At 64.2% G+C, this 55,859-nt stretch carries 52 protein-coding genes (2 of these 52 only partly in view); 20 read left to right on the top strand and 32 right to left on the bottom strand.

All coding sequences use genetic code 11. The features are described 5' to 3' along the window. The 4 genes from ACQY5B_RS00815 to ACQY5B_RS00800 all read right to left on the bottom strand — a co-directional run. A protein-coding gene (locus ACQY5B_RS00815; RefSeq protein ID WP_420328961.1) for a zinc-binding alcohol dehydrogenase family protein crosses the window boundary here: on the bottom strand, positions 1-694 show its 5' portion. It extends 341 nt beyond the left edge of the window; the window shows 694 of its 1,035 coding nt (coding positions 1-694); the start codon lies at positions 692-694; its stop codon lies beyond the left edge, outside the window. 69 nt (positions 695-763) lie between these two features. Further along, positions 764-1,675 carry a sugar ABC transporter substrate-binding protein gene (locus ACQY5B_RS00810; protein ID WP_420328958.1) on the bottom strand — a complete coding sequence of 304 codons (912 nt, stop codon included), beginning with the start codon at positions 1,673-1,675 and terminating at the stop codon, positions 764-766. Positions 1,676-1,774: 99 nt separating this feature from the next. Then, positions 1,775-2,758, bottom strand: a complete 984-nt coding sequence (locus ACQY5B_RS00805) for an ABC transporter permease (RefSeq protein WP_420328956.1) — start codon at positions 2,756-2,758, stop codon at positions 1,775-1,777. Positions 2,759-2,768: 10 nt separating this feature from the next. Next, entirely contained in the window at positions 2,769-3,548 is a 780-nt protein-coding gene (locus tag ACQY5B_RS00800) for an ATP-binding cassette domain-containing protein (RefSeq protein ID WP_420328954.1), read from the bottom strand. Between the two features lie 249 nt (positions 3,549-3,797). On the opposite strand from ACQY5B_RS00800, the gene ACQY5B_RS00795 reads away from it, so the two are divergent. The 7 genes from ACQY5B_RS00795 (at position 3,798) to ACQY5B_RS00765 (ending at position 12,147) form a co-directional block, all read left to right on the top strand. Further along, the gene (locus tag ACQY5B_RS00795) at positions 3,798-4,865 is read left to right on the top strand and encodes a LacI family DNA-binding transcriptional regulator (protein ID WP_420328951.1); all 1,068 of its coding nucleotides are present in this window, start codon (positions 3,798-3,800) and stop codon (positions 4,863-4,865) included. Next, entirely contained in the window at positions 4,865-6,160 is a 1,296-nt protein-coding gene (gene xylA / locus ACQY5B_RS00790; protein ID WP_420328950.1) for a xylose isomerase, read from the top strand. Before ACQY5B_RS00795 ends, xylA begins: the two co-directional genes overlap by 1 nt. Before the next feature lie 16 nt (positions 6,161-6,176). Next, positions 6,177-7,235: a sugar phosphate isomerase/epimerase family protein gene (locus ACQY5B_RS00785; RefSeq protein WP_420328948.1), complete on the top strand. Its 1,059-nt coding sequence runs from the start codon at positions 6,177-6,179 to the stop codon at positions 7,233-7,235. A 277-nt stretch (positions 7,236-7,512) separates the two neighbouring features. Next, complete coding sequence (locus ACQY5B_RS00780) at positions 7,513-8,655, top strand: Gfo/Idh/MocA family protein (RefSeq protein WP_420328946.1); 1,143 nt, start codon at positions 7,513-7,515, stop codon at positions 8,653-8,655. Then, positions 8,640-10,169 carry a sugar ABC transporter ATP-binding protein gene (locus tag ACQY5B_RS00775; RefSeq protein ID WP_420328944.1) on the top strand — a complete coding sequence of 510 codons (1,530 nt, stop codon included), beginning with the start codon at positions 8,640-8,642 and terminating at the stop codon, positions 10,167-10,169. Before ACQY5B_RS00780 ends, ACQY5B_RS00775 begins: the two co-directional genes overlap by 16 nt. Continuing rightward, entirely contained in the window at positions 10,169-11,167 is a 999-nt protein-coding gene (locus ACQY5B_RS00770) for an ABC transporter permease (RefSeq protein ID WP_420328942.1), read from the top strand. Before ACQY5B_RS00775 ends, ACQY5B_RS00770 begins: the two co-directional genes overlap by 1 nt. Positions 11,168-11,196: 29 nt before the next feature. Continuing rightward, on the top strand, positions 11,197-12,147 hold the full coding sequence (locus ACQY5B_RS00765; protein ID WP_371931742.1) for an ABC transporter substrate-binding protein: 951 nt from the start codon (positions 11,197-11,199) through the stop codon (positions 12,145-12,147). A 115-nt stretch (positions 12,148-12,262) separates the two neighbouring features. Here ACQY5B_RS00765 and ACQY5B_RS00760 read toward each other — a convergent pair whose 3' ends face one another. Further along, entirely contained in the window at positions 12,263-13,030 is a 768-nt protein-coding gene (locus tag ACQY5B_RS00760; RefSeq protein WP_306043618.1) for a FadR/GntR family transcriptional regulator, read from the bottom strand. Between the two features lie 73 nt (positions 13,031-13,103). On the opposite strand from ACQY5B_RS00760, the gene ACQY5B_RS00755 reads away from it, so the two are divergent. The 3 genes from ACQY5B_RS00755 to ACQY5B_RS00745 all read left to right on the top strand — a co-directional run bounded on the left by ACQY5B_RS00755 (position 13,104) and on the right by ACQY5B_RS00745 (position 15,624). Beyond that, the gene (locus ACQY5B_RS00755) at positions 13,104-13,859 is read left to right on the top strand and encodes a DUF2182 domain-containing protein (protein ID WP_420328939.1); all 756 of its coding nucleotides are present in this window, start codon (positions 13,104-13,106) and stop codon (positions 13,857-13,859) included. 14 nt (positions 13,860-13,873) lie between these two features. After that, the gene (locus tag ACQY5B_RS00750; RefSeq protein WP_420328937.1) at positions 13,874-14,503 is read left to right on the top strand and encodes a DUF1326 domain-containing protein; all 630 of its coding nucleotides are present in this window, start codon (positions 13,874-13,876) and stop codon (positions 14,501-14,503) included. Positions 14,504-14,637: 134 nt separating this feature from the next. Beyond that, positions 14,638-15,624, top strand: coding sequence for an acrylyl-CoA reductase family protein (locus ACQY5B_RS00745; protein WP_420328936.1), 987 nt, complete (start codon positions 14,638-14,640; stop codon positions 15,622-15,624). A 172-nt stretch (positions 15,625-15,796) separates the two neighbouring features. Here the strand turns inward: ACQY5B_RS00745 and ACQY5B_RS00740 are convergent, their stop codons facing one another. The 7 genes from ACQY5B_RS00740 to ACQY5B_RS00710 are packed head-to-tail and all read right to left on the bottom strand — an operon-like array spanning position 15,797 to position 24,582. Beyond that, entirely contained in the window at positions 15,797-16,534 is a 738-nt protein-coding gene (locus tag ACQY5B_RS00740; protein WP_305969041.1) for an amino acid ABC transporter ATP-binding protein, read from the bottom strand. Further along, positions 16,531-16,896 carry a RidA family protein gene (locus ACQY5B_RS00735; protein ID WP_420328934.1) on the bottom strand — a complete coding sequence of 122 codons (366 nt, stop codon included), beginning with the start codon at positions 16,894-16,896 and terminating at the stop codon, positions 16,531-16,533. Before ACQY5B_RS00735 ends, ACQY5B_RS00740 begins: the two co-directional genes overlap by 4 nt. Further along, positions 16,893-18,806: a propionyl-CoA synthetase gene (locus ACQY5B_RS00730; RefSeq protein WP_420328932.1), complete on the bottom strand. Its 1,914-nt coding sequence runs from the start codon at positions 18,804-18,806 to the stop codon at positions 16,893-16,895. Before ACQY5B_RS00730 ends, ACQY5B_RS00735 begins: the two co-directional genes overlap by 4 nt. 11 nt (positions 18,807-18,817) lie before the next feature. Beyond that, positions 18,818-19,567: an SDR family NAD(P)-dependent oxidoreductase gene (locus ACQY5B_RS00725; RefSeq protein WP_420328930.1), complete on the bottom strand. Its 750-nt coding sequence runs from the start codon at positions 19,565-19,567 to the stop codon at positions 18,818-18,820. Between the two features lie 4 nt (positions 19,568-19,571). Then, a complete protein-coding gene (locus ACQY5B_RS00720; RefSeq protein WP_420328928.1) occupies positions 19,572-21,218 on the bottom strand; it encodes a hydantoinase B/oxoprolinase family protein in 1,647 nt (548 codons plus the stop codon). Beyond that, entirely contained in the window at positions 21,215-23,302 is a 2,088-nt protein-coding gene (locus ACQY5B_RS00715) for a hydantoinase/oxoprolinase family protein (protein ID WP_420328926.1), read from the bottom strand. Before ACQY5B_RS00715 ends, ACQY5B_RS00720 begins: the two co-directional genes overlap by 4 nt. A 2-nt stretch (positions 23,303-23,304) precedes the next feature. Next, positions 23,305-24,582 carry an NAD(P)/FAD-dependent oxidoreductase gene (locus tag ACQY5B_RS00710; protein ID WP_420328924.1) on the bottom strand — a complete coding sequence of 426 codons (1,278 nt, stop codon included), beginning with the start codon at positions 24,580-24,582 and terminating at the stop codon, positions 23,305-23,307. Positions 24,583-24,699: 117 nt separating this feature from the next. Between ACQY5B_RS00710 and ACQY5B_RS00705 the strand changes: the two genes are divergently transcribed. Further along, positions 24,700-25,092 (top strand): rhodanese-like domain-containing protein, encoded by a 393-nt coding sequence (locus ACQY5B_RS00705; RefSeq protein ID WP_305969048.1) that lies wholly within the window; start codon positions 24,700-24,702, stop codon positions 25,090-25,092. Between the two features lie 15 nt (positions 25,093-25,107). Here ACQY5B_RS00705 and ACQY5B_RS00700 read toward each other — a convergent pair whose 3' ends face one another. Beyond that, positions 25,108-25,878 (bottom strand): IclR family transcriptional regulator, encoded by a 771-nt coding sequence (locus ACQY5B_RS00700; RefSeq protein ID WP_421917631.1) that lies wholly within the window; start codon positions 25,876-25,878, stop codon positions 25,108-25,110. 34 nt (positions 25,879-25,912) lie between these two features. After that, entirely contained in the window at positions 25,913-28,219 is a 2,307-nt protein-coding gene (locus tag ACQY5B_RS00695; protein WP_421917632.1) for a molybdopterin-dependent oxidoreductase, read from the bottom strand. A 103-nt stretch (positions 28,220-28,322) separates the two neighbouring features. Between ACQY5B_RS00695 and metC the strand changes: the two genes are divergently transcribed. Both metC and ACQY5B_RS00685 read left to right on the top strand, forming a co-directional pair. Beyond that, positions 28,323-29,507: a cystathionine beta-lyase gene (gene metC, locus ACQY5B_RS00690; RefSeq protein ID WP_420328920.1), complete on the top strand. Its 1,185-nt coding sequence runs from the start codon at positions 28,323-28,325 to the stop codon at positions 29,505-29,507. A gap of 4 nt (positions 29,508-29,511) precedes the next feature. Continuing rightward, entirely contained in the window at positions 29,512-30,150 is a 639-nt protein-coding gene (locus ACQY5B_RS00685) for a VOC family protein (RefSeq protein ID WP_420328918.1), read from the top strand. A gap of 11 nt (positions 30,151-30,161) precedes the next feature. Here the strand turns inward: ACQY5B_RS00685 and ACQY5B_RS00680 are convergent, their stop codons facing one another. Beyond that, complete coding sequence (locus ACQY5B_RS00680) at positions 30,162-31,061, bottom strand: LysR family transcriptional regulator (protein WP_420328915.1); 900 nt, start codon at positions 31,059-31,061, stop codon at positions 30,162-30,164. Between the two features lie 96 nt (positions 31,062-31,157). Here ACQY5B_RS00680 and ACQY5B_RS00675 point away from each other — a divergent pair, with 96 nt between their 5' ends. The 3 genes from ACQY5B_RS00675 to ACQY5B_RS00665 all read left to right on the top strand — a co-directional run bounded on the left by ACQY5B_RS00675 (position 31,158) and on the right by ACQY5B_RS00665 (position 32,803). After that, a complete protein-coding gene (locus ACQY5B_RS00675; RefSeq protein ID WP_420328914.1) occupies positions 31,158-31,454 on the top strand; it encodes a DUF2218 domain-containing protein in 297 nt (98 codons plus the stop codon). Positions 31,455-31,532: 78 nt separating this feature from the next. Beyond that, positions 31,533-32,027: a nuclear transport factor 2 family protein gene (locus ACQY5B_RS00670; RefSeq protein WP_420328912.1), complete on the top strand. Its 495-nt coding sequence runs from the start codon at positions 31,533-31,535 to the stop codon at positions 32,025-32,027. Between the two features lie 167 nt (positions 32,028-32,194). Then, on the top strand, positions 32,195-32,803 hold the full coding sequence (locus ACQY5B_RS00665) for a protein-methionine-sulfoxide reductase heme-binding subunit MsrQ (protein WP_420328910.1): 609 nt from the start codon (positions 32,195-32,197) through the stop codon (positions 32,801-32,803). A 67-nt stretch (positions 32,804-32,870) separates the two neighbouring features. On the opposite strand, the gene ACQY5B_RS00660 is transcribed toward ACQY5B_RS00665, so the two are convergent. The 4 genes from ACQY5B_RS00660 to ACQY5B_RS00645 form a co-directional block, all read right to left on the bottom strand. Next, on the bottom strand, positions 32,871-33,473 hold the full coding sequence (locus tag ACQY5B_RS00660) for an SDR family oxidoreductase (protein WP_420328908.1): 603 nt from the start codon (positions 33,471-33,473) through the stop codon (positions 32,871-32,873). A gap of 17 nt (positions 33,474-33,490) precedes the next feature. Next, complete coding sequence (locus ACQY5B_RS00655; RefSeq protein ID WP_420328906.1) at positions 33,491-34,105, bottom strand: glutathione S-transferase family protein; 615 nt, start codon at positions 34,103-34,105, stop codon at positions 33,491-33,493. Further along, the gene (locus ACQY5B_RS00650) at positions 34,102-35,478 is read right to left on the bottom strand and encodes an NAD-dependent succinate-semialdehyde dehydrogenase (protein ID WP_420328905.1); all 1,377 of its coding nucleotides are present in this window, start codon (positions 35,476-35,478) and stop codon (positions 34,102-34,104) included. The genes ACQY5B_RS00655 and ACQY5B_RS00650 overlap by 4 nt, the downstream gene beginning before the upstream one ends. Before the next feature lie 134 nt (positions 35,479-35,612). Further along, positions 35,613-36,293 carry a type 1 glutamine amidotransferase domain-containing protein gene (locus ACQY5B_RS00645; RefSeq protein ID WP_420328903.1) on the bottom strand — a complete coding sequence of 227 codons (681 nt, stop codon included), beginning with the start codon at positions 36,291-36,293 and terminating at the stop codon, positions 35,613-35,615. A gap of 134 nt (positions 36,294-36,427) precedes the next feature. Between ACQY5B_RS00645 and ACQY5B_RS00640 the strand changes: the two genes are divergently transcribed. Then, positions 36,428-37,330 carry a LysR family transcriptional regulator gene (locus tag ACQY5B_RS00640; RefSeq protein WP_305969061.1) on the top strand — a complete coding sequence of 301 codons (903 nt, stop codon included), beginning with the start codon at positions 36,428-36,430 and terminating at the stop codon, positions 37,328-37,330. 8 nt (positions 37,331-37,338) lie between these two features. On the opposite strand, the gene ACQY5B_RS00635 is transcribed toward ACQY5B_RS00640, so the two are convergent. The 11 genes from ACQY5B_RS00635 to ACQY5B_RS00585 all read right to left on the bottom strand — a co-directional run bounded on the left by ACQY5B_RS00635 (position 37,339) and on the right by ACQY5B_RS00585 (position 50,561). Beyond that, positions 37,339-38,442, bottom strand: a complete 1,104-nt coding sequence (locus ACQY5B_RS00635) for an amino acid ABC transporter permease (RefSeq protein WP_420328901.1) — start codon at positions 38,440-38,442, stop codon at positions 37,339-37,341. Positions 38,443-38,444: 2 nt separating this feature from the next. Then, positions 38,445-39,581 (bottom strand): ABC transporter permease subunit, encoded by a 1,137-nt coding sequence (locus ACQY5B_RS00630; RefSeq protein WP_420328899.1) that lies wholly within the window; start codon positions 39,579-39,581, stop codon positions 38,445-38,447. Positions 39,582-39,652: 71 nt separating this feature from the next. Continuing rightward, complete coding sequence (locus ACQY5B_RS00625; RefSeq protein WP_420328897.1) at positions 39,653-40,684, bottom strand: transporter substrate-binding domain-containing protein; 1,032 nt, start codon at positions 40,682-40,684, stop codon at positions 39,653-39,655. Between the two features lie 265 nt (positions 40,685-40,949). Next, entirely contained in the window at positions 40,950-41,621 is a 672-nt protein-coding gene (locus ACQY5B_RS00620) for a GntR family transcriptional regulator (protein ID WP_305969065.1), read from the bottom strand. Positions 41,622-41,699: 78 nt separating this feature from the next. Then, entirely contained in the window at positions 41,700-42,689 is a 990-nt protein-coding gene (locus tag ACQY5B_RS00615) for an ABC transporter ATP-binding protein (protein ID WP_420328894.1), read from the bottom strand. Next, positions 42,682-43,677, bottom strand: coding sequence for an ABC transporter ATP-binding protein (locus ACQY5B_RS00610; protein WP_420328893.1), 996 nt, complete (start codon positions 43,675-43,677; stop codon positions 42,682-42,684). Before ACQY5B_RS00610 ends, ACQY5B_RS00615 begins: the two co-directional genes overlap by 8 nt. A 16-nt stretch (positions 43,678-43,693) precedes the next feature. After that, positions 43,694-44,839 (bottom strand): ABC transporter permease, encoded by a 1,146-nt coding sequence (locus ACQY5B_RS00605; protein ID WP_420328892.1) that lies wholly within the window; start codon positions 44,837-44,839, stop codon positions 43,694-43,696. Continuing rightward, positions 44,836-45,819, bottom strand: a complete 984-nt coding sequence (locus tag ACQY5B_RS00600; RefSeq protein ID WP_420328890.1) for an ABC transporter permease — start codon at positions 45,817-45,819, stop codon at positions 44,836-44,838. Before ACQY5B_RS00600 ends, ACQY5B_RS00605 begins: the two co-directional genes overlap by 4 nt. 77 nt (positions 45,820-45,896) lie before the next feature. Beyond that, positions 45,897-47,816 carry an ABC transporter substrate-binding protein gene (locus ACQY5B_RS00595; RefSeq protein ID WP_420328888.1) on the bottom strand — a complete coding sequence of 640 codons (1,920 nt, stop codon included), beginning with the start codon at positions 47,814-47,816 and terminating at the stop codon, positions 45,897-45,899. 55 nt (positions 47,817-47,871) lie between these two features. Then, entirely contained in the window at positions 47,872-49,026 is a 1,155-nt protein-coding gene (locus ACQY5B_RS00590; protein ID WP_420328886.1) for a mandelate racemase/muconate lactonizing enzyme family protein, read from the bottom strand. 14 nt (positions 49,027-49,040) lie between these two features. Next, a complete protein-coding gene (locus tag ACQY5B_RS00585; RefSeq protein WP_420328885.1) occupies positions 49,041-50,561 on the bottom strand; it encodes a sulfatase family protein in 1,521 nt (506 codons plus the stop codon). Positions 50,562-50,783: 222 nt separating this feature from the next. Here ACQY5B_RS00585 and ACQY5B_RS00580 point away from each other — a divergent pair, with 222 nt between their 5' ends. The 3 genes from ACQY5B_RS00580 to ACQY5B_RS00570 all read left to right on the top strand — a co-directional run bounded on the left by ACQY5B_RS00580 (position 50,784) and on the right by ACQY5B_RS00570 (position 54,600). After that, on the top strand, positions 50,784-51,965 hold the full coding sequence (locus ACQY5B_RS00580; protein WP_420328884.1) for a mandelate racemase/muconate lactonizing enzyme family protein: 1,182 nt from the start codon (positions 50,784-50,786) through the stop codon (positions 51,963-51,965). A gap of 532 nt (positions 51,966-52,497) precedes the next feature. Then, positions 52,498-53,607 carry an LLM class flavin-dependent oxidoreductase gene (locus ACQY5B_RS00575; protein WP_305969074.1) on the top strand — a complete coding sequence of 370 codons (1,110 nt, stop codon included), beginning with the start codon at positions 52,498-52,500 and terminating at the stop codon, positions 53,605-53,607. A gap of 57 nt (positions 53,608-53,664) precedes the next feature. Next, entirely contained in the window at positions 53,665-54,600 is a 936-nt protein-coding gene (locus ACQY5B_RS00570; RefSeq protein ID WP_420329041.1) for a p-hydroxyphenylacetate 3-hydroxylase reductase component, read from the top strand. A 22-nt stretch (positions 54,601-54,622) separates the two neighbouring features. On the opposite strand, the gene ACQY5B_RS00565 is transcribed toward ACQY5B_RS00570, so the two are convergent. Together ACQY5B_RS00565 and ACQY5B_RS00560 are read right to left on the bottom strand one after the other, a co-directional pair. After that, on the bottom strand, positions 54,623-55,180 hold the full coding sequence (locus ACQY5B_RS00565) for an antibiotic biosynthesis monooxygenase (RefSeq protein ID WP_420328882.1): 558 nt from the start codon (positions 55,178-55,180) through the stop codon (positions 54,623-54,625). A 57-nt stretch (positions 55,181-55,237) separates the two neighbouring features. After that, a protein-coding gene (locus ACQY5B_RS00560) for a beta-keto acid cleavage family enzyme (RefSeq protein WP_420328880.1) crosses the window boundary here: on the bottom strand, positions 55,238-55,859 show its 3' portion. 182 nt of this gene lie beyond the right edge of the window; 622 of the gene's 804 nt are visible here — the last part of the coding sequence; the start codon falls outside the window, past its right edge; its stop codon occupies positions 55,238-55,240.

Raw genomic sequence — 55,859 nt, 5'->3', positions numbered from 1 at the left:
CCACGTCTGCGCCGTGGCCTTCGGTCAGGTCGGCAACGCGGGCGTGCAGATCCTCGGTCATGGGATTGATGACGGCACTGGCGCCCAGGGCCTTCAGCACGTCGCTCTTGGTGTCGCTGACTTCTGACACGATGACGCGCGCGCCCCGGGCCAATGCGCCAAGCGCGGCACCGACCCCGATCATGCCCGCGCCCAGCACAAGCACCGTGTCCTCTGCCGAAACATGGCCGCGATCCACCGCGTGAAAGCCCACGGACAGGGGTTCGACCAGCGCCAGTTGCGGCAGAGACAAGGTGTCGTTCAGGATCAGCTTGTCGTGCGGAACACACAGCAGGTCGGACATGCCGCCGTCACGCTGGACGCCAAGGGTCTGGTTGTTCTTGCAGGCGTTGGGGCGGTTGCGCCGGCAGGCCGAACAGGTGCCGCAGGCGGTATAGGGAATGACGATGGCCCGTTTGCCGGGAGCAAATTCGGCGGGCACGTCCGCGCCGGCCCCGAGGATCGTTCCGCCGATTTCATGCCCGGGAATGCGGGGCAGGGCGGACAGGGGGTTGAGGCCGCGAAAGGTGTTCAGGTCGCTGCCGCATAGGCCGACATGCCCGACGCGCAGCAGCACCTCTCCCTTGGCGGGGGTGGGCGGGTCCACCGTCCGGAACGCTGTTTCGCCGATGGTTGTGATGACCAATGCTTGCATCTGCGGCTGTGTCCTTGGAATTGCGCCAGGGGGTCGCCCGCGCGGGCGGGCGACCGGCGAGGGTCGGGATTACTTATAGTCCGCCACGTTTTCAGAGGTGATCAGGATGCCGTCGATCGGCGTGAATTCGGGGACCTCGTCGCCCTTGATCAGCCCGACGAGGTTCTGCACCGCCTCGGCTCCCATGCGTGCATTGTCCTGCTTGATGGTCGCGGCCAGCTCGCCCGCCTCGATCGACACGAGGTTGGCCGGGTTGCCGTCAAAACCCACGATCACCAGGTCGTCCAGCTTGCCCAGTTCCGACGCCGCCGAAACCGCCGCCAGCGCGCCGGGATCCCAGGCCGAGAAGATCGCCGTGATGTCCGGGTTGGACTGAAGAAAGTTGATCGTGGTCTCATAGGCGCAGGCGTCCTTCCAGTCGCAGATCTGGAAAATCACCTCATGGCCTGCGGCCTCGGCGGCGTTCTTCACGCCGTCGCGTCGGGCGTTTCCGGTCTGGTGCCCGGCAGAGCCGCCCAGGATCAGGACGGTGCCGCCGTCGATCTGGTCGACGATATACTTGCCCGCGATGCCCGCTGCGGCAAGGTTGTCGGTCTGCACGAGGCTGGCGATGTGGTCATGGTCGATGCCGGTGTCCACGGCGACCACCGGGATGCCCTTTCGCTTGGCCATGTCCAGCGAGGCGCCAAAGGCGCGATTGTCGACCGACCCGATGATGATGCCGTCGACCCCCATGTTGATGGCGCGGTCCACGGCGTCCTTTTGCGCCGCCGCATCGGGGGAAGAGGCGGTCAGGTCGATCAGTTCGACCCCCATCTCGTCCGCCTTGGCGGCGGCGGCCTTGGCGACGCCGATCCAGAAAGTGTTGTCGGTGGAATAGCCGGTGTAGGCGATCCGCAGATCCTCGGCCATTGCGGCCCCGGCCATGGTTGCGCTGACGGCAACAGAGGCAAGGATGGTCTTGAGAGATTTCAGTTTCATTGTGTTCCTCCCTTGGGGTGTGGTCTGCCCGGTTGTCTGGGCGGACGTGTCCTGCGCGCTGTCCTCCCAGCGGGGCAGAATTCCTTTGTTTGCGCCGGATTAGCGGCTGGAGCGTCGCCAGACGTCCCAGTAGACCGCCGCGATGATGATGATCCCGATGGCGATGCGCTGAACCGAGGTGCTGACGCCCAGGTAGGACAGGCCGACGATGATGGTCTGCATGATCAGCATGCCGATCAGGGTCTTGCCCACGCCGCCGCGACCGCCGAACAGGCTGGTGCCGCCGATGACCACCGCCGCGATGGCAAACAGCTCGTAGCTTTGGCCGCGGGATGGCATGGCAAAGTTCAGCTTGGCGATTTCGAGGATCGCCGCCGTTGCCGCCAGCAGCCCGCCGATCATGTAGTAGTAGATACGGCTCTTGCGGACATTGACGCCGGACAGGCGGGCGACCTCTTCATTGCCGCCGATGGCAAAGGCATGGTTGCCCAGCCGGGTTTTGGTCAGGAACAGCCCGGTCAGCAGGGCCACGCCGAACATGATCAGCATCGGCACCAGGTAGCCGGATCCCAACACCTGAAACCTGTCGGGAAAGCGCGACAGGTCGCGCCCGCTGGCCAGGATCTCGGCCACGCCCTTGTAGGCGGTCAACCCGCCCAGCGTGACGATGAAGGCGGGCACCCCGGTAAGCACCTGCACGGTGCCATTGAGCGCACCCAACAGCGCACCCGCCCCAAGGCCGATCAGCACCGCGACGGGCGCCGGCAACTGGTACTCGGCCAGCGCGATGCCGACGATCACGCCGACGACGGCAAAGATCGACCCCACGGACAGGTCCAGCCCGCCCGAGATCAGGACGACGGTCGTGCCGCAGGCGAGAATGGCAAGGATCGAGGCCTGACCGAAGATCGACAGCAGCGTGTCGAGGCTGCGGAAGGGTTCGGACAGCACGAAGAACACGAGGTAAATCAGCACCAGTGCCGCCAGCACCTGCCAGATCTGCTGGAACTGGTGCTTGAGCAGGTCGATGCTGCGGCCGACGGGGGCGCTGGTGGAGACCTGGGTCGAGGAATTCTGGCTCATGTCGCTCATTTCAGGCTGCTTTGTCTTCGGTGGTGCCGGTGATCAGGCCGACCAGTGCGTCGCCATCCACGTCCTTGACGTCCCGCACGGCTGCCAGCCGGCCAAGCCGCAGAACCATGACGCGGTCGCAATAGTTCATGACGTGCTGCATGTTGTGGGTGATCATGATGACCGACAGCCCGTGATCCTTAAGCGAGCGCACGAGGTTCATGGCCATCTGGCTTTCGCGCACGCCAAGTGCGGCTGTCGGTTCGTCCAGGATGGCGATGCGCTTGCCGAACATGACCGTTTTCGCCAGCGCCACGGCCTGCCGCTGGCCACCGGAGAAGGCCGCAGCCTCGCGGTAGATGTCGGCGATGCGGATATCCAGTTTCTGGAACAGGGCGCGGACCTCGGTGTCCATCCGGGCGAAATCCAGTGCGCCGAATAGTCGCCCGGTAAAGTCCTTTCGCAGAAGCTCGCGGCCCAGGTACATGTTCTTGGTGATCGACAGTTCGTTGACCAGCGCCAGGTCCTGGTAGACGGTCTCCATCCCGGCGGCCTTGGCGTCTGCCGGCGTGTTGATGTGGACCTCTTTCCCGTACATCTCGACGGTGCCGGCGGTCTTGGCGATGGCGCCGGTCAAGACCTTGATAAGGGTGGATTTTCCCGCACCGTTGTCGCCAACCACGGCCAGGACCTCACCCTCTCTCAGGTCCATGTCCACGGAATCCAGCGCCACGACGCCGCCGTAGTGCTTGCTGAGTCCGCGCGCCTTCAGAATGGTACGGGCGCCTGTCGGCTGCGTCATTGGATCCCCCCTCCCAAGGTCAAATGATCCGAGTCTGTCCATAGTGCATAAAAAACAAAAATCACCGCGGTCAATTGTTTTTTTTCGTTACATAGACATATTGCGAAGAATTCCGTCAGGCGGCCTCGTGGCCGCCGACATCTTCGCCCCTGCCGCAAGCGAGATCAAAATTACAAAATGATGGACGTCTATCAAAAAAAGATTGACGTCAATCATTATCCCCCCGATGATCCTTGCCGGGAGGAAATCATGAAGCGGCAACTGCCAACGTTGAGCGACGTGGCACGCCATGCAGGCGTGAGCTATGCCACCGCGGATCGTGTCATCAACGACCGTGGCGGTGTGGCGGAAAAGTCCGTGCGGCGCGTGCGCAAGGCCATCGAAGAGCTTGGCTATGTGCGGAATGTCGCGGCGGCGAACCTGTCGCAAAAGCGGACCTACCGCTTTGTGTTTGTCATCCCCGAAGGTCCCAACAGCTTTTTCCAGTACCTGCGACAGGTGCTGTCCGAGGTGCATGACGCGCTGCTGATCGAACGGGTCGACGTGGTCGTGAAAAACGTCCGCGCCTTCGATGCCGGGGCGCTGGCGCGGTGCCTTGGGGAATTGGCGGGCGATGCGCTGGACGGTGTCGCACTGGTCGGGATGGACGATCCCGAGGTGCGCGAAGCCATCGATCGCCTGAAAGAGCAGGGGGTCGCCGTGCTGACCCTGGTCGCCGACGTGCCCGAGGCCGGGCGCGATCTGTACGTCGGGATCGACAACGTGGTGGCCGGGCGCACCGCGGGCCGCTTGCTGATCCTTGCGCATGGCTGGCGCGGCGGTCGGGTGCTGCCCGTGGTCGGGTCGCGCGCCGCGCTGGACCACGCCGAGCGGCTGCAGGGCATGAGTGAAACCCTGGCCGAAACCGGCGGCAGGGTCAGCATGGCCCCCGTGATCGAAGGCCGCGACCTGCACGATCACGTCGAACGCCTGGTCCGGCAGGCACTGCTGGACGACCAGGAAATAACCGCGATCTACAGCGCAGGCGCCGGCAATGCAGGCCTTGTCCGCGTGCTCGAAGACCTGCCGCCGGATGTTTCGCGCCCTGTCGTGGTGTTGCACGAACTGGTGCCGCATTCGCGCCGCGCCTTGCAGGACGGGCTGATCGACCTGGTGATTGACCAGCGGCCCGACGACGAAATCAAGCTGGCCCTCGAATGCCTGCGCCGAATGGCCGACCGCATGGACCAGACGCAACCCGTGCCGATCGTTCCCGCGATCTACGTGCGCGAGAACCTTCCCGACACCACTGCTGACGACCAGAACGGAGCCCCCTGATGAGCGACTTCTTTGGAGACCTCGCGCCCCTGAATTTCGACCCCGACAGCGACGGTCTGGCGTTTCGTCACTATGACCCCGACGAGGTGGTCATGGGCAAGCGCATGGAGGACCACCTGCGCTTTGCCGTCGCCTACTGGCACAGCTTTGCCTGGCCCGGCGGTGATCCGTTCGGCGGCCAGACCTTTCAACGCCCCTGGTTCGGCGACGACATGGCGGCGGCCCGACTGAAGGCCGATGTGGCGTTCGAACTGTATGACCTGTTGGGCGTGCCCTTCTTCTGCTGGCACGATGCGGACATCCGTCCCGAAGGCGCGACCTTCGCCGAGAGCAAGGCGAACTTCGACGCCATTATCGACCTCTTCGAGGAAAAGATGGAAAGCGCGAAGGTGCGCCTGCTCTGGGGGACGGCGAACCTGTTTTCGCATCGCCGTTTCATGTCCGGCGCTGCGACGAACCCCGATCCGGACGTCTTTGCCTGGTCGGCGGCGACGGTAAAAACCTGCCTTGACGCGACGCACCGCCTGAAGGGGCAGAACTACGTGCTCTGGGGTGGGCGCGAGGGCTATGAAACCCTGCTCAACACCGACATGGGCCGCGAGATGGAGCACATGGGCCGGTTCCTGTCGATGGTGGTCGACTACAAGCACAAGATCGGTTTCGACGGCCAGATCCTGATCGAACCCAAGCCGCAGGAACCCACCAAGCACCAGTATGATTACGACGTCGCTACCGTTTACGGCTTTCTCCAGCGCTTTGGCCTGGAGAAGGAGGTGAAAGTCAATATCGAACAGGGCCACGCCATTCTTGCCGGGCATTCGTTCGAGCACGAACTGGCCCTGGCGCGCGAGCTTGGCGTTCTGGGGTCCATCGACATGAACCGCAACGATTATCAATCCGGTTGGGACACCGACCAGTTCCCCAACAACGTGCCCGAGGTGGCGCTGGCCTACTACGAGATCCTCAAGGCCGGTGGATTCACGCAGGGCGGCACCAACTTCGACGCCAAGTTGCGGCGGCAATCGCTGGACCCGGTGGATCTGGTCGCGGCCCATGCGGGCGCGATGGATGTCTGCGCGCGCGGCCTGAAGGCCGCGGCGAAGATGCTGGAGGATGACGCGCTAGAGGCCCCGCGCCGGGACCGATACGCCGGGTGGGACCGGGCAGAGGCTCAGGCGATGCTGACCTCGGACCTGGCCAGCGTGGCCGCGCCTGTCGAGGCGGGCAAGGTCGATCCGCAGCCCGTTTCGGGGCGGCAGGAAATTCTTGAAAACATCGTCAATCGCTACGTTTGACTGGGAGGACTTCATCATGAAGACGATCAAGGGTCCGGGCCTGTTCCTTGCACAGTTCGCAGGGGATGAGGCACCGTTCAACTCATGGGATGCTATCACCAAATGGGCGGCCGATTACGGCTACAAGGGTGTTCAGGTTCCGGTTTGGGACGCGCGGCTTGTCGATCTGGACAAGCTGGCAGACTCGCAGGCCTATCGCGACGAATGGGTCGGTCAGGCGCGCGCCAATGGCGTCGAGGTCACCGACCTGTCGACGCATATCCTCGGCCAGCTTGTGGCGGTGCACCCGGCCTATGACGCATGGGTCGACGGATTTGCCGCGCCAGAGGTGCAGGGCAAGCCGAAAGAGCGCACCGAATGGGCCATCGCGCAGGTCAAGAAGGCGCTGACCGCCTCGAAGAACCTTGGCATCGGTCAGCACGTGACGTTTTCGGGCGGGCTGTGCTGGCCCTTTGTCTATCCGTTCCCGCAGCGGCCTGCGGGCATGGTCGAAACGGCGTTCGATGAACTGGCCGCGCGGTGGCGACCGATCCTGGACCACGCCGAGGACTGTGGCGTCGACGTCTGCTATGAAATCCACCCGATGGAGGATCTGCACGACGGTGACACCTTCGAGATGTTCCTGGATCGGCTGGACGGGCATGCGCGCTGCAACATGCTGTACGATCCCAGCCACTATGTCCTGCAATGCCTTGATTATCTTGATAACATCGACATCTACGCCGACCGGATCAAGATGTTCCACGTCAAGGATGCCGAGTTCAATCCGACCGGGCGCAAGGGCGTCTACGGCGGCTATCAGCCTTGGGAAAAACGTGCCGGCCGCTTCCGCAGCCCGGGCGACGGGCAGGTGGATTTCGGGGCGATCTTTTCCAAGATGGCGGCCAATGATTTCGACGGCTGGGCTGTCGTCGAATGGGAATGCTGCCTGAAACACCCCGAGGACGGCGCGCGCGAAGGAGCGCAGTTCGTCAAGGATCACATCATCCGCGTCACCCCGCACGCCTTCGACGATTTCGCTGATGGCGGCACCGATGACGCGGCCAACCGCAAGATGCTGGGGATCGATGAATGACGGAAATATCAGTCAAAACGCCTGACGGTGAAGTTTGGTACATTCACCGATACACAGGAGGCGGTAGGACAAAGCCTGATCGCGACGGCAAGACGACTGGGTACCGGTGCACGCCCGGCTCGAACAGGTCAGAAGATGCCGTGAGCTTCGAAACAGTCGCAGAGGCGGCCAAATGCCTTCGCAGGAACAGAAGTTGGGGCGCTCGCTTCAGTCCCGGCGGAAACGGGTCGCCACAAAACATCTTTACTACCGAAATTCTAATTGACGGGGTCCCGAGATGACACGCATCAGACTGGGCATGGTGGGCGGTGGCAATGACGCCTTCATCGGCGGCGTCCACCGCATCGCCAGCCGCATCGACGATCGTTTCGAACTTGTGGCAGGGGCTCTCAGCTCCACCCCGGAAAAGGCCGCCGCCAGCGGCAAGGCGCTGGGGCTGGATCCTGACCGCTCTTACGGGTCGTTCGTGGAGATGGCAGAAAGGGAAGCGGCCCGCGCCGATGGGATCGAGGCGGTCAGCATCGTCACCCCGAACCACGTGCATTTCCCGGCGGCCAAGGCCTTTCTTGATCGGGGCATTCACGTCATCTGCGACAAGCCCCTCACTGCCACGCAAGAGGATGCCGAGGCGATGGCCAGGGCCGTGGCCGACAGCAAGGCGATGTTCATCCTGACGCACAATTACACGGGCTATCCGCTGATCCGGCAGGCCCGAGAGATGGTTGCCGACGGTGACCTTGGCCAGATCCGCGTGGTCCAGGCCGAGTATCCGCAGGACTGGCTGACCGAAACGCTGGAGGCCGAGGGCGTAAAACAGGCCGAGTGGCGGACCGATCCGGCGCGGTCGGGCGCCGGCGGGTCCGTGGGCGACATCGGCACTCATGCCTATAACCTCGCCTGTTTCGTGACCGGCCTGAAGGGCGCGGAACTCTCCGCCGACCTGCACAGTTTCGGCGCGGGACGCAGCCTGGATGACAACGCGCATGTCATGCTGCGTTTCAATGGCGGCGCTCGGGGGATGTTGTGGTGCTCGCAGGTCGCCCCGGGCAACGAGAACGGTCTGCGCCTGCGGGTCTACGGCGCGAAAGGCGGGCTGGAATGGGCGCAGGAGAACCCCAACGAATTGTGGTTCACGCCGCTTGGGGAACCGACACGCCGGATCACGCGCATGGGGGCCGGGGCCTCTGACGCAGCGAACGCGGTCAGCCGTATCCCGCCGGGCCATCCCGAGGGCTACCTGGAAGGGTTCGCCAATATCTACACCGCCGCCGCAGAGGCGATCCGCAATGTTCAGGCGGGCGGAGACAAGGACGCGGCGCTTGGTATCCTGCCGGGCATAGGTGCCGGACTGGAGGGGATGGCCTTTATCCGGGCCTGCGTTCAATCCTCCGGCGACAACGCTGCATGGGTGGCACTGTGACCACACCTTCCGTCCTGTCCCTGCGCGACGTGCACAAGAGCTTTGGCCCGGTCGAGGTGCTGCATGGCATCGACATCGACATCCGGGCCGGAGAGGTGCTGGCCCTGATCGGGGAAAACGGCGCGGGCAAATCGACGGCCATGAAGATCCTCGCCGGATACCAGCCGCCAAGCTCGGGGCAGGTCCTGCTGGACGGGGCGGACACCCGGTTCGCCTCGCTGCATGATGGCGAGGCGGCGGGCGTCGTCCTGATCCACCAGGAATTCAACCTGGCCGAACAACTGACCGTCGAGCAGAACATCTTTCTGGGCCGCGAATTGCGGCGCGGCCTGTTGCTGGACAAGGCGCGGATGCGTGCGCTGACGCGTGAGTACCTGGCCAAGGTCAAGTGTCATGTCGATCCGGATACGCCGGTGTCGCGCCTGTCGAACTCTGAAAAGCAGATGGTCGAGATCGCCAAGGCGCTCAGCCGCGATGCCCGCGTTCTGATCATGGACGAACCGACCGCCGTTCTGACCAATGCAGAGGCCAGCATCCTGTTCGACCAGGTCGAGGCGCTGCGCGCGGCTGGCACCGCCGTCGTTTTCACCTCGCACAAGCTGGGCGAGGTAAAGCAGATCGCGGATCGCGTGGCGGTCATGCGGGATGGCAAGGTCGTGCTGACCGCAAAGGCGGGCGACCTCAGCGAGGACGACATGGCGACCGCGATGGTCGGGCGTGACGTGTCGGACCTTTATCCGGCCAAGCCCGGCATCGAATCGGATACACCTGTCATGATGCGGGTCGAGGGGCTGGATGTGCCGGGCCATGCCGCGGGACTGAGCTTTGAGCTGCGGGCGGGGGAATTGCTGGGCATAGCCGGGCTGGTGGGGGCCGGGCGGACCGAGGCGATGGAAGGCCTGTGCGGCCTGCGCCCGGCCACCGCTATGCGGGTGGAAATCGGCGGGACCGAGGTGACGATCCGCCGCCCGGCGGACGCCCTGCAACACGGCCTGTGCTACCTGACCGAGGACCGCAAGCTGCGCGGTCTGCTCTTGGGCAAGGGAATGCGCGAGAACCTGACCTTGCAGGCCTTGCGCAAGTTCGGCCGTGTCCTGATCGACCAGAAAGCCGAGGATGCGGCGCTGGACGAGGCGATCCGGGAATTCGATATCCGCGCCGGACGCCGCGACGTGCGAGTTGGCAACCTGTCCGGGGGCAATCAGCAAAAGCTGTTGCTGGCCAAGGTCATGCAATCCGAACCGCGCATCCTGATCGTCGATGAACCCACCCGCGGCATCGACATCGGAACCAAGCAGCAAATCTATGCCTATCTTCGCACGCTGGCCGCGGCGGGGCATGGCATCGTCGTCATCTCGTCCGAGATGCAGGAAATCATCGGCCTGTCGGACCGGGTTCTGGTCATGCGTCGTGGCCGGATTGCCGGGACGCTGTCCGGCTCAGACATCAACGAAGAGGCCATCGTGCGGCACGCCATGGGCGTGGGCGCCGATCCCGAGGAAAGGGTCGCCTGATGACCAGTGAAACCGTGAACACTCCGCCACGCCGCGCGCTCCCTTCGATGAGCGTCCTTGGCCCGATCATCGCGCTGCTGGCCCTGATCGCCATCGGTGCCTTCCTGAACCAGAATTTCCTGGGGGTGGGCAACATCACCAACGTTCTGGCCCGGTCGGCCTTTATCGGAATCATCGCCGTGGGCATGACGTTTGTCATCACGTCGGGCGGGCTGGACCTGTCGGTGGGATCGATGGCGGCCTTCATCGCCGGGTTGATGATCCTTGTCATGAACGCGGCGCTGCCGACCTTGGGCGTGGGGGTGCCGATCATCCTGCTGGGCATGGCGACCGCGCTGATCGCCGGGCTGCTGGCGGGGCTGCTGAACGGCTTTCTCATCACCACGCTGGGGATCGAGGCCTTTATCGTCACGCTTGGCACCATGGGGATCTACCGCAGCCTTGTCACATGGCTGGCGGACGGCGGCACGCTGAGTCTCGATTTCGGGCTGCGCACCTTCTACCGCCCGGTCTATTTCGACGGCATCCTTGGCATTTCCTGGCCGATCATCGTCTTTGCGCTGGTCGTGATCATCGGCGAGGTGGTCATGAGCCGCGCCCGTTTCGGTCGTCACTGCGCCGCCACCGGATCGAGCGAGGAGGTCGCGCATTATTCCAACGTCAACGTCAACCGTACCCGAATGACCACCTACGCCATGCTGGGCATCCTGGTGGGCGTGGCGACGATCATGTACGTCCCGCGGCTGGGGTCCGCCTCGGCCTCGACCGGGGTCCTCTGGGAGTTGGAGGCCATTGCCGCGGTGATCATCGGCGGCACGGTGCTCAAGGGCGGTTTCGGCCGGGTCTGGGGGACGGTGATCGGCGTTCTGATCCTGTCCCTGATCGACAACATCCTGAATCTGACAGACCTTGTTTCGCCCTATCTCAACGGCGCGATCCAGGGGGTCATCATCATTCTCGCTGTCATTCTGCAGCGCGAAGCCAAGGCAAAGGGATGAAACCTTTGCCAACCAACGGGAGGAACTCCATGACCTATCTAAAGACTTTCGCAACGGGACTGGTTGCGGCCGCCCTGACCGCAAGCGTCGCCATGGCGCAGGACACCAAGGTGATCGGCGTCTCGATCCCTGCGGCGACCCACGGCTGGGCCGGCGGCATGAACTTTCACGCGCGCGAGGCCGTGGAACGGCTGGAAGGCGTCTATCCGCAACTGGACTTCGTTCTGGCCACAGCCTCGGATCCGGGCAAGCAGGTGAACGACATCGAAGACATGGTCGCCACCCGCAACATCGACGCGCTTGTCGTGCTGCCCTTTGAGTCCGAGCCGCTGACCTCGCCCGTGCATGCGGTCGCCGAAGGCGGCGCATGGGTGACCGTGGTGGACCGTGGCTTGTCGGTGGAAGGGATCGAGGATCTGTACGTTGCCGGCGACAACCCGGGGTTTGGCCGCGTATCGGGTGAATACATGGTGTCGAAGATGCCCGAAGGCGGCAAAATCGTCGTCCTGCGCGGCATCCCGACCACCATCGACAACGAACGCGTCGACGGCTTCAAGGCGGCGATCGAGGGCTCCGGCATCGAGATCATCGACATGGAGCACGGCAACTGGAACCGCGACGACAGCTTTGACGTGATGCAGGATTTCCTGTCCAAGCACGATCAGATCGACGCGGTCTGGGCCTCGGACGACGACATGGCCGTGGGCGTCCTCGCCGCCATCGACGCGGCGGGCCGCGAAGACATCCAGTTCGTGCTGGGCGGTGCAGGCATGAAAGAGATGGTCAAGCGCGTCATGGACGGCGACAAGATGATCCCCGCCGACGTGACCTATCCGCCGTCGATGATCGCCACGGCAATCGAACTGACCGCGATTGCCATGACCTCGACAGCGCCTGTCTCCGGCACCTTTACCATCGGTTCGGTTCTGGTCACGCCGGAAAATGCCGAAAACTTCTACTACCCCGACAGCCCGTTCTGAGGGGATTGGGGCAGGGCCTTGTCCTGCCCCGACGACACGCATGCAGCGGGCCCTGCGGTCGCGCGGCCCGCTGGGATCCGAGCGTGCCTCGTCTGCGACAAGGTCGCGCCAGACCTCACGACCTGAACATCTCCTCGCGGAGATCACGCTGTTTCCGCTCTGCCCTGGACACGATGACGCCTTTGCCGAGCTCCAGCGTATAGAGGGCGAGTTCGCTCAGGACCTCGTCGGCCCGGGATGGTTCGCGGTTTTCGATCGCATCTGTCAGGGCGGTGTGCAGGTGCACGATCTGTTCCCGAGATCGTGCCGAGTAGGTGATCATGTTCATCAGCGGCTGCATTGCCTCGACGGCTCCGGCCAGTTGATAGGACAGGATCGGGTTCTTGGCCGCATCCACCAGCGCCCGGTGCAGCGCGACGTCCGAGGCGCAGAAGGTCTCGTCGCTCAGCCCCGGTTCGCCCTGGCGTCGGATTTCGGCGCGCATCGCCGCGAGATCCTCTGCCGTCCGCCGTTCCGAGGCCAGCGCCGTACAGGACCGTTCCAGCGCGAAACGCGCCTCGCAGGCAATGTCGAAGTCGACCTGGTTGATCGAAAGCAGAAGAGTCGACGACGTCGCGTGGAGCGCCTGCGCCTCCTTGTAGGACAACCGACGGACAAAAGCCCCGCCAAAGGCCCCCCGTTCGGTCCGGATCAACGATTGCGCGGCCAGCCGTTTGAGCGCTTCGCGCACCGTCGGGCGGGACACGTCAAAGCGTTCGGCAAGGTCTGATTCGGACGGCAGACGGTCGTCAGCGGTCAATTCACCAGCGAGAATCGCATCCCGGAGCGCCTTGGCAATTTGTGCCGGCAGGTCAGGTCCTTGTTTTTGCTTGGCTGATTTCATTTGTCTTACATTTAATTGTCAGGCATTTTCTGGTCAATGCTTTGGCGCGCACGCCGTGAGGGAGGAAACGGTCTTGTTTGCACTGACTATCAGATCGCTGCGGCGCGCGCACTGGATTGCCTTTTTTGCCGGGCTTCTGCTGTGCTGGTGCGTGCTTTTTGCGATGGCCGTGCCAGCCGAGTTGCGCGCGCTGGAGGCCACATATGGTACGTCGGTGGTGGAGTTCCTCTGCACCGGGTTGCTGGGGACATCGAGCTTTGCCTCTGCCTTTGCGATGTGGGTCCTGATGAGCGCGGCAATGATGGCACCGACTGCCGTGCCCACACTGGCCACCTATGATGATCTTGGACAGGTCACCAAGACCGGGTTCTGGCAATTGCTTGGCGGATACATCGCAGTGTGGGTGGGCCTGTCTGGCGTGGCAGCGCTGGTGCAGGTCGGGCTGTACAGGGCCGGGCTGATCGGCGGGCTTGGCCAAAGCCTGTCGCTGCCGCTGACCGTCGCCCTGCTGATCGGCGCCGGGCTCTACCAGTTCAGCGCCATGAATGAGGCCTGCCTGTCGCGCTGCCGCGCGCCGCTGACCTTTTTCATCCAACATTGGGAAGAAGGCCCGTTCCGCAACGGGCTGCGGCTGGGTCTTGATTGCGTCGGGTGCTGCTGGGCGCTGATGGCGCTGGCCTTCGTGGGGGGCACGATGAACCTGGGGTTCATGGGGCTGGCCATGCTGCTGATGACGCTGGAAAAACTGCCCGACGTCGGGCGCCACCTGACAAAACCGCTGGGCGGGATGCTGATCGCATCCGGCCTGGCGCTGCCGCTGATCTCATAGGGAGGAGATATCACATGGCACTGGATGCGACCGCCATTCCGGACTGGACAATCAAGGGTGAGCTGATCCTGAACTGCAACTGCACGGTCTTCTGCCCCTGCGTTGTCAGCCTGGGCAAGCACCCGCCAACCGAGGGCTATTGCCAGACCTGGGGCGGGGTGCGCATCGACGAGGGCAGCTTTGGCGACGAGGATCTCTCGGGGCTGAACATCGGCCTTCTGATCGAGATTCCGGGACAGATGGCGCGCGGCAACTGGAAGGCCGCCGTCTTCATCGACGACCGGGCCAGCGCGGCGGCGCATGAGGCCCTGGTGAGTATCTTCAGCGGCGCGGCGCGGGGCACAACGGGGCTATTCGGCATCCTGGTCAGCGAGTTCCTCGGTGCCGAAAGCGCGCCGGTCTCTTATGAGAACGACGGCGACACCCGTCGCCTGATGGTCGGCAAGAAGATCCAGGGCGAGGTCGTTCCCGTCAAGGATGCCAAGGGGCGCGAGACCACGATCACCAACACCGACTACTGGATGGGATCGGACGTGACGGTGGGCACCGCCAAGAAGGGCCGCGTGCGTGCCTTTGGCCGGGTTTGGGATTTCGAAGGCCGCTCGGCCGAGATCTGCCAGATCGACTGGCACGGCCCTCGCTAAGGAAAGGCGCCAGCCATGCACCAGACCTTCGGCGCTTTGGCCCCCGGTTCGGCAAGTTTCGTGCCGTTGTCGCCGGTATCCGTCGGCCCGTGCGCCGTCACCATTCGCGAATTCTGGAACTAAGGAGAAACGACATGTTCAAGGCACTGCTCGTCGAGAAAAACGACGAGGGCAAGACATCCGCCAGCGTCACCGAGGTCAGCGAAGACCAACTGCCCGAGGGTGACGTGACCGTGGCGGTGGAATATTCCACCGTGAACTACAAGGACGGGCTTTGCATCGGGCCGGGCGGCGGGCTTGTCCGCAGCTATCCGCATGTGCCGGGGATCGACTTTGCCGGGACGGTCGAGAGTTCCGATGACGACCGCTACAAGCCCGGCGACAAGGTGGTTCTGACCGGCTGGCGCGTCGGTGAAAACCGCTGGGGCGGCTATGCCGAGAAGGCGCGCGTGAAGGCCGACATGCTGGTGCCGTTGCCCGACGGGCTGGACACCCGACAGGCGATGGCGGTGGGCACCGCTGGACTGACGGCGATGCTGGCCGTGATGGCGCTGGAGGATCAGGGCATCAAGGATGGCCCGGTTCTGGTGACCGGCGCCGCCGGGGGCGTTGGCTCGGTGGCGACGGCGATCCTGGCCAGGCTGGGCCACGAGGTGGCGGCCGTCACGGGGCGCCCGGATCAGGCGGATTACCTCAAGGGCCTTGGCGCGGCACAGATCGTGGCGCGCGAAGACCTGACCGAAGTCACGAAGAAGCCGCTGGAAGCCGAGCAATGGGGCGGCTGTGTCGATGCCGTTGCCGGGGCCATGCTGGGACGGGTGCTCAAGCAGATGCAATACGGGTCTTCGGTCGCGGCCATCGGCCTTGCGGGCGGGGCGGCAATCGAAGGGGCCCTTATCACGCCTTTCATCCTGCGCGATGTGAACCTGCTGGGCATCGACTCGGTCATGCAGCCCTACGACAACCGCGTCCGCGCGTGGGAGCGCATCGCACGCGACCTGCCGATGGACAAACTTGAGGCGATGGTACAGCCCGCCACGCTTGCCGACCTGCCGGGTCTTGGGCGTGACATCCTCAAGGGCCAGGTCAAGGGCCGGGTTGTGGTCGACGTGAAGGCCTGATTATCGTCAAGGTCGATCCGGGCCACTTAGAAGAGTTGCCCGGATCACATCTGCCTTCGGCTTGCGCTGATCGGATGGCGCCTGCGCGCCCACCGATAATGCGTGTTATGTAATTTTTGAGCGCAGAAGGGAGCCGGGGTCACGATCTGCCCCGGCACGCCAACCGACAGGGTCAATGCGTCAGGACCTGGTCCAGAAATGCGCGGGTGCGTTCGTTCGACTGCGCGGTGAAAAAGGTCTCGGGGTCGTTTTCCTCGATGATCTCACCGGCGTCCATGAACAGGACCCGATCCGCGACCTTGCGGGCGAACCCCATCTCATGCGTCACGCAGATCATGGTCATGCCTTCCTGCGCCAGCGTCACCATCACGTCCAGAACCTCGCCGATCATCTCGGGGTCCAGCGCGCTGGTCGGTTCGTCGAACAGCAGGATTTCCGGCTTCATACACAGGGCGCGGGCGATGGCGACGCGCTGCTGTTGTCCGCCCGACAGTTGGCCGGGGAACTTGTGCGCCTGGTTTCCGATCTGGACCTTGTTGAGAAATTTCATCGCCGTATCCTCGGCCTCGCCCTGCGGCATCTTGCGGGCCAGCATCGGCGCAAGGGTGCAGTTTTCCAGGATGCTGAGGTGCGGAAACAGGTTGAAGTGCTGAAAGCACATCCCGACCTCTCGGCGCATCGCCTCTATGTTGGGGGCGTCGGCGTTGATCGGTTCACCCTTGATCAGGATATCGCCGGACTGGTGTTCCTCCAGCTGGTTGATGGTGCGGATCATGGTGGACTTGCCGGAGCCGGACGGACCGCAGACCACGATCCTTTCGCCCTTGGCGACCGACAGGTTGACGTTCCTCAGCGCGTGGTAGGTGCCGTACCACTTGTTGACGTTGCGCATTTCGACGGCCGGGGTCATGGGCGGTCTCCCTCAAGGCTGGGTTTCTCGGCGGCGGTGACGATGATTTCGACCTTCAGCGCGTCGCGGGCCAGCCGCGCCTCGCCGCAGGCGCGCGCGGGGGCCTTGCCCTCGGGCACCCAGGCGTCCCAGACCGCGTTCATCTCGGCGAAATCGGCCATGTCTGCCAGCCACACGATGGCCTGCAGGATGTGGTTGCGGTCCGATCCGGCCTCTTGCAGCAGGGCGTCGATGCGCGACAGGCAATCGCGGGTCTGGTCGGCCACGGTGTCCCCGGCACCAACCTGCCCACAAAGGTAAATGGTGCCGTTGTGCTTGACGATCTTGCTCATGCGTGGACCTGTGTGCAGTCGTTCGATCATGCTGGTTCTCCGATCAGGTGCCGGGCCCGCAGCGCGGCGGTGATTTCATCAAGGATCGCGGGGTCGTCGATGGCGGCCGGCATCTTGTAATCGGCTCCGTCGGCGATTTTCTGAACCGTTCCGCGCAGTACCTTGCCGGACCGCGTCTTGGGCAGGCGCTTGACCTCGATCGCGGTCCTGAAGGCGGCGACGGCACCGATCTTGGACCGGACCAGCGTCACCAGCTCACGCTCCAACGCCTTGGGATCGCGGTCGCTGCCGTCATTGGTCACGAACAGGCCCAGCGGCATTTGCCCTTTCAAAACGTCCGCCTTGCCCACCACCGCGCATTCGGCAATGTCGGGATGGCTTGCGATGACCTCTTCCATCGCGCCGGTCGACAGGCGGTGCCCGGCCACGTTGATGATGTCATCGGTGCGCGCCATGATGAAGACATAGCCGTCCTCGTCGAGGATCCCGGCGTCCGAGGTCGCGTAATACCCCGGGAACTCTGCCAAGTAGGATTTCACGAACCGCTCCGGGGCATTCCACAGCGTCGGAAAGCCCGAGGGCGGCAGCGGCAGCTTGCAAACGATATTGCCCAGCGTTCCCGGCGGCACCGGATGGCCCTCGTCGTCCAGCACCTTGATGTCATACCCCGGCATCGGCTTGCCCGGCGATCCCGGCTTGACCGGAAATGCGCCCAGGCCCACGGGGTTACCCGACATGGGCCAGCCGGTTTCCGTCTGCCACCAGTGGTCGATAACGGGGCGCGACAGCTTGGTCTGCGCCCATTCCACCGTCGCCGGGTCCGACCGTTCGCCAGCCAGGAACAGCGTGCGGAACCGGCTGAGGTCATATTCGCCGATCAGGGCACCGCTCGGGTCTTCCTTGCGGATCGCGCGCAGGGCTGTCGGGGCGGCGAACAGGGCCGAGACACCGTGATCCTGGATGACTTTCCAGAACACGCCTGCATCCGGCGTGCCCACCGGCTTACCCTCGAACACGATGGTTGTCGCGCCGTGCAGCAAAGGCCCGTAACAGATGTAGGAGTGCCCCACGACCCAGCCCACGTCCGATGCGGCCCAGAATACCTCTCCCGGCTGGATGCCGTAGTGGTGTTCCATGGTCCAGCGCAGCGCCACCATGTGACCGCCGTTGTCACGCACGACCCCCTTTGGCTGGCCCGTGGTGCCGGAGGTGTAGAGAATATACAGAGGGTCCGTGGCGGCGACGGGCACGCAATCCGTCCATGCGCCCGCCGCGATGGCAGCGTCCACCGCCTGCGCATAATCCAGGTCCCGGCCCGCGATCAGGTCACAGGTCAGGGTGTCGCGTTGCAGGATCACGCAGTGTTCGGGCTTGTTCTGCGACAGGTCGATCGCCTGGTCCAGCAACGGCTTGTAGGCGATCACCCGCCCCGGCTCAATCCCGCAAGAAGCCGAGATCACCACCCTGGGCGCGGCATCGTCGATCCGCGTGGCCAGTTCCTGCGCGGCAAAGCCGCCGAACACCACGGAATGCACGGCACCCAGCCGCGCACAGGCCAGCATGGCAAAGATCGCCTGCGGCACCATCGGCATGTAGATGACCACCCGGTCGCCCTTGGCCACCCCCAGCCCGCGCAGAACAGAGGCCAACGCGCTGACCTGGTCCTGCAATTCGGCAAAGGTGTAGCGCGCCACATGGCCGGTGATCGGGCTGTCGTGGATCACGGCCAGCTGATCGCCCCGCCCCGCCGCCACGTGCCGATCCACGCAGTTGTAACAGGTGTTGCAGGTCGCCCCGTCGAACCAGCGCCCATAGGCGCCGGCATCGGGGTTGAACACCTGTGTCGCGGGCGTGAACCAGTCGATGTTCTGCGCCGCCTCCTGCCAGAATCCGACCGGATCAGCCTGCCACGCGGCGTAAGTCTCGGGATATCTCGACATCTTGCGCGGCCTCAGCAGGTGTAGTTCAGGCCAAGGCGGCCACCGTCGACATAGATCGTCTCGCCGGTGATGTAGCTGGCCTTTTTCGAGCAGAGGAACGCCACCACGTCACCGATTTCCCGCGCGCTGCCCGAGCGGCCCAGCGGCGTGCGCGACATGGCCACGCGAAAGGCCTCGGGGTTGGCGTTGACGCCCGCCATCATTTCCGTGTCGATGGAACCGGGGCCAACCGCGTTGACGCGGATGTTGTTCTTGGCCAGTGCCAGCGCGGCGGCCTTGGTCAGTTGCATCACCCCGCCCTTGGACGCGCAATAGGCCGGGATTGCGGGGATCGCCACCTGCGCGTTGATCGAGGACATGTTGACGATGGCGCCTTCGATCTTGTGTTCGACCATGACGCGCGCCGCCAGTTGCGTGGCCACAAAGACCCCGCGCAGGTTCACGTCGATCACCTTCTCAAAGGCGTTCAGGTCATAGGTCAGGAAATCGCCGGGCATCGCGATACCCGCGTTGTTGACTAATGCGTGCAGCGGGCCGTGATCCGCCGCGATCCGGGCGAACATCGCCTCGATCTGGGCCACGTCGCCCATATCACAAGCCATCCCAGCAACGGCGCCCAGCGTCCTGGCCGCCTCGGCCACGCCATCCGCCTGGATGTCGGACAAGACCACGTCAAAGCCGTCTTCGATCAGCGCCTCGGCGCAGGCATAGCCGATCCCCTGGGCCGCGCCCGTGACCAGTGCAAGAGGTTTCCCCGTCATCGTCTTACCCTTCGTATCCATAGTCTGTTTTCGCCTGTTCCGGCGTGATCAATCCGGCCTTCAGATCGGCCTCGACGCTTGTGCGGTCGCGGTTTTCGGGCGCGCCGTAACCGCCACCGCCCGGCAGGCTGAGTTTCAGCCGCTGTCCGTTCTTCACCTGCTGGCGTCCCTTGCTGCGCAAGGGCGTGCCATCGGCCAGTTCGACCCGACCGGGTGCGCCACTGCCGCCGCCGTCGCGCCCGCGCGCCGGGTTCTCGACCCGGTCGAACATGGCGTTGAAGTAGAAGTCATAGCCCTCGCGCGGCTCGATCTCGATGATTTGGCCCAGCCCGCCGCGCAGGGCACCGGCGCCGCCAGATCCCGCGCGCAGATCCTTGCGCCAGATCGTGATGGGGCCCACGTGTTCCGTGGCCTCGACGCTCATGGTGGACACGCCCGAGGGGAAGGCCGTGGCCGACAGCCCGTCGAACTGCGGCCGTGCGCCGGTGCCGCCAGAGTTGAACATCAGCACCTCGCGGTTCGGCAGCCCGCTGTCCGGGTCGCTGGGCCGCGCGGAAATCTGGATGTTCCATAGCGCGCTTGCCCCCTCTGCCGGGACCGTTCCGGGCAGCGCCTGGTGCAGTGCGCCCAGCACCACGTCCGGCACAAGGTGGCCCAGCACGTGCCGCACCGAGACCGGCGCAGGGCGCTTGGCCGCAAGGATACAGCCCTCCGGCGCGGTGATCTCGAACGGCTCCAGAGAGCCGGTGTTGTTGGGCACCTGCGGCGCGATCGCGCATTTCAAACCGTAGCAAGCGTAGGCGCGGGTATAGACCTCTGGCACGTTGACGCCGAAACGGCTCATGCCGGAAGTGCCGTCGAAATCGGCGCGCAGGTGGTGGCCTTCGACGTCCAGCCTGACCACCATCTGCACCGGCACGTCATAGCCATCCACCTGCATCGAATGCCGGAACGTCCCGTTCGGCACCTTGGCGATGGCCTCTCGCGTGGCCTTGCGGCTGCTGTCGATGATGAAATCCGACAGACCCTGCAGATCGTCGATACCGAATTCGCCCATCATGGCCTGAAGGCGACGATCCCCGGCCTCGTTACAGGCGGCCAGCGAATACATGTCCCCCACGACCTGGTCGGGTTCACGCACATTGGCGCGGACCAGCCGGATCAGGTCTCGGGCCACCTCGCCGCGTTCGGCGAATTTCATGATCGGGATCAGCAGGCCCTCTTCGTAGACCTCGTTGCCGTCTGGGCCGAACCCGCGACCGCCGATGTCGACCACATGCGCGGTGCAGGCAAAAAAACCGATGTGCTGGCCGTTCCGGAAACTGGGAGACACCACCGTGATGTCGTGCAGGTGCCCGGTGCCCAGCCAGGGGTCGTTGGTGATGAAGACATCACCCTCGAATATGTTCTGCGCGCCGATCTCGCGCACGAAATGGGTGACGCTTTCGGCCATGGCGTTGACGTGGCCGGGCGTGCCGGTGACAGCCTGCGCCATCATCCGCCCCTGCCGGTCGAACAGGCCCGCCGACAGGTCGCCCGCCTCGCGCACCGAAGTGGAAAAGGCCGTGCGGATCAGCGTTGTCGCCTGTTCCTCGACGACGGCGATCAGGCGGTTCCACATGATCTGGTAGTCAATCGCAGTGGGGGTCATTGGGTGTCTCCCTTGGCGGTAAGGCGCAGGCTGCCATCGCCCTGCCCCACGGCCCGATAGGCCGAGGTGACGATGGTGGTGGTCTCGGCCTCGACGATGATGGCCGGTCCATCGACCGCGCGGCCGGGGGTCATGTCCTTACGGTCGACCTCGACGGCATCCACGGTCTGTCGGCGCGCGGCGTCATAGAACTGCCGCGTGCGCAGCGGTGTGACGACGGTGCCGCTGTCGTGCCGGACAACCGGCGTGGTCTCCGGCAGGACAGAGGCGACGACAAGCGACCAGTTGGTGACCTCGACGCCCAGCCCGTCGATCACCCGGCCGAACAGTGTGCGATAGGCGGTTTCGAAGGCCTCGAGGATCTGCGTCCGATCCGCATCGACAAAGGTCTTGTAGGGCAGCGGCACCGGGATTTCCCAGCCTTGGCCGGAATAGCGCATGAAGGCGGTCAGCCGTGTCGTGGTCGCCTCGCCCTTGGCACCGGCGTTCACGAATGTGGTCGCCTCGGCCTCCAGCTCCTTGAGGGCGGCGTTGACCGCCTCGGCGTCGAAACTTTCGACCCGCTGGAACAGGCCGCGCGTGGCCTCATAGCTGAACGGCGCCTTGAGGAACCCGATGGCGGACCCCACGCCCGCCCCCGGTGGAATGATCAATTCCCGGATGCCCAGCTTTTCGCACAGGCGGCAGGCGTGCAGCGGGGCGCCTCCGCCGAACCCGATCATTGTGAAGTGCTCGATGTCGCGGCCATTCTCCACCGTGTGCACCCGCGCGGCATTGGCCATGTTCTCATCGACCATCTCGGTCACGCCAAAGGCCGCGTCGGAAACACCCATGTCCAGCTTCGCCGCCAGTCTATCCGCAACCGCCTTGTCCGAGGCGTCGGGCGACAGGGGGATCGCGCCACCGGCAAAGTTCTCTGGGTCCAGCCGGCCCAGCAGCAGGTTGGCATCGGTAACGGTGGGTTCCGTGCCGCCGCGCCCGTAACAGGCCGGGCCGGGTTCCGAGGCCGCCGACCGAGGGCCAACCTGGATCCGGCCAAGGCTGTCGATGGATGCGATGGACCCACCCCCTGCCCCGATCTCGACCATCTCGACCACCGGGGTCGAAACCGTCATGCCCGACCCCTTTTTGAAGCGATAGGTGCGCGCCACCTCGAAGGTGTTGGCCGTTTTCGGTTCCGCGCCTTCGATCAGGCAGATCTTGGCGGTGGTGCCGCCCATGTCAAAGGACAGCACGCTGTCCAGCCCGTGACCGCGCGCGAAATCGGCGGCAAAGATCGCGCCCCCCGCCGGGCCGGATTCCAGCAGGCGCACCGGCTGTTCGGCGGCCACGTCGACAGAGATCAGCCCGCCGCCGGAATGCAGCATGAAGACCGGCGCAGAGACCCCCGCCTCTTGCAACCGCGCCACCAGCCGCCCCAAGTAATCGGCCACCTGTGGCTGGACGTAGGCATTGGCGATCACGGTGTTGAAGCGCGGCAGTTCACGCATCTGCGGAGAAATGACCGAGGAAATCGAGATCGACAGGTCGGGCGCGGCGGCGCGCAGGGCCTCTGCCATCTGAACCTCATGCGCGTCGTTGGCATAGGAGTGCATCAGGCCGATGGCGACGGCGTCATAGCCGCCGTCCAGCACCCGCTGCACCATTGCCCGCACCTCGTCCGGGTCCAGCGGCAACAGCACCTCACCGTTCGGACCCATGCGTTCCTTCAGGGTGAACCGCTCTTCGCGGGACACCAGCGGCACTGGCAGGGTCAGGTTCAGGTCGTATTGTTCAAAGCGGTTCTCGGACCGCATCTCGATCACGTCCCGGAACCCTTCGGTGGTGATAAAGGCCAGCCGCGCCCCCCGCCGTTCAATCAGCGCATTGGTGACCAGCGTGGTGCCATGGATCACCTGGCCGATCTCGGCCAGTCCGATCCCCGCCTTGTCTGCCGCGATGGTGATCCCGTCCAGGATGGCCTGTTCGGGTTGCGCGTAGTTGGTCAGGACCTTGCAGGTGGATAGCCCGCCGGGATGGGCAAGCGCGACATCGGTGAACGTGCCGCCGATATCGACGCCGACGCGAGTCTTTGGAATGGCCATGATCAGATCGCCTTCATGATTTGTTTGGCGGTGAATGCGGATTGATAGATGCGCGACACGAAGGGCGCGCTGGAGACTGTCGACAGTTCGGTCATCGGCAAGGGCAGATCGGCGCGGTCCATGCCGGTCATCAGCCCGGCCATGGTTTCGCCGAACATGGTCCCGGTGGTGATCCCGCGCCCGTTGTAGCCGATCGCGGTGAACAGGTTCTGGTCCAGCTCATGCACGCGCGGCAGGTGATCGGGTGTCATGGCGATCTGGCCGTGCCAGGCCTCTTCGAACTCGACCGGTCCCAGCGTCGGAAAGATGCGCGCGATCTGCTTTTTTGCCCAGCGGTGCGACAGCCCGCGATCCTTGTTGCCGATCACCTTACCCATCGAGCCGACCAGCAGACGGTTGTAGGCGTCGCGGCGGACGTTGAACATGATCTGCCCTGTGTCCCACAGCCCCTGCCGACCCGGTAGGATGTGAGCGGCCTCCGGCCCCAGCGGCTTGGTCGCCAGCTGAAAGTAATGGATCATCGTGAAGGTGCGGTTCAGGTCCGGCCAGAGCGTGTCGGTGTAGGCATTGGTGCCCAGCACGACCGCCCGCGCCCGGATCTCGCCTTGATCGGTGGTCACGGTCCAGATGCCGCCATCCCGTTTCAGGCCGGTCGCGCGGACGCCCGTGCTGATCTTGGCCCCGGCGCCAAGCGCGGCGCGGGCCAGCCCCCGGCAATATCCCATCGGGTTGATCGTGCCACAGCGGCGATCCACCAGGCCGCCGTGAAAATGCGTGGTGCCGATCAGGTCGGACACTTCCTCCCGGGTCAGCAGGTCCACCGGTTCGCCCAGGCGCTGCCATTCCCTGTGCCGGTCCTGCAGGTCTTTGACGCCGCTGGGGCCGTGGGCGGCGTGGATTGTGCCGCTGCGCGTGACCTCGCAGCGGATCTGGTGCTTTTCGATCAAAGAGAAAACATACTCCGGCCCCTGCCCGAACCGCTTGATGAATCGTGGTCCGTAGGTCTGGCCCAGCTGTTCGCGTACTTTCTGGGGTGGAAGCCAAAGGGCGGCATTCACCAACCCGACGTTGCGGCCTGACCCGCCATAGCCGATCTGCTCGGCCTCGATGACATGGGCGGACAGCCCCTTTTCCGCGCAATGCAGGGCCGTGGACAGCCCGGTAAAACCGCCGCCGACCACGGCGACGTCAAGGATCTCCTCACCCGTATCCAAGGGCGCGCGATAGTCCGGTTCCTGCGCGGACGCATCCCAAAGCGAAATGGCATCGGAAGGTGTCATGGGTCGATTCTCCAATTCGAAATGCTGTGGCAGCCTTGTCCGAAAGCTTGCACAGCGCCCCGAAACGTGTCAACATACGAAATAGATGTTCCGCATAGCAATACAGGTGACGCCAAGATGCCGCTTAAAATTTCTTCAGCCCAGATGGTGAAAGACGCCCGCGCCCGGATCAAAGAGATCGAGACGCCGGACCTGATCGCCATGGTGGACGATCCCGATGTGGTGATTGTCGATATCCGGGACGTGCGCGAACGACAGCGCAGCGGATACATCCCCGGCAGCTTTCACGCGCCGCGCGGGATGATCGAATTCTGGGTCGACCCCGACAGTCCCTATTTCAAGGAAATCTTCGGCCAGGAGGGCAAGACATTCGTCTTTCACTGCGCCTCGGGCTGGCGCTCGGCCCTGACGACCGCAACGCTTCAGGACATGGGATTCGAGGCCGCGCACCTGAAAGAGGGCTTTTCCACCTGGGAAAGGCACGGCGGCCCGGTGGAACTCCCCGAATAGAAAGACTGACGTCCCTCAGCCGTGGCCCAGCTTTTGCGAGACAGAGCGGGCCGCGTGCGACACCAGCGCCCCGTAACGGTCGACGCCGCCCTCGGGCAGGTTGATGTCCGGCAGGGAGATCCCCAGCGCACCGACCGGCTCGCCCCCGGGCAGCGTGATCGGTGCGCCAAAGCTCAGGATGCGGTCGCGGAACTCACCGGTGTCATAGGCATAGCCGCGCTTCAGCGTTGCCTCGATATCGGCATCCAGCCCGGCAAGATCGGTGATCGTCCGGTCTGTATGCGCCACCAGTTCCGCACCGACCTGATCGCGCAGCTTGTCATATTCGGCGGCCAGGATCGCCTTGCCGGTGCCCACGCAATGCAACGGTGCTGTGCCGCCGATCGTGTTCCAGGACCGGATCGGTTTCTGGCTGTCGATCTTGTCGATATAGACGATGGACAGGCTTTCACGCACCGCGAGATAGACCGCCTCGCCGGTTTCCTTCGACAGGTAGGCCAGTTCCGGCGCCGCCAGTTCGCGCAGGTTCAGGTTCTCGACAGACGCGCGCCCCACGCGCCACGTCTTCAACGTGGCGGCATAGGTCTTGTCCGGCAGATGCTGAACATAGCCCAGCGTCGCCAGCGTCTGCAAAAGCCGAAAGGTGTTTGACTTGGTCAGGCCCAATTCCTTGGACAGTTCCGTGACGCCCTTGCCCTGCTGCGACCCGACGAGGTTTTCGAGGATGGCAAGCCCCTTGGACAGCGTGGAATCGACCTTGGGTTCTTTCGCTGGGGCCTGGCTCATCTTGTTTCCCGTTCCATTTTGGACTTGGTAGCACCTACGCCCCGGCTTCGAAAGGTGGCGGTTGGTGCGCCTCGACCGTGGGCAGGTCCTCGTCAAAGCGACGCAGGTCCACCAGCGCGGAATGCGCTGCCGGGCTTTGCGTCAGGGCCGAGGTCCGCAGGTCATGGGTCAGGACGTTGGGATTGCCGTGCCGGTCGCGGGCCTGCGGCGCGCTGAAATCGGGATCGTACCACGCCCCGGTCCAGAGAAAGACGCAGCCCTGCTGGATCTTTGGCGTCACCCGCGCGCCGGCAAGGCAGCGGCCCCGTCCATTGAACAGCTCCACCACGTCGCCATCCGTGATCCCCCGACTGGCCGCGTCATCGGGATGGATCAGCACCGGTTCCCGCCCCCGCACCTTGTGGCTGAGGCTGTAGGCGCCGTTGTCCAGCTGGCTGTGCAGCCGGGTCTTTGGCTGACCGGAAAGTAGCGCAAGCGGATACCGCGCCCCCTGCCCCGCCGCCTGATCGCGCGGCACGAACCACGCGGCGTGCCCCTTGCAGTCCGGCAGGTCGAACCCGGCAATTGCCTCCGAGTACAACTCGATCCTGCCGCTGGGTGTCGGCAGGCTGTTGGCCACCGGATCGGCGCGATAGTCGGCCATGAACACCTGCTTCGGGCTGGGGTCCGGCAGGGTAATCACGTCACCGGCCAGGAAGGTCTCCCAATCTGGCAGGTCGCATCCCGCCTCCTGCGCGCGGTGGCGCGTGACCTCCCAGATCTCGCGCAGCCAATCATCGGCGGACTTGCCTTCGGTAAAGGCCTCAGCGGTGCCCAGGCGTGCCGCCAGGTCGGCGTAGATATCGTATTCGATGCGCGCCTCACCCTCGGGTGGGACAAGCTGCGGCATGGGCACCAGCCCGTTGTCGGATTTGCCCGCCCCGAAATCCGTCCTCTCCTGCGCGGCGGCGACGGGCAGCACGATATCGGCGTGCCGGGCGGTGGCGGTCCAGTTCACCTCGTTGACGATGATCGTTTCCGGCGTCTGGAACGCGGCGTGCAGGCGGTTGAGGTCCTGGTGGTGATGGAACGGATTGCCCCCGGCCCACCAGACAAGGCGCACGTTCGGGAAGACCCTCTCTTGCCCTTGGTACTGGTACGTACCGCCGGGGTTCAGCAGCATCTCGCTGATCATCGCCACGGGGATGAAGTCCTGTACCGGGTTCTGGCCCTGGGGCAGCGTCCCCCAGCGGAACAGTCGTTCGATGTTGCCGATATTGGCGTTCACGCCGTAGCCCACGGTATAGCCGCCGCCGGGCAGGCCGATCTGACCCAGCATCGCGGCCAGGGTGATCGCCATCCACATCGGCTGTTCGCCATGGTCCGTGCGCTGCACCCCGGCGGCCACGCTGATCATCGTACGGCCGGCCGCCATGCGCCGTGCCAATGCTCGGATGTCCTCGGCCTCGATCCCTGTCTGTTCCGCGGCCCAGTCGGCGTCCTTGGGCGCGCCGTCCTCGTGGCCCAGCAGGTAGGTTTCCACCTTGTCGAAGCCGACGGCGTAGGTGTTCAGGAACTCCGGGTCATGAAGGTTCTCGACCAGCAGGGTATGCGCCAATCCCATCATCAGCGCGGTGTCGCTGCCGGGTCGGACCGGCATCCACTCTGCCTTCAGCACGTCTTCGGCATCGCTGCGCAGCGGGCTGATGTTGACAAAGGACACCCCGGCCTTGGCGCAGGCGGCCAGGTTGTCGCTCATCCGGTGGCGGGCCACGCCGCCGTCGCTGACCTGCGTGTTGCGCAGTGCCATGCCGCCGAACATCACTACAAGGTCGCTGTGTTCAGCGATCACGCGCCACCGCGTGGCCCGAGCCACATGAGACCGATACGGCCCGACGATATGCGGCATCAGACCCAGCGCGGCATTGTAGCTGTAGTTGCCCTCGGAGCGGACAAAGCCACCGATCGTGTTCAGAAAGCGTTTCAGCTGCGACTGCGCATGGTGAAAGCGCCCGGCGCTGGACCATCCGTAAGAGCCCGCAAAAATGCCGGTATTCCCGTGCGTCTCGCGCACCCGCGTCAGTTCTGCCGCGATCAGGTCCAGCGCGCGGTCCCAGTCCACCTCGACAAAGCTGTCCTGTCCGCGCGGCACGGCCCCCGGCTTGCCCTCCAGCCAGCTTTTGCGGACGGCTGGCCGCCGGACGCGGGCGCGGCCATGCAGGCTGCCGGGGATGTTCTGGTTGATCGGCGAAGCCGCCGGATCCCCCGGATGCCCGTTTACGGCAGTGACCTTGCCACCTTCGACGGTGGCCAGCCCGACGCCCCAGTGGCTTGCGGTCAGTTTCCCTTGATGTTCGCTCATGGCTCACCTTTTTTGTGCCGACATAGAAAACAAGTATTCTGAATATTGACACAATGTGCCGTCACTGTCATCCTGAAATCAATCCGTCACAAGAGTCAAAACGATGCCGCTTTCAGATCCACCAATCGCTGACGGGCTGGTCCGGTGGGGCCGCCCGGACCGTGCCGAGGGCCGACACGTCAACATGCCGATCGAGCTTGGCTCGACCATGGTGTTCGACACGCTGGCCGCCTTCGAGGCCGCGCGCGACGCCCGTTACCAAAGTGGAACACCGTACTACGGCCGATACGGCAATGCAGCGACCGCCAAGCTGGAACAGATGCTGGCGCGGCTGGAAGGGGCGCAGGGGGTGACGCTGACTTCTTCGGGGGTGGCCGCGATCACGCTGACCCTGCTGACATATGCCCGACCGGGTTCCCACCTGCTGGTGGCCGATCATGTCTATGGCAACACGCGCGCCTTCTGCGACACGGTGCTGACCCGCATGGGGGTCGAAATCACTTTTTTCGACCCGATGATCGGCGCCGGGATCGCCGGCCTGATCCGCCCCGACACCTGCGCAGTCATGTTCGAGGCGCCGGGCTCGGGCACCTTCGAGGTGCCAGACATCCCCGCCATTGCCGGTGCCGCCCGCGCGGCGGGCATTCCGTCGATCCTCGACGGCACATGGGCGACGCCGATCTTCTGCCAGCCGCTGACGCTGGGTGTGGACGTGGTGGTGGCCTCCATGTCGAAATACCTCAGCGGGCATTCGGATTGCATGATGGGCATGATCGCCAGCACGGCCGAGCACGCCATGCCCATCCGCAAGACCGTGATGGCCGTGGGTGACAAGACCGGCGGGCAAGAGGTCGCCCTTGCGCTGCGCGGTCTGCGCACGCTCAAGATCCGGATGGAGCATTTCGACAAGGCCGGGCGTGAGATGGCCGCCTGGTTCGCCCGGCAGCCACAGGTGAAACGCGTGCTGCATCCCGCCATGCCCTCCTGCCCCGGTCATGCCTTCTGGAAGCGCGATTTCAGCGGTGCGGCGGGACTGTTCGGCGTGGTCTTTCACCCCTGCGGCGACGACCGGATCCGCGCCTTTGTCGATGCGCTGCATCACTTCGGCATCGGCGTCAGCTGGGGCGGCTACGAAAGCCTCGTCCTGCCGGTCACACCTCAGCGCAGCGCGGGCACCTGGACCGAAGATGGCCAGCTTGTCCGTTTCAACATCGGGCTGGAGGACACCGACAGCCTGAAGGCCGACCTTGCCGCCGCCCTGCCCCTTCTCAACACCGCATCGGAGTAGACCCATGCACAACAAGATCGACCATTTCGCCATCGGCGCGGACACTCTGGATCAAGGCGTTGCCGCGATGGAGGCCAAGCTAGGCGTGATCGTGCCGCGCGGCGGCAAGCATGACGCCATGAGCACGCACAACTGCGTCATGCAGTCCGGCAACGAAAGCTTTTTCGAACTGATCGCCATTGATCCTGACGCCTCCGCCGATCCCGGCCGGACCCGCTGGTTCACGCTGGACGAGCCGGCGACAAAGGCCAGGCTGGCCGAACGCCCGCGCGCGCTGTGCTGGGTGGTGGGCACCGATGACCTGGACGCGGTGATCGCTGCCAGCCCCGTGGACCTGGGCGAGGTCGTCCTGTTCACGCGCGGAGAGCGATCCTGGCGGCTGACGGTGCCGAAGGACGGAAGCCTGCCGATGGGCGGCCTCTTGCCCGCCTTCATTGAATGGTCCCCCGGCCCGCACCCCAGCACCGGCCAGCAGGATCTAGGCGTGCGCCTGGAATCGGTGCACCTGTCGCACCCGGACCCGGACCACCTGCTTGGCATTCTGAAGGCGCTGCAGGTCGATCACCTAGCCGAGATCAGCGCCGGGGACCCCGCCCTGTCCTTTGCAGTGACCTCACCCATCGGCCTCGTGATCCTCGACTGACCGCAGCTTGATCAGGCGTCCTGAACAAGCTCTTGATACCACTCCGCGACAAAGCGCACGAACAGCAGCGTCAGGCTTTCGCGGCGCGAGGTATCCGGCCAGACGGCAAAGAAGCCCAGCGGGATCAGACGCCAGTCCGGCAGCAGGCGCACCAGCCTGCCCTCGGCCTCGCCACGGGCGGCGAGGTGTTCGGGCAGGACCGTCGCGCCGAGGTTCTGGCAGGTAAAGTGATAAAGCGCATCGACGCTATCCACCTCCAGCCGCGACTGGCCCAGAACCTTTACCGTCTCGCCCTTTGGCCCGTAGAGTGTGGGATATTCCGAACGATGCTTGTAGCGCAGCCAGTCCCAGTCCTCCATCTCTGACGGGTGCGCCGGGCGCGGGCGTGTGGCGGCATAGCCTGTCCCGGCCACCAGCGCCCGGTCGCTCTCCCCCAGCTTGCGCGACATCATCGAACTGTCGTCCAGCCATCCGGCCCGGATGTTCACGTCGAATCCGTCCTCCAGCAAATCGGTGCGCCCGTCGGTGAAACTGACCGACAGCGCGACCTGCGGGTGGCGGCGCACGAATTCCGCGAAGGCCGTGGCCAGCGCGGACGAGGACATGAAGGCCGGCATGGACACCCGCAACGCGCCCACCGGCTCCAGTGACAGGGCGTTCAGCTCGTTCAACCCGTTCTCGGCGCTGCGCAGCATCTCGGCCACGCGGGCGTAAAACATGCGCCCTTCGTTGGTCAGCGCGATCTTGCGCGTCGTCCGGTAAAGCAGCGTCACGCCTAGGAACTCTTCCAGCTCGGACACGGTCTCGCTGACCCGCGAGGGGGCAAGACCGATGGCCTTGGCCGCGGCGCGGAACGATCCTTCGTCGACGACCCGTGCAAAGATCGCCATGTGGCGCAGATGCTCGATCATTGTTCTGCTTGCCCGAACTATATGGTCTGGAGACAGGGAATACCCGGATCAATGTGCCGGGGATAGATGGTTCGTGCAACAGGACGGAGCATCGACATGAACGCCAACGCCTTCTTCACCACGGAAAACACCCACCGCTACCTGGGCACGCTCTGCAAGCATTTCGGCCACAAGGTTCCGGTCACCTTAGACACCGGCGCGGGCCGGATCGAGCTGCCATTTGGCCAGTGCGATCTGCGCGCAGATGCCACCGGCCTGCACCTGGCCGTCTCGACCAGGGATCGGCCCGCCCTCGACAAGGCGATCGACGTCATCTCCAGCCACCTTGACCGCTTTGCCTTCCGCGAAACTCCGGAGCTGACCTGGACCATCACCGAGAGCGCCGGGGCCTGACGCCCGCCCATGCCCGGCGACGATGCCCCGGAAAACGAAGCCGGCAATTCAAGACCCCCATCAACCAAGGAGCATAACATGAACCGCAGAACCCTTTTGACCACCTCGCTGGGCGCGACGCTCGCCGCCCTTCTCGCACAACACGCAGGCGCACAGACAATGGACGACCGGACACAAGCCAGCTTTGACACGGTCATGGCCTTCATGGGCGCGATGGGATCGGGCGACATGGAAGCGATGGGCCGCCTGATGGCCGATGACATGGTCTGGCACAACGAGGGCGACGGCAGCCTGCCCTGGATCGGCGGAGCGAAAGGCAAGGAAAACATCTTTGCCTTCCTCGCCGTGTTCTCCGAGAACCTGCAGACGACCAAGTGGGAAAACACCGACGCCTTCGTCTCGGGCGATACGGTTGCCGTCTTTGGCAAGATGAACGGCATCACGCCCCATTCCGGCCAGGAAATCGGCGAGTTCACGTTCGCCCTGCGCGCCAAGGTCCGCGATGGCGAGGTCGTGCTGTGGCACTGGTTCGAGGACAGCTTTGCCGTCAGCCAAGCCTATCACGGCCGCTAGGCACAGGCCGGGCGTCGAGCCGGTTCTTCCGCCGCCCGCATCATACCTGGACCGATTATTTCTGCGCGCTGCGCAACGGAGCGCGACGGGAATGCTGCGCTGCAACGTGACAGTCCAGACCGATCCATCCGGCCAGGCGGTCGGTCCCTCCAGGAAAGGCAACCGACATGCTGTCTCGACTCTCTCCCTATTGGCTCTGGGCGCTGATGGCGCTGCCGGGTCTTGCCATCAGCGCCGGCATCCTCGGCGCGACCGACGCCACCGCCACTGCGGCCGCCATTCACGAGGCGCTGCATCCCACCGGCGAATTCGCCGCGCGCTTCATGATCATCGCCATGCTGGCCTCGCCGCTGGCGCTGGTGTTCAAGGGGCGGCGCGGGCCGCGCTGGCTGAAGAAGAACCGCCGTTACTTCGGCGTTGCTGCCTTCGGCTACGCCCTGGCGCATACGGTGCTCTACCTTGTCGACCTTTCCTCCATGCAGAAGGTCCTGACCGACCTGCCGAAATTCTACATCTGGACCGGTTGGATCGCCTTCGTGATCTTCGTGCCGCCGGCCGTCACCTCGTCGGACTATTTCGTGCGCAAGATGGGCCGCAATTGGAAGACGCTGCAACGCTGGACCTATGCCGCCGCCGTCCTGACCCTGCTGCACTGGGCGGCGCAGCATGACTGGGGCGGGCTTGGCCCGTCGCTTGTCCACTTTGTCCCGCTGACCCTGCTAGAGGCCTATCGCCTCTGGTACTGGTATCTGCGCCCGCGCCCGCAGGTTGCGTGAACGCAGGGGCCTGCCCCGGTCTCGGGACAGGGACTTGCGCCCTGCGCGACCTTGACGGTCGGCCCCCTCAGGCCGATTGCATGTTCACCGCCTGGCCGTCCAGCGTTCCGCTGGTCGCTGCCGTGCACAGAACCGCGGCCACGTCGGCGCGGGTCGCCTCGGCGGACACGTTCACCTCGTCGCCGAGAACGACCTCGGCGCTGCGACCCGCATCCGTCAGGGCAACGGGGCGCAGAATGGCGTAGGTTAATCCGGATGATTTCAGATGTTCGTCCGCGTCATGTTTGGCCTTCAGATAATGCGCCAGCTTCCCCGACGGGTCAGTCTGGTCCGCGCCGATGGAACTGAGCATGACGAACCGTTCGACGCCCGCGTCCCTGGCCAGATCGACCAGCCGGATCGCCCCTTGGCGGTCGACCTTCTCTGTCATCTCGGGGCCTGTCGACCCGCCAGAGCCCGCCGCGAAAACAACCACATCTGCGCCGTCACAGACGCCCGGTTGCAGGTTCGCCAGGTCGCCCTGCCGCAGCTTCGCTCCTTCGGGCAACGCGCCCGTGTCGGAACTATCGCGGACAAGTGCCGTCACCTCATGGCCCTGGTCCAACAGGTCACGGGTCAGAATACGTCCGGTTTTGCCGGTCGCGCCGGCGATGAGAATGCTCTTGGGCATGTCGGATCCTTTCGATGTCAGGCAGGCGGTGCCATCGGCCCCGTGGCCTGCGTGGTGGCGATGTAGCCGGGCTGTGCCTGAAGGGCGGTCCAATAGGCGGCGACGGTCGGATGGTCGGCCAGCAGGTCGAACCGCGCCAAAAGCGCGATGATGTACGAGATCTGGATGTCCGCCAGTGTCGCGGTATCGCCGAACAGCAGGGGCCCTTCGCCGATGGCCTGCGCGATGTAGTCGAGGTGCCGGGTCAGCGCGGCGCGCGCGTCCTCTGGCACCGGCTGACCTCGGAACGCCGGCAGGATCACCTGCAAGGCCACCGGAGCCAGCGAGGCTTCGACATAGTCCAGCAGCGCTTCGTGGCGCCAGAACTCTGCCGTGCCGCGCGCAGGCGCATGGCTGTCGTCGCCGTATTTCGCCGCGAGGTAGCGCAGGATCGTGGCGGATTCGGCGATCGTCTCACCGCCGTCCTGGATCACCGGGGATTTGCCCAGCGGATGCACATCGGCCAGCGCCTCGGGGGCGCGAAAGGCATCGGTGCGGTCATAATCCATCCGGTTGCAGGGCTGGCCAAGATCGGCCAGCAACCACAACACGCGGGTCGCGCGAGAGTATTTCAGGGCATGCAGCGTGATCACGGCAGGAAGATCGCCTTTGCGTTGGTGAATTCCTTCATGCCAAAGCCGCCGTGTTCACGCCCGTAGCCCGAATCCTTGACCCCGCCGAAGGGCATGTTCGGATCAGCTGCGCCAAAGGAGTTTATCCGCACCATGCCGGTGTCGAAATGGTCGCGGGCCAGTTTCAGCGCGTGCTCTTCGTCCTTGCAGAAGATCCCGCCGCCCAGACCGTAACGGCTGTCATTTGCCAGACGCATCGCGTCCTCGTCGTTCTTGGCGCGGATCACGGCGGCGACCGGGCCAAAGATCTCGTCATCATAGGCTGGCATCCCCGGCGCCACCTCCGCCAGCACGGTCGCCGGGTAAAAGGCGCCGGTCCGGTCGGGCGCCTCGCCGCCGCACAGCGCCTTGGCGCCCTTGGCGACGCTCTGGTCCACCTGTTCTTCGACGGTCTCGAACTGGTCCTCGCTGGACAGCGGGCCAAGCTGGACGTCCTCATCCATCGGATCGCCCATCTTGATCGACTTCATCTGTTCGACAAAGGCCGACACGAAGGCATCATAGACCTTGTCCGCCACGACAAAGCGCTTGGCCGACACGCAGGTTTCGCCGTTGTTGTACAGCCGCCCCATGACCGAGTATTTCACGGCCGTCTCGATATCGGCATCCTCAAGCACGAGGTAGGCGTCGTTAGATCCCAGCTCCAGCACGGTTTTCTTCAGCGCCTTCGATGCAACGCTGCCCACGTGGCGGCCCGCGCCATCGCTGCCGGTCAATGTCACGCCGCGCACTAGCGGGTGCTGGATCAGGTTGTCGCTGGTGTCATGGTCGATCAGGATGACCTGGAACAGATCCTTGGGCAGGCCAGCCTCGATGCATAACTCGCGCAGACGCAGGCCGGACCCGGTGCAGATGCTGGCATGTTTCAGCACGCAGGCATTGCCCGCCATCAGATTGGCGGCCAACACGCGGACCGGCTGGTACAGCGGAAAATTCCACGGCTGGATCGAATAGATCACCCCGATCGGCTGATGCGTGACGATGCCGCGCGACCCCTTTCGGCCATGCGTGCGCTCTTCATCGGCCAGGACGTCGGGCCCGTTCTCTGCGGAATACTCGAAGATCGCAGCGCAGATTTCGACCTCCATCTTGCCGTCGCGCAACAGCTTGCCGGTCTCGCGCGTCATCAGTTCGGCCAGCTCATCGGTATGGGCGCGCAGCACCTCGGCGATTTTCGTCAGGTAGGGCGCGCGTTGGGCATGGGACAGCTGCCGCCACTCCAGAAAGGCGGCATGGGCGGCCTCCAACTTTTGTACGGCCTCCTGTTCGCTCATCATCGGATAGGTCTGGATCGTCTCACCCGTTGCCGGGTTCCTCGTGGTGATCGTGGACATGGTATCTCCTGTCTTCGTTGCAGGGCCAACGGCTCAAGGCACAAGGCGTTCCCCACCCCGCCCGTGATCACCAAGACGTTATTCGGATCCTCGGCGCTGCTGCGCCACCCCGGCGGGGGTGGCGCAGCATGGCATCAAAGCAACGCCAGCACCTTCTCTGCTGCCGCCTCGGACGAGGCCGGGTTCTGGCCCGTCACCAGTCGCCCGTCGGCAACGGCGTGCGGCTGCCAGTCCGCGACGCTCTCGAAATTCGCGCCCAGCTCGCGCAGGCGGGTTTCCAGCAGGAAGGGCACCGCATCGGCAAGGCCCACGCCATGTTCCTCGCTGTCGGTAAATGCGGACACCTTGCGGCCCCTCACGATGGGATCGCCGTTTGCGTCCACCGCCTGGGCAAAGGCCGCAGGCCCGTGACAGACTGAGGCGACGACCTTGCCGTTGTCCCAGGCGGTGCCGATGACCTTGGCCACCAGATCGCTGGTCGCCAGATCGTACATCGCGCCATGTCCGCCGGGGATGTAGAGCGCGTCGTAGGTTGTCACGTCCTCGTCCTCCAGCTTCCCGGGGTTTTCCAGCAACTCGGTGGCCTCTGCATCGGCCCGGAACCGGGTGACTGAGGCCGGGGCATCATCGCCGGTCACGTCCGAATTCGGGTCGATCGGGACGGCCTTGCCGCCAAGCGTGACCAGTTTCACTTGATGGCCCGCGTCGAGGAAGGCGTAATAGGGGGTCGCCAGTTCCTCGTACCAGACGCCGGTGGGTTTGCCTGTCTCGCCCAGAACGTCGGATGCGGTGGAAAGGATCAGAATGCGTGCCATGTGGAGGGTCTCCTTGATGTATGCGTGTCAGCGCGTTGGCATATTTGCCGTGAACGCGTCGACGCAGATTTAGGTTGCCCATGGCCGATCAAGAAATTGATGCAGGCAACGTCAGAAATCGATATTTCGGAGATATGACACCGGACATTTCTCTCTTGCGGGTCTTCCATGCGATCATGGAGGAACGCAACGTCACCGCCGCCGCGCAACGACTGGGCCAGTCCCAAAGCACCGTCAGCGCGGCGCTCTCCCGTCTGCGCGAGGCGCTGGGGGATGAGCTGTTCCTGCGGGCGCGCTACGGCGTGGAGCCGACCGAAAAGGCGCTTGAAATCGCGCCGGACATCGCCGCCGGGCTGGAGCGGCTGGAACAGGCCTTTCGCAGCGCCGAGCCCTTTGATCCCGCCCGTACCACGCGCCGGTTCCGGCTGCTGCTCGGCCCCTATGCCGAAATTGTGCTTGCGCCTGAACTGGCGGCGGCCTTTGCGGCAAAGGCTCCATCCGCCCGGCTGGAGATCGCGCCCATCGGACCAGACCTGGATCCGCGCCATCTGGCCGGGCGCGCCTTTGACCTGGCCATCGGGCGCTTCGCCACCCCGCCACAGGACCTGGTGGTGTCGGAACTGTTTCGCGACGGCTTTCGCTGCATCGTGGCCCCGCAAGCCCTGCCAGAGGGCGCCGCGCTGGACCGGGACCTGTACGAACGGCTGCCGCATGTGGTCGTGGCGCCCCCGGGAAACTGGCGCACCGGGGTCCACAAACGCACAGAGGCGACCGGGTTGAGACGCAACACCGCTGTCGTGGTCTCACATTTCCTGACCGCCGCGCCAACTGTCCTGCGCCTTGGCGGCATTGCCACGGTTCCGGCGCGGGTGGCCACGATGACCGCCCGGCCCTACGGTCTGCGCAACATGGAGGTGCCGGTGGACCTGGGCACCTTCCCCAGCCAGATCGCCTGGCACCCGCACCTGCGCCGGGATCAGGGCCACGTCTGGCTGCGAGACCTCATATCAGGGATCATCGCCGCCTCGGTGACCTGAAGCCGCGTCTAGCGTTCGGACAGGGCCATCCGACCTTTCAGGTACTCGCCGTATTGACCCAGCGAAAAGATGAAGACCCAGTAGATCGCCGCCACGAAGAGGTAGACCTCGATGTAGTAGGGCGCCCAGTCCGCCGTGCCGAAGGCCGTCTTGCCAGAGGCGAGAATGTCGAAGAAGCCGATGATGGTCACAACCGCCGTTTCCTTGAAGGTCACAACCACCATGTTGATCGTGCTGGGCAGCGCGTGGCGAAAAACCTGCGGCAGCACGATCCGCCCCATGATGTTCCAATAGCCAAGGCCAAGCGCCTTGCCCGCCTCGACCTGGCCCTTGGGGATCGCCTGGAATCCACCGCGAAAGACCTCTGCCTGGTAGCAGGCAAAGAACAGCGCAAATGCCAGGATCACGCGCCAGATCTTGTCTCCTTCCAGCCAGCCGGGCAGGAACAGCGGCACCACCACCGCCGCCGTGAACAGCGTCGTGACCAGGGGCAGCGACCTGATAGTGTCGATGATGATCATGGCAAACCACTTGACTACCGGCATGTCGGACCGCCGCATCAGAGCCAGGCCCAACCCCATCGGCATCCCCAAGAGCACAACCGCCGCAAACAGGAACAGCGTCAGCGACAGCCCGCCCCAGCCGTCCGTCGTGACCTGTTGCAGGCCCAGCAGGCTGCCCTCCATCAGCAGGTAATAGGCGGCAAAGCCCACAACCCACAGAACCGCCAGGCGGGCGGGCTGCCACATGGCCGGAATGCACGACAGCAGCACGGTGGCGACGATGGCTATGGCGGCCAGTGTCGATCGCCAGTGTTCCTCGAACGGGTAGGTGCCGAACAGGATCAGCCGGTGACGCGCGTCGATCACCGCCCAGCAGGCACCGCCGTGGCCGCATTGATCGACGTTGTCCCTGGACCAGACCGCATGCACCACGGCCCAGTCCACAAAGCGCCACATAATATAGGTCAGCAGCGCAAAGACCAGCACCGACACCGCCGCCGCCAGCGGCGAGCCGAAGCCGTATTTCAAGAACTTTGTCCGCGCGATCTGCACCCGGCTGGGCGGTGTGAGGCCCATCGGTGCGGGCGCGGCAATCTCTGTCAGTGCCATCGTCAGTGCTCCTTCAGTTGCAGGCGCGCGTTCAGCCAGTTGGTGAAAATCGCGATGGAATAGTTGATGGCGAGAAAGGTCAGCATCAGCATCAGGATCAATTCCAGCGTCTGGCCCGACTGGCTGATCGAGTTGACGGTGATGTAGAACAGGTCGCTGAAGCCGATGGCAATGCCGATGGTCGTGGCCTTCATCATGAAGATCCACTGGTTGCCCAAGGGCGGGATGATGCTGCGCAGCGCCATGGGCACCTTGATCCGCGCCCAGATCGCGGCCCGTGTCAGGCCAAGCGCCTGCCCCGCCTCGACCAGCCCGCGCGGCACCTGCGCCAGCCCGCCACGTACGATCTCGGCGATATAGGCGCTGCCATAAAGAGTGATCGAGGCCACCAGCGCGAACAGTTCGATCGGGACAGAGACACCGCCGCGAAACCGCAGGCCCTGCAATTCGGGGAGCGACAGCAGGCTTTCCCCCTCAGGCCGGAACGAAACGGCCATCACCAATATCATCGCGACACTGCCGCCAAGCCAGACCGCCAGCCCGCGCCAGAGCGTCACCTTGGCCAGGATCAGCCCGATGGCCAGCGCAAGACATGCGCCCAGCATCGCAACCGCCACCCAAGGGCTGACGTTCAGCCCCGGCAGCATCAGCCCCCGTCCGGACAGAAAGGCCACGTCGCCAAGGCTGATGGCCTGCCGCGGTCCGCCGATGTGGATCAGCAGCGCGTAGAGAAAAACCGCCTGCAGGATCAGCGGGATGTTGCGAAAGATCTGCACATAGACATTCGCAGCGAAATTCAGCGCCGGGTGTCGCGCATCGCGCATCGTCCCCACGACAAAGCCAAAGATGGTGGTGGTGACGATACAGGTGAACCCCACGAACAGCGTATTCAGCAGACCGATGAACAGGGTGTAGGCATAGGGATCGTTGATCGACCGCTCGACCAGCGAGAACGAGTAGTTCCAGCCGGTACCCCGTTCCAGGAAGGCAAACCCGCTGGTCATGTTCAGGCGCGTCAGGTTGTATTGGGCGTTGGATACCGCACCCCAGACGGCCAGGACCGTGATGATGAGGATCGTTCCCTGAACGATCAGTTTGCGCCGTTTGACCCGTGTGCGCAGCTGTTCTGCCGATTGCATGATACGTCCCTTGCGTCCTGTTCGGAAAACGGGCCGCCCCCGACAGGGCGCGGCCCGGGATGGTCACGTCATCAATCAAGGATCGGCGCGTACAGCACGCCGCCGTGGCTCCACAGGTTATTCAGCCCGCGGTCCAGCTTGTAGGGGCTGTCCTTGCCAAGGTTGCGGTCGTAGATCTCGCCAAAGTTGCCGACGGCGGCGATCATGTCGCGCGCCCAGGTATCGCGCAGACCCAGACGCTCGCCCATGCCCGGCTCGACACCCAGCAGGCGCGCGACGCGCGGGTTGGCCGGGTTGGCCGCCATGTCATTGACGTTTTCAGAGGTCACGCCTTCTTCCTCGGCGATCAGCAGCGCCGACAGCATCCAGTTCACCACATCGACAAAGCCTTCGTCGCCCTGGCGCATCGCAGCGGCGATGGGTTCGGCAGATAGCTGGTCGGACAGGATCACATGGGCGTCGGGATCGCCGATCTCGGTCGCGCGCAGCACGGCCAGGAACGGACCCCAGGCGGCAAAGGCATCGCAGCGGTTGGCAAGGTAAGCAGACCGCAGTTCCGCCGCGCTTTCATAGGACACCATGTCATGTTCGATGCCCTCTGTGGACAGGTAGTTGGCCACCAGGCGCTCGATCGTGGTGCCCGCCTCGACGCAGATCACGCCACCTTCGAGGCCCGCGACGTCCGTCACGCCCAGATCGCCATGCGCCATCAGCTGCGCGCCGCCAAAGAAATAGGGCAAGCTGAATTGCAGACCCTGTTCCGTGTCGCGGCCCATCGTCCAGCCTGTGGCCTTGATGATCACGTCCACATCGCCCGATTGCAGCGCCGGGAACCGCTGCGCCCAGCTGAGCGGCACGATCTGGTTCTTGTCCGGATCGCCAAGAATCGCGGTGGTCAGGGCGCGGCACAGGTCGATGTCCAGGCCTTTCCACTCGTTGTTGTCGTTCACCTCGACAAAGCCAAAGTAGCTGCCGTTGTGACCCGAGCACAGCAGCATTCCCCGTTCCTCGATCTGCTTTACCGTCGCGCTTTCGGCGAGGGCGATTTGCGGCGCCATCAGTGACGCCGCAACCATCGCGCTGGCGGCCAGAACCCTATGCATGAGTCATCTCCATGTGTTGTATATCAGAACATGTGTATTGCTATGCAGCATGTGAAGCATGTAACAACGAGTCAACAATTTTCTGCGGACAGGCGGCCCCGAAGCTGCCTGCGCTTGGAAAAGACGCATGATTTTTCGGCAAAGCGGCCCAGCCCCGCAGCGCGCGGGCAAGGCTATGGTCGGCCAAGTTCAGGGAAGGCGGATGGCGGCGATCAGCCGGGGGCACGCGCGCCCGGTACCGCGCGGGCAATGCCCGGCGTGGCGATCAGAAGCTGGTGTTGGCCGACAGGCCAAGCGCGCGGATCTGCTGCGACATCTGGACGAAAGACCCGTCCACATGCTTGCAGATCACCAGGTGCGCGCGCGCCGCGTCATGGGCGCGGCAGGCGGCGACGATCTCGTCGTGTTCTTCTTTGATCGTCTCGAACCGCGCGGGCGAAATCCGCAGCCGTGCGGCCTGTACGTTCAGCGATGTACGCAGGTTGTGCCAGATCTCCGCGGCGGTCTGGTTGTAGTGGTGGCGGCTGAACACGTCGTGGAATTCAAAGTCCAGCTTGCGAAAGGCGCGCTGTTCGGCGTGCGGCGTCGCCTTGATCTTTTCCTGGATCGCCGCCAGCTCATCCACCATTTCGGGAGAGGCATAATCGGCGAACCATGTCACGAAATAGGGCTCCAGCATCTGGAGCACCTCGAACACGTTCTGCAGGAACCCGGTGTCCGTGGGGCGGATCGTGGCGCCCTTGTTGGGATGGATCTGAACGAAGCCCTCCCCCTGCATCCGGCGCAGCACCTCGCGCACCGGGCTGGTCGAGGTGCCAAAGCGTTCGGCCAGTTCCGACACCTTCAGCCGCTGACCGCCGGTCAGGCGGCCCTCGTAGATGTCGTCAAGGATCGCCTCGTAGAGAGAGGTATCCTCGGTGCCGTCGTCCTTTGCCATACGCCAAGCCCGTTTCTTCGGATCAGCAGCCACTATAACGACGCCCCCCTTGTTGGGAAATAGCCATGACGCGCATGGTCATACCTCTCCCGCATAGTGGCACAGCACATCCGCGCCGCCGATGTTGCGCGCGGGCGGGCGGGTGCTGCGGCACAGGTCCGTGGCATGGGGACAGCGCGGGGCAAAGCGGCAGCCGCGCATCGGCGCGGTCACGTCCACCGGTTCGGCCCCTGCCCCGGCCTTGCGGCGGCGCTGGCGCGGATCGGCCACGGGCACGGCCTGCAACAGCGCGCGGGTGTAGGGGTGCTGCGGGTTGCGGAACAGGGTTTCGGTATCGGCCACCTCGACGAACTGGCCCCGGTACATCACCGCCACCCGGTCGCAGATATGCTCCACCACCGCCAGGTCATGCGCGATGAACAGGAAGGTCAGCGAGAACTCCTGTTGCAGGTCCTGCAACAGGTTCAGCGTCTGCGCCTGAATGGACACGTCCAGCGCGGAAACCGCCTCATCCGCGACCACCAGCTCCGGATGCGTGGACAGGGCGCGGGCGATGCCCAGCCGCTGCCGCTGACCGCCGGAAAAGGCGTTTGGATAACGCTGCATGAATTCCTTGCGCAGCCCGACGTTCTCCAGCAGGTCGCCGACCCGTTCGGCCAGTTCCTTGCCCTTCAGCCCCTCGGATTTCTGCAAGGCCTGCCCGACGATGTCGATCACCCGCAGGCGCGGATTGAGCGAGGCCTGCGGATCCTGAAAGATCATCCGAAGCTTGCGCCAAACCTGCCGCAGCTGGTCGATAGGCGCATCGGCCAGTTCCATCTCTGCCCCCGATTGCGGGCGGAACCGGATGCTGCCATCGCTGGGGTCCAGCACGCGCAGGATGCAGCGGCCCAGCGTGGTCTTGCCGCTGCCGCTTTCGCCCACAATGCCAAAGGTTTCTCCGCGTTTCACGTCAAAGGACACCGCGTCCACCGCGACGAACCCCTTGGCGGGTTTGGACAGCCATCCGCCCTTGCTGCCGCCAAAGGACATGGTCAGGTCGCGCACCTCCAGAATGGCGTCAGACATTGGTCGTCTCCCCCTCATGCAGGAAACAGGCGACTTCGCCACCCTCCACCGGCTTCAGCCGAGGTTCGCGCAGGTCACAGGTGCCCTGCATGAACTGGTCGCAGCGGGTGCGGAACGTACAGCCCGAGGGCCGCGCCAGCGGATGCGGCACCATCCCGCGAATGGCAGGCAGGCGGTCCTTGGACGTCATCCCGATACGCGGCACCGAATTCAGAAGCGCGCGGGTGTAGGGATGGCGCGGATTTTCGAACAGCCCGTAGACATCGGATTTCTCGACGATCTTTCCCATGTACATCACTGCCACATCATCGGCGACCTCGGCCACCACGCCCAGGTCATGGGTGATCAGCATCACCGCCATCTGGAACTCTTCCTTCAGCTCGGCGATCAGGTCGAGGATCTGCGCCTGCGTGGTCACGTCCAGCGCGGTCGTCGGCTCATCCGCGATCAGCAGACGCGGCTGACACGACAGCGCCATGGCGATCATTGCCCGCTGCCGCATCCCCCCCGACAGCTCGAACGGGTAGCTTTCGAACCGTTCGGCCGGGCGCGGGATGCCGACGCGGGCCAGCATGTCGATGGCCTCTGCCTTGGCCTCTGCCTTGGTCACGTCGCGGTGCAGGCGGATGGTTTCGGTGATCTGCTTGCCGATCTTCTGGATCGGCCCGAGCGAGCTCATCGGCTCCTGGAAGATCATCGAGATGTCGCTGCCCCGGATCGACCGCAGTTCCCGCGATCCCGGCCGTGCGCGGGCGAGGTCGACGGTGCGGCCGTCTGCGGCGTGGTACAGGATGCTGCCCCCGGTGATCCGCCCCGGCGCATCGACGATGCGCAGGATGGAGCGGGCCAGGATCGACTTGCCGCACCCCGACTCTCCCAATAGGCAGAGCGTGCGGTTGGGCATGATGTCCAGATCGACGCCTTCGACCGCCTTCACCAACCCGTCGTCGGTGAAAAAGTGGGTCTTCAGCCCGCGGATCTCAATCATCGGCTGGTCTGTGCTGTCAGTTTGCATAGGGATCTGCGGCATCGCGAAGGCCGTCTCCGAGGAAGTTGAGGGCAAGCACGGCGGTCACGATGACCGTGCCCGGTGCGATCAAAAGCCAGGGCGCCTCGATGATGGTGCGGATGTTCTGGGCCTCTTTCAGCAGGGTGCCCCAGGACACGATCGGCGGCTGCAACCCGATGCCGAGAAAACTCAGCGAGGTTTCGGCAAGGATCATCAGCGGCACCGCCAAGGTCAGCGAAGCGATGATGTGGCTGGCGAAGCTGGGGACAAGGTGCTTGCGGATCACCTCCCAGTCAGAGAGCCCGTCCAGCCGCGCGGCGGTGACGAAATCCTCGTGCCGCAGCGACAGGAACTTGCCCCGCACCTCGCGCGCCAAGGTCGTCCAGCCGATCATCGACACGATCAGCGTGACCACGAAGTAGGTCCGCAGCGGCGGCCAATCCAGCGGGATCGCGGCGGCCAGCCCCATCCACAGCGGGATGGTCGGGATTGAGCGCAGGAATTCGATCAGGCGCTGGATGGCGTTGTCGATCCAGCCGCCGTAGTAGCCGGAAATCCCGCCAAGGCTGACGCCCACGATCAGCGACACCGCCACGCCGACAAGTCCGATAGACATTGAAATCCGCGTGCCCATGATGATCCGGCTGAGGATATCGCGGCCCAGCCGGTCGGCGCCCAGGAAATAGACCGTGTCGCGCGGGTTCTTGGGGCCAAAGAAATGCCGGCTCGTCGGGATCAGCCACAAGAGCTTGTATTCATATCCCTTCACGAAGAAACCCAGCGGGATCACCTTTTCCGGGTCCTCGACAAAATGACGGCGCATCGCCTCGCGGTCGATCTCCATCTTCAGGCCGCGTGCGTGCAGGATGAACCGGCTTTCGCCGTCCTCGGCGGGGGCGAAGAAATGGATGCCCTGCGGCGGCGCAAAGGGCGCGCGGGTGTTGGTTTTCAGGTGGTCGGCGGGGCTTAGGAATTCGCCGAACAGAGCGACGAAATAGATGAACCCCACGATGAACAGGCTGACGTAGGCGATCTTGTGGCGGCGGAACTGCCGCCACATCAGCGCCCAGGGGCCAAGCAGGGCAGGTGTCTTGACGGACTCGGCCGCCTGCACCTCGGATGCGGAATCGATGGCTGTCATTGGTAACGTATCCTCGGGTCGACCCAGGCAAGCAGGACGTCGGACAAGAGCGTGCCGATCACGGTCAGCAGGCTGACGATCAGGATCAGCGATCCGGCCAGGTACATGTCCTGCACCAGAAGCGCGCGCAGCAAGAGCGGCCCGGTGGTGGGCAGGTTCATCACCACGGCCACGATTATTTCCCCCGATACCAGCGTCGGCAGGATCCACCCGATGGTCGAGATGAAGGGGTTCAGCGCGACGCGCACGGGGTAACGCATCAGCAGTTGGAATTCGGACATGCCCTTGGCGCGGGCGGTGACCACGTAAGGACGGTACAGTTCATCCAGAAGGTTGGCGCGCATGATGCGGATCAGCGCCGCCGCCCCCGATGTGCCGACCACGAAAACCGGCATCCAGATGTGCTGGAGCAGGTTGACGAATTTGTCCCATGACCACGGCTGATCCAGATACTCCGGACTGACCAGCCCGCCGACCGACTGGCCAAAGTACTTGAAGGCCACGTACATCATCACCAGCGCCAACAGGAAGTTCGGGATGGCGAGGCCGATGAACCCCAGCAGCGTGGCGATGTAGTCGCCCACCGAATATTTGCGCACCGCCGAGTAGATGCCGATGGGCAGCGCCACGATCCAGATGAAGATCAGCGTCAGGATCGAGATCGCAAAGGTCCAGCCGAGCCGGTCCCAGATCACATCCGTCACCGGCACGTTCTTTTCGAAGGATATGCCGAAGTCGCCCTCGAACAGGATGCCGGTCATCCATTTCCAGTATTGCAGGTACATGGGCTCACCCAGCCCGTACTGCTCGCGCAGCTGTTCGACGACGGCGGTGTTGTCGACACCGGCTTCGCCCATCTCTGCGGCCAGCGTGTCCAGGTAGTCGCCCGGCGGCAGCTGGATGATGATGAAGGTCACGATGGAGACCAGGAAGATGGTCGGGATCATGTAAAGAACCCGCCGCAGGATAAAGCCGCCCATGTCTTCTCCGTTGCATTGCAGGGATGGTCGGGGCGCCGGACGGGAGGAGAGGCCCGGCGCCCCAAGGGTACTTCGGATCAGGGCAGGTTGGCACCGCCTTCGAAGTACATCTGCGCGGTGTAGGGCGCCGGGAACCACAGCTGACCGGAGATCGGCAGCGGGTCCGGCACGTTGCGGACGTTGTTCCGGGCGATGCCGAACACCGGGTCGGTGTGGATCATGCCGACGGTAAAGAACTGCTCGGCCTGCATGTCCAGCATTTCGAACATCAGCTCTTCCTGCCGTTCGGGCGAGGCGGCTGCGCGGATTTCCTTGTACTTGTCAAAGATATCCTTGACCGCCTGCGGCGGTTCCTCGCCCGTCGACGGGTCCAATCCCCAGGCGGCCCATTCCCGTGCCCAGCTGACCGAGTTCGAGATCATCGGCATGTAGCACATGGGCGAGGTGTAGATATCCGCCTGTCCGCCCGAGCAATTCCACAGGTAGGCGTCGAAGTTGTTCGAGGTGTGCAGCTCGATCAGGCGCGACCGGTCGGTGGCGCGGATCTGGAAATCCAGGCCGACGTCGGCGGCATAGCCCTGGATCAGCTCCATCGCGTCGGGAAACTGCATCCCGAAGACATCGGCGACCAGGAAGATCAGGGTGAACCGTTCGCCATCCGGGCCAAGGCGATAGCCCTCGTCGTCCTTTTCCGGCAGCACCTTGTCGAGGTATTCGTTCGCCAGCTCCGGATCGTACTCGGTGTACTGTTTCTGGTATTCTTCGCGGTAGAAGTTGCTGCTGCGCCGCGGCGACACCTGTGCCGGTTCACCCGCTCCGAAATACAGCAGGTCGATGATTTCTTGCCGGTTCATGGCGTGGCTGACGCCGATGCGGAAATCCTTGTTGTTGATGACCTCGCGCTTTACCGGATCGGTGTGGTTGAGGTTCATCATCGGGATCATGCTGTTGCCCGGCAGGTCGGCCACGTCAAAGAACCGGTACTTGCCGCGCTCCATGTTGTCGGTCAGCGCCGCCTTGTTCGACGGCCGCCCGATGTGGCGCAGCATGTAGTCGATTTCACCGTTGAACGCCTTCAGCAGGATGGTTTCCACATCCTCGACCTGGTCATAGGTGATGCGGTCGATATAGGGCAGCTGCTGCCCCTCGCTGTCGACCTTGTAGTAATAGGGGTTGCGCACGGCCACGACCCGATCGGTCGAGCCATAGGCGTTGGTCAGGTGCCAGGCGTGCAGCGTGGGACGGTCCGGGTTCTGCCAGAACAGCGGCGTGTCCATCGGCCCGGCCTTGAGGTTGAACAGCTGCACCCAGTCGCCCGCCGCCGGCTCCGCATCTACCAGCGCCTGCACATCGTCGTTGTACTTGGGCATGAACTGGCTGAGGTAGTGTTTCGGATAGGCCGTCGGATGATAGCCAAAGCCATAGGCCAGCCCCTGCAGGAACAGCCCGTTCGGCGCGCCGAAATCGAACTCGACAGTCACGTCGTCGATCTTGGTCACCTTCACCGGGCCGTTCGGGCCAACGAATGTGGCGTCCTTGTTCGGCGTCAGGGTCGGGTCGCTGAAGACATCCTCGTACCAGAACATGATGTCATCGGCGGTAAAGGGCGCCCCGTCCGACCATTTCATCCCCTCGCGCAGGGTAAAGGTGAACTTGGAGGCGTCTTCGGACACGGTCCAGGACTTGGCGATGTTCGGACGCACCTCTTTCCAGTCCGGGGACCAGCGCACCATGTTGTCGCTGCCGATGGTGCGCACCATGTTATGCTGATCGCCACCGCCCAGGATGGCGCGGCGCAGCGTGCCGCCGTATTCGCCCGGCCCCTCGATCACGTCCATGACCAGCGGGTCCGCCGGCAGGCGTTCCTCGACGGGGGGCAGCGTGCCGTCGGCAACCTTCTGCGCCAGGTCCGGCGCCTCTTCCCAGGCGAACGCCGGTGCGCCCACCGCAAGTGCGATGACACTGGCCAGCGTCTTCATTCTCCTCGTTCTCAGCATTGGTTTCCTCCTCCTTGCTGAACGTATTGGCCGCCGGGTAGCGGCAAGGGCGGCGTCACCAGTTGGTGACGGAACCGTCCGGCCGCCACAGGTGCGGCGGTTCGACATGTTGTGGTGTGGTGGCGCGGATCCTGTCCTCGTCCACCTCGACGCCCAGACCGGGCCGGTCGGGGACGGTGTAGGTGATGCCCTCCAGCGGGATCTGCACCGGGAACAGGTCGGGATCGTGAAAGCCCAGGTCCTCGGTCGGGCCCTGCCGGGTCTCGGCCCAGCTGAAATTCGGCACTGCTGCGGCCATGTGGATCGTCGCCGCCGTGCAGACAGGGCCCAGTGGATTGTGCGGCATCAGGTCGATGTAATGCCGCTCGCACCAGCCCGCGACCTTCATCGCCTCGGTGAAGCCGCCGATATTGCAGATGTCCAGACGCATGTACTGGGTCAGGCCTTGCTCGATATATGGCGCCGCCTGCCATTTCGACGCGAATTCCTCGCCCACGGCGAAGGGGATGTTGGTCATGGCCCGCAGGGTGCGATAGGCCTCGGGCGTCTCGCAGCGGATCGGTTCCTCGAGGAAGTCCAGCGTCCCCGCAGGAAGGCGGTTGCAGAAATCCGCGGTCTCGGCGATCGACAGGCGGTGGTGCAGGTCGATGCCCAGACACAGGTCCGGCCCGAATTCCTCGCGCAGCGCGATCAGCTCTTTCGCGGCACGGTTCAGGTTCTTGCGCGGGTCGAATACGCCGTTGCCGTTGAACTCGCCCGTGTAGATCCGCAGGCAATCCCATCCCGCATCGACCAGCACCCGCGCCTTGGCGATCAATTGGTCCAGATCGGTCGATTGCGCGCTGGGGAAGGTCGGGATCTCATCGCGCTGTTTGCCGCCCAGCAGCTGATAGACCGGCACGCCCAGCCGTTTGCCGAGGATGTCATAGAGCGCGATGTCGATGGCCGACATGGCCGCGGTCAGCACGCGCCCGCCCTCGAAATACTGGCTGCGATAGCTTTCCTGCCAGATGCGTCCGATCTGGTTGGAATCCTTGCCCACGAGGAAATCCGCAAAATGGCGGATCGTGGCGGCAACTGCATCCTCGCGCGCCGACAGCCCGGATTCACCCCAGCCGATCAGCCCGTCGTCGGTGCTGACCTTCACAAGCAGTTGGTTGCGGATGCCCACGCGGGCCAGCAGCGGTTCGATAGCGGTAATCTTTGACATGGAAACAGGGCCTTTCAGTGCCAGCCGACGCGCGGCGCGGCGGGGATCATGCCGGGACGCTCTGCCGCGATGCCCGCGGTCAGCCGGTCGCGGATTCCCGCGGACCCGGCATCGTCCCAGAGGTTGGTCATTTCATGCGGGTCAGTGGTGAGGTCATACAGCTCCCCTGCCCCGCTCTTCAGATCGACGGACAGGCGGTGCGTGGCAGAGCGCACCGTCCGCAGGTCAAGGTCGACGCCGCTGCGCAGGGGGTCGACCTCCCATTCGTTGTGGGCCACATCGCGGGTCGCCCCGGCCATGACATCGGCAAGCGAGGTGCCGTCATCGGCGCTGACGCTCAGCCCCGCCAGCTCTGCCATGGTTGCCCGCAGGTCCAGCGTGGACACCGGCGCATCGAACCGCCCGCGCGGCACCCCCGGCCCCGCCATCACCAGCGGCACGCGCAGCAGGCCATCGTACAGCATCGGTCCCTTCAGCAGCAGCCCGTGATCGCCCAGCCACTCGCCGTGGTCTGAGGTGAAGATCACGATGGTGTTCTTCAGCCGCCCCTGCGCCTCCAGCGCGTCGAGGATGCGTCCGATTTGAAAGTCGATGGCCGCAATCATGCCGTAATACACCGCGATCACGTCGCGCAGGTCGCGGTCCTCCAGCGCCCCGTCCCAGCCCCAGAAGGGCTGATCGCCCGCGTGGTCGCGCTTTTGGTTCCGGCGCACCGGGCTTTCCAGGAATTCCCGGTGCCACCAGGGGCGTCGGTCCAGGTCCAGCGCACGATGCGGCGGCAGGTCGACCTCTGCGGGGTCGTACAGTCGCGACCACGGATGAGAGGCAAGGAAGGGCGGATGCGGGTCGGGAAAGGACACCCAGGCCATCAGCGGCTGATCCCGGTCCTCGTCCAGCATCGCCATCGCCTGATCCCCGATCCACGATGTGGACTGCCACTCATCCTCCAGCGCCGAGCGCCAGACCTGCTTGTGATGGGTCAGCGGCGGCACCGCCTCCTTGGCGCGCGCCCAGCGGGTGCCGCCCTGCCCGTCCCAGTCGAGGAAATGTTCATAATGCAGGGTGTGCGGCCGCTCTTTCCAGCCGCAGTGATGGTGCGGCCGCAGCATCAGCTCGACCTTGTCGAACCCCATGTAGGGTCCGGTCCAGTCCTCGGGGTAATCGGCAACCGAGTTGTAGCATTCCGGCGCGCCGGTGGGCTCGAACGTCTCATGCGTAGACAGATGCGCCTTGCCGATGAACCGGGTGTCATAGCCCGCGCGACCGAAGACGCTGCCGATGCCCTCTTCGGCAATCGCCGGATCAAGGTTGCGGCCATTGTCCCGCACACCGTGCGAATAGGGCAGCTTGCCCGTCAGGATAGAGGCGCGCGCCGGCTGGCACATGGGGTGCGGCGTGATGCAGGTGTCAAAGCGCGCGCCCCTGTCGGCGATGCGCTGGATGTTGGGCGTTCTTACGCCCCGCCCTGCCCCGCCGATGCAGTCGCCGCGCTGCTGGTCCGTGGTGATCAACAGGATATCCGGCGCGCGGCTCATGCCCCAAGTCCCCGTGCGCCTGTGGGTGCCTGTCCCGATCCCATGAAGTCCTCCCAAACTCGGATTGGTCGCGGGTATATTTCAACCAACGATGTTGCCAAAATCGTCGATTATTTTTAGCCTCCTGTCGACTATCAATTTTGGTCATACCAAAATATACCGACTAAACCCCTGCCATGAATAAAAACTTTCTTTCCTTCCCCAACAGCACTGGATCGCCGCATGCCCCGGTTTCCCGCCCCGATCACCCTCACCCGCCTTGACGTGCAGGTGTTTCGCGTACCTCTGGATCAGCCCGTCGTGACCAGTTTCGGCGCCATGCGTGACCGTCCCGCAGTGTTCCTGCGACTCGAGGACTCGGACGGCGCCTTTGGCTGGGGAGAGGTCTTTGCCAACTGGCCCGCCGCCGGGGCCGAACACCGCGCACGCCTGCTGGTCGAGGATATGGGCGACCTGCTGATCGGGCAGCGGTTTGCCCACCGCTCGGACCTGTTCCACCGGCTGACCGAACAGACGCGCATCCGCGCCCTGCAATGCCGTGAATGGGGGCCTTTCGATCAGGCCATCGCAGGGCTGGACGTGGCCTGCCATGACCTCATGGCGCGCAAAGCGGGGCAAAGCCTTGCGCAGTTCCTCAACCCCGAAGCGCTGGCCCGTGTCCCCACCTATGCCAGCGGCATCCACATCCGCGACGCCGACAAGGTCATTGCTCGCTGCCGCGATGCCGGGCACGATGCCTTCAAGATCAAGACCGGCTTTGACCTGCCCCGTGACATCGCGGACACCCGCCGGATCGCCGCAAGCCTTGCCTCTGCCGAACGCCTCTTTGCCGACGCCAACCAGGGATGGGACAGGGATCAGGCCACCTCCTACCTGCAGGGGATCGCGGAAGTGCCGCTTGGTTGGCTAGAGGAACCGATCATCGCCACTGCCTCGGCAGAGGACTGGGCGCGCGTGGGCCAGGACAGCGACATCCCTCTTGCGGGCGGTGAAAACCTCGCCGGGTTTGAGGCCTTTGACCGCAGTATCGCGGCAGGGACATTTTCCTACCTGCAACCGGATCTTGCCAAGTGGGGCGGCATCACCGGCTGCGAGACGGTCGCCCGCCGCGCCCTCGCCAGCGGCGCCACCTATTGCCCGCATTTCCTCGGCGGCGGGATCGGCCTTGTGGCCTCTGCCGCGCTGCTGGCCGCGGTGGGCGGCCCCGGCTTGCTGGAGGTGGACGTGAACCCCAACCCGCTGCGCGAGGCCTTCGACCTGTTCGCGCCGACCCAGCCCCGCAGTCACCTGCACCTGCCCCGGTCCCCCGGCCTTGGCATCACCACGCTGCCCCACGCGCTGGCGCCCTACCAGACCCTGCACGCCAGGCTGACGGCCAAGGGTCATACCTATGACGCGCCTTGACACCGCGATTCGAATGGCTGCGCGCACTGGTCCATCCGCGATCCCCACGCCTTTCGCGGATCACCTGATGAAATCCCCGACCAAAGGCACAGAAACTCACAAACCATAATTTTTTCAGAGGCTTGAAGTGCCACTATCAGAAGTCCCGCGAACACGCTCAAGGATCTTTGTCCCCGACGCCCGGACCAAGCACCTCGCATTCCCGCGCGGTCGGTGTTGCGTTTCAGCGAAGTGATGCCACCGGAGCAAGTCGCGGTAAGGCGCATGGAGTCGATCGTTTCGTTCTTGATGAACATGTTGCATCCACAACTCTGAATTGAAGACCTCGCCAATCGCGATCGGCGTGGAGGGAACTTGGCGGATCGATTTCAGCATCTCGCGCCTATCCGTGGCCGCGTGTGGAATATCCTTGACCCTGTTCCGGTCGAGGTCCGCGCGCAGTATCGGAAAACCCGATGGCTCACTTCAGAAAGTTTCAATTTTTCCGCTGTCCCCGGTGCTTCAGACTGTCACCAATTCAAGGAGCACCCTCATGAAACTTTCGTTCTTCACGATGCCGATCCATCCGCTGGGCAAGCCCTTTGCCAAGAGTCTTGTCGAAGATCGGGAAGCCTTCATTCTGGCCGACAAGCTGGGTTTTTCCGAAGCTTATTGCGGTGAGCACACCACGGATCAGGCAGAGATCATCACATCCTGCGTCGCCTTTCTGGCCAGCCTCGCCTACGAGACCAAGAACATCCGCCTGGGCACCGGCACGGTAAACATGCCGAACTCGCACCCCGCACGGGTGGCCGCCGAAGTGGCGATGCTGGATCACATGCTCGAAGGCCGATTGAACTTCGGCATCTCGCCGGGCGGGCTGATGTCGGATGCGGAGGTGTTCGGAAACCTCGACAAGGACAGGAACGCCATGTTCCTGGAATGCATCAACATGGTGCTGGAAATCTGGTCCGGAGAGGCGCCCTACAACCTCAAGGGGGATTTCTGGGAGGTTTCGACCGAGCGCATGATGATGCCCGAAATCGGCCAGGGCGAGATCATGAAGCCCTACCAGGATCCGCACCCGCCGATCGTCGGCACCGCCGTCGCCCCATTCTCCAAGGGGGTTTCGGCCATGGCCGCGCGCGGCTGGCAACCGATCTCGGCCAACTTTCTGCTGCCCAGGTGGGTCGCCACGCATTGGCCGAAGTACGTGGAGGGTTGTGAGGCAGGCGGCTATGTGCCGGACTATTCCGACTGGCGCGTGGCCAAGAACATCTGCGTCGCCGACGACATGGAAACCGCGCGCGCCTATGCCCGCGATCCGAACAGCCCTTATGTCCTCTACTACTCGCAACTGCTGACCAAGTTGCGCGCCGGTGGCCGCCTGAACCTGTTCAAGGAAGACCAGAACATGGCCGACGACGAGGTCACCCTGGACTATGTCATGGATCGCCTCGTGATCCACGGCGACCCGCAGTCGGTGGCCGATCAGATCCTGGAGCTGCGCGAGGAAACCGGTCCGTTCAAGCACGTGGTCTATGCCGGCCATGACTGGGCCGACTACGACCTGGGCCGCAAGAGCATGATCCTGATGGCCGAGAAGGTCATGCCGATCCTGACCGAAGCGACCAAGTCGGAACCCGCCGCCGCGGCCGCCTGACGCGCTGTCACCCTGTCCAAAGTTGCCACTGTTCGAACCGGGAGATCCAAATTGACGATGATGACGAAACAGGCCGAAATCGATCCCAAGGCATTCCGCCGGGCACTTGGCAACTTTGCGACAGGGGTGACGATCATCACTGCGCGCGCGCCCGACGGCACGACGGTCGGCGTCACCGCGAGCAGCTTCAATTCCCTGTCGATGGACCCGCCGCTGATCCTGTGGAGCAGCATGAAGGACGCCCGCAGCTGTGCCGTGTTCGAAAGCGCGACGCATTTTGCGGTCAACATCCTTGCCTCCGACCAGATGGAGATGTCGAACCATTTCGCGCGGCAACAGGAAGACAAATTCGCGGGGATCGAATACGAGGAAGGCATAGGCGGGGCCCCCATCTTTCCGAATTGCGCCGGCCGGTTCCAGTGTGAAACCTATGACAAGCTCGACGGCGGCGATCACTGGATTTTTGTTGGACGGGTCGTTGCCTTCGACGACTTCGGGCGCACACCCCTGTGTTTCCACCAAGGCTCTTATGCCATGATCTTCAACCACCCCGGCAGTTTGCCGAAGGCCGGGGGCGTTGCCTCGGCAGGTGCCGACGAGGGCCGGATGGGCAATCACGCGTTCTTCCTGATGTTGCGGGCCGTGCGCGCCTATCAGGACCGCTATCACCCCAAGCTCGAGACCCTGGGCCTGAACCTGATCGAGGCGCGTATCCTGCTTGTTCTCAACGATCTGTCAGGATTGGACGTCGAAGAACTGGTCGTGCATCTGCACACCCAGATCGACGAGGCGCGGGCCGCGCTGCTGAACCTGAGCGACCGGGACCTGGTGACACGTCGGGATGGCGGATACGTTCTGACCGAACCGGGCCAGGCAAAAGCCGATCAGTGCTGGGGCCTTGCCGAAGCCCACGCCGAAGAGACCTTCCGGGACTTCAGCCAGGAACAGGTCGATACCTTCACCGATGTCCTGCGGCAACTCATCCGGCAGTAAACGGCCCTTTGTCAGGGCGGTGTCAGGCCCGACGCCGTCCTGACAATCGCGCCTTGATCCGTGTCAGCGCCAGGCTGGAGACGGGCAAGAGAACGTAGCTGATGAGCACGACAATGATCGCGGTCGTCAACGCACTCTGCCAGAATTGACCGACTGAATCGGGCACGAGGATCTCGACAGGATGGCGAAGCAGGTGGCCCAGAACCAGGATCCACGCAATCAGGATGACGACCGTTTCCAGCTTGCTGATCCGCGCCGTCGGCGCGACAAGTCGCGACAGGTCGTCGAACCGGGTGTTGGTCGCGCAGTCCTGTGACAGCCTGTCCAGCTCTTCCGCATAGCGCCGCCGAACCGGTGAATTTTCCCATCGCTCCAGGTTTTTCTGCGTGTCGAAGGTGACGATCGTGACAAGCTCGCGACCGTCATGTTTCGGCGTGATGCGGTTTTGCAGACCGATGAATCCCGGCTGGTCGGCGACGGTTTTCTGGATGCTTTCGATGGCCTCCTCGATGTCGCCCGAAAATTCCGGGCGGAACCTTCGGACGATGACGTAGAGGACGGGTTGATCTGTCTGTGACATGAAAGGCCGCTGTCCGCGTGTGATACGGTCGGGTTGCCGACCCGAGCGCAGCCGCCCTCAGGCCGTGTCTGCGTGTCGGGCCGCCCCGGTGACGTCCCGAATGGCGGCATCAACCTCGCGCACGCGCTCGGCGTTGTCAGTCGCGGTCGTGCCGTCCCGGTTCTGGAGCGAGTTCTCGAACCCGACACGCGCCTTGCCGCCCAGTTCCGCAGCACGCACAAGGCTAGCTGTTTCATCGGCGCCAAAAGCGCAGGACATCCAGTCAAAGGATATTCCGCTGGCCCGGTCCAGCTGCTGCAGGTAGGTTTCCAGGGGGATACTGTCGCGCGACCCGTTGGCATAACTGCCTTGAACGAAAAGCAAGAGCTGCATCGTGCCCGGGATCAGACCGGCCACCCAGGCATCTGCAAAGGCGCGCACTTCGTGCGGGGAATACAGGATATGCTGAATCTCGATCCCGTTGTCCAAGGCCCAGAGGTAGAAATCGCGGGCCGCGGGCCAGTCATCCGGACGCCGCACCATCTCTCGCAGGGCGACCGACACGTATTTCGGCCGCAGGCCGCGCATCATCGCGCGTTGCTCTTCGGCCTCGTAACGTCCGGCGGCCTCTGACGTGACCTGAAGGTACATTCCCGGAACCTGGTCGGCCAGTCTTTCGACCAGCGCCGCGTAGCGGCCA

It is taken from the genome of Antarctobacter sp. (genome assembly GCF_965277915.1).
Taxonomy (GTDB): Bacteria; Pseudomonadota; Alphaproteobacteria; order Rhodobacterales; family Rhodobacteraceae; genus Antarctobacter.
The sequence above is the reverse complement of the archived record's forward strand: the minus strand, read 5'-3'. Positions and strand labels throughout refer to the sequence as shown.

What these genes read in the sequence shown, in the direction of transcription:
- ACQY5B_RS00635 (WP_420328901.1), bottom strand. Translation starts at nt 38,442, where the DNA reads ATGGCACTGACAGAGATTGCCGCGCCCGCACCGATGGGCCTCACACCG.
- ACQY5B_RS00730 (WP_420328932.1), bottom strand. Translation starts at nt 18,806, where the DNA reads ATGTCGAGATATCCCGAGACTTACGCCGCGTGGCAGGCTGATCCGGTC.
- ACQY5B_RS00750 (WP_420328937.1), top strand. Translation starts at nt 13,874, where the DNA reads ATGGCACTGGATGCGACCGCCATTCCGGACTGGACAATCAAGGGTGAG.
- ACQY5B_RS00585 (WP_420328885.1), bottom strand. Translation starts at nt 50,561, where the DNA reads ATGAGCCGCGCGCCGGATATCCTGTTGATCACCACGGACCAGCAGCGC.
- ACQY5B_RS00665 (WP_420328910.1), top strand. Translation starts at nt 32,195, where the DNA reads ATGCTGTCTCGACTCTCTCCCTATTGGCTCTGGGCGCTGATGGCGCTG.
- ACQY5B_RS00670 (WP_420328912.1), top strand. Translation starts at nt 31,533, where the DNA reads ATGAACCGCAGAACCCTTTTGACCACCTCGCTGGGCGCGACGCTCGCC.
- ACQY5B_RS00695 (WP_421917632.1), bottom strand. Translation starts at nt 28,219, where the DNA reads ATGAGCGAACATCAAGGGAAACTGACCGCAAGCCACTGGGGCGTCGGG.
- ACQY5B_RS00595 (WP_420328888.1), bottom strand. Translation starts at nt 47,816, where the DNA reads ATGCTGAGAACGAGGAGAATGAAGACGCTGGCCAGTGTCATCGCACTT.
- ACQY5B_RS00725 (WP_420328930.1), bottom strand. Translation starts at nt 19,567, where the DNA reads ATGACGGGGAAACCTCTTGCACTGGTCACGGGCGCGGCCCAGGGGATC.
- ACQY5B_RS00715 (WP_420328926.1), bottom strand. Translation starts at nt 23,302, where the DNA reads ATGGCCATTCCAAAGACTCGCGTCGGCGTCGATATCGGCGGCACGTTC.
- ACQY5B_RS00775 (WP_420328944.1), top strand. Translation starts at nt 8,640, where the DNA reads ATGGGTGGCACTGTGACCACACCTTCCGTCCTGTCCCTGCGCGACGTG.
- ACQY5B_RS00745 (WP_420328936.1), top strand. Translation starts at nt 14,638, where the DNA reads ATGTTCAAGGCACTGCTCGTCGAGAAAAACGACGAGGGCAAGACATCC.
- ACQY5B_RS00600 (WP_420328890.1), bottom strand. Translation starts at nt 45,819, where the DNA reads ATGGGCGGCTTTATCCTGCGGCGGGTTCTTTACATGATCCCGACCATC.
- ACQY5B_RS00575 (WP_305969074.1), top strand. Translation starts at nt 52,498, where the DNA reads ATGAAACTTTCGTTCTTCACGATGCCGATCCATCCGCTGGGCAAGCCC.
- ACQY5B_RS00650 (WP_420328905.1), bottom strand. Translation starts at nt 35,478, where the DNA reads ATGTCCACGATCACCACGAGGAACCCGGCAACGGGTGAGACGATCCAG.
- ACQY5B_RS00565 (WP_420328882.1), bottom strand. Translation starts at nt 55,180, where the DNA reads ATGTCACAGACAGATCAACCCGTCCTCTACGTCATCGTCCGAAGGTTC.
- ACQY5B_RS00735 (WP_420328934.1), bottom strand. Translation starts at nt 16,896, where the DNA reads ATGATCGAACGACTGCACACAGGTCCACGCATGAGCAAGATCGTCAAG.
- xylA (WP_420328950.1), top strand. Translation starts at nt 4,865, where the DNA reads ATGAGCGACTTCTTTGGAGACCTCGCGCCCCTGAATTTCGACCCCGAC.
- ACQY5B_RS00580 (WP_420328884.1), top strand. Translation starts at nt 50,784, where the DNA reads ATGCCCCGGTTTCCCGCCCCGATCACCCTCACCCGCCTTGACGTGCAG.
- ACQY5B_RS00660 (WP_420328908.1), bottom strand. Translation starts at nt 33,473, where the DNA reads ATGCCCAAGAGCATTCTCATCGCCGGCGCGACCGGCAAAACCGGACGT.
- ACQY5B_RS00810 (WP_420328958.1), bottom strand. Translation starts at nt 1,675, where the DNA reads ATGAAACTGAAATCTCTCAAGACCATCCTTGCCTCTGTTGCCGTCAGC.
- ACQY5B_RS00800 (WP_420328954.1), bottom strand. Translation starts at nt 3,548, where the DNA reads ATGACGCAGCCGACAGGCGCCCGTACCATTCTGAAGGCGCGCGGACTC.
- ACQY5B_RS00805 (WP_420328956.1), bottom strand. Translation starts at nt 2,758, where the DNA reads ATGAGCCAGAATTCCTCGACCCAGGTCTCCACCAGCGCCCCCGTCGGC.
- ACQY5B_RS00795 (WP_420328951.1), top strand. Translation starts at nt 3,798, where the DNA reads ATGAAGCGGCAACTGCCAACGTTGAGCGACGTGGCACGCCATGCAGGC.
- ACQY5B_RS00615 (WP_420328894.1), bottom strand. Translation starts at nt 42,689, where the DNA reads ATGTCTGACGCCATTCTGGAGGTGCGCGACCTGACCATGTCCTTTGGC.
- ACQY5B_RS00770 (WP_420328942.1), top strand. Translation starts at nt 10,169, where the DNA reads ATGACCAGTGAAACCGTGAACACTCCGCCACGCCGCGCGCTCCCTTCG.
- ACQY5B_RS00765 (WP_371931742.1), top strand. Translation starts at nt 11,197, where the DNA reads ATGACCTATCTAAAGACTTTCGCAACGGGACTGGTTGCGGCCGCCCTG.
- ACQY5B_RS00740 (WP_305969041.1), bottom strand. Translation starts at nt 16,534, where the DNA reads ATGACCCCGGCCGTCGAAATGCGCAACGTCAACAAGTGGTACGGCACC.
- ACQY5B_RS00630 (WP_420328899.1), bottom strand. Translation starts at nt 39,581, where the DNA reads ATGCAATCGGCAGAACAGCTGCGCACACGGGTCAAACGGCGCAAACTG.
- ACQY5B_RS00610 (WP_420328893.1), bottom strand. Translation starts at nt 43,677, where the DNA reads ATGATTGAGATCCGCGGGCTGAAGACCCACTTTTTCACCGACGACGGG.
- ACQY5B_RS00780 (WP_420328946.1), top strand. Translation starts at nt 7,513, where the DNA reads ATGACACGCATCAGACTGGGCATGGTGGGCGGTGGCAATGACGCCTTC.
- ACQY5B_RS00710 (WP_420328924.1), bottom strand. Translation starts at nt 24,582, where the DNA reads ATGACACCTTCCGATGCCATTTCGCTTTGGGATGCGTCCGCGCAGGAA.
- ACQY5B_RS00700 (WP_421917631.1), bottom strand. Translation starts at nt 25,878, where the DNA reads ATGAGCCAGGCCCCAGCGAAAGAACCCAAGGTCGATTCCACGCTGTCC.
- ACQY5B_RS00625 (WP_420328897.1), bottom strand. Translation starts at nt 40,684, where the DNA reads ATGCATAGGGTTCTGGCCGCCAGCGCGATGGTTGCGGCGTCACTGATG.
- ACQY5B_RS00720 (WP_420328928.1), bottom strand. Translation starts at nt 21,218, where the DNA reads ATGACCCCCACTGCGATTGACTACCAGATCATGTGGAACCGCCTGATC.
- ACQY5B_RS00640 (WP_305969061.1), top strand. Translation starts at nt 36,428, where the DNA reads ATGACACCGGACATTTCTCTCTTGCGGGTCTTCCATGCGATCATGGAG.
- ACQY5B_RS00785 (WP_420328948.1), top strand. Translation starts at nt 6,177, where the DNA reads ATGAAGACGATCAAGGGTCCGGGCCTGTTCCTTGCACAGTTCGCAGGG.
- ACQY5B_RS00620 (WP_305969065.1), bottom strand. Translation starts at nt 41,621, where the DNA reads ATGGCAAAGGACGACGGCACCGAGGATACCTCTCTCTACGAGGCGATC.
- ACQY5B_RS00570 (WP_420329041.1), top strand. Translation starts at nt 53,665, where the DNA reads ATGATGACGAAACAGGCCGAAATCGATCCCAAGGCATTCCGCCGGGCA.
- ACQY5B_RS00685 (WP_420328918.1), top strand. Translation starts at nt 29,512, where the DNA reads ATGCACAACAAGATCGACCATTTCGCCATCGGCGCGGACACTCTGGAT.
- ACQY5B_RS00680 (WP_420328915.1), bottom strand. Translation starts at nt 31,061, where the DNA reads ATGATCGAGCATCTGCGCCACATGGCGATCTTTGCACGGGTCGTCGAC.
- ACQY5B_RS00645 (WP_420328903.1), bottom strand. Translation starts at nt 36,293, where the DNA reads ATGGCACGCATTCTGATCCTTTCCACCGCATCCGACGTTCTGGGCGAG.
- metC (WP_420328920.1), top strand. Translation starts at nt 28,323, where the DNA reads ATGCCGCTTTCAGATCCACCAATCGCTGACGGGCTGGTCCGGTGGGGC.
- ACQY5B_RS00760 (WP_306043618.1), bottom strand. Translation starts at nt 13,030, where the DNA reads ATGAAATCAGCCAAGCAAAAACAAGGACCTGACCTGCCGGCACAAATT.
- ACQY5B_RS00605 (WP_420328892.1), bottom strand. Translation starts at nt 44,839, where the DNA reads ATGACAGCCATCGATTCCGCATCCGAGGTGCAGGCGGCCGAGTCCGTC.
- ACQY5B_RS00675 (WP_420328914.1), top strand. Translation starts at nt 31,158, where the DNA reads ATGAACGCCAACGCCTTCTTCACCACGGAAAACACCCACCGCTACCTG.
- ACQY5B_RS00705 (WP_305969048.1), top strand. Translation starts at nt 24,700, where the DNA reads ATGCCGCTTAAAATTTCTTCAGCCCAGATGGTGAAAGACGCCCGCGCC.
- ACQY5B_RS00590 (WP_420328886.1), bottom strand. Translation starts at nt 49,026, where the DNA reads ATGTCAAAGATTACCGCTATCGAACCGCTGCTGGCCCGCGTGGGCATC.